Source organism: Rhizobium phaseoli, from assembly GCF_003985125.1.
Classification (GTDB): domain Bacteria; phylum Pseudomonadota; class Alphaproteobacteria; order Rhizobiales; family Rhizobiaceae; genus Rhizobium; species Rhizobium phaseoli.
In genome coordinates, this window is record NZ_ML133572.1 from 1 (window position 1) to 57671 (window position 57671).

At 61.4% G+C, this 57671-nt stretch carries 52 protein-coding genes (1 of these 52 running past the window's edge); 31 read left to right on the plus strand and 21 right to left on the minus strand.

Annotated elements, in window-relative coordinates:
* Positions 1-219 precede the first annotated feature (219 nt).
* The gene (locus EFD56_RS15215) at positions 220-1239 is read right to left on the minus strand and encodes a LacI family DNA-binding transcriptional regulator (RefSeq protein WP_126905664.1); all 1020 of its coding nucleotides are present in this window, start codon (positions 1237-1239) and stop codon (positions 220-222) included.
* Positions 1240-1410: 171 nt separating this feature from the next.
* Between EFD56_RS15215 and EFD56_RS15220 the strand changes: the two genes are divergently transcribed.
* The 6 genes from EFD56_RS15220 (at position 1411) to EFD56_RS15245 (ending at position 8944) form a co-directional block, all read left to right on the plus strand.
* Positions 1411-2670 carry an ABC transporter substrate-binding protein gene (locus tag EFD56_RS15220; RefSeq protein ID WP_126905665.1) on the plus strand — a complete coding sequence of 420 codons (1260 nt, stop codon included), beginning with the start codon at positions 1411-1413 and terminating at the stop codon, positions 2668-2670.
* A 68-nt stretch (positions 2671-2738) separates the two neighbouring features.
* A complete protein-coding gene (locus tag EFD56_RS15225) occupies positions 2739-3620 on the plus strand; it encodes a carbohydrate ABC transporter permease (protein WP_126905666.1) in 882 nt (293 codons plus the stop codon).
* On the plus strand, positions 3613-4449 hold the full coding sequence (locus EFD56_RS15230) for a carbohydrate ABC transporter permease (RefSeq protein ID WP_126905667.1): 837 nt from the start codon (positions 3613-3615) through the stop codon (positions 4447-4449). The genes EFD56_RS15225 and EFD56_RS15230 overlap by 8 nt, the downstream gene beginning before the upstream one ends.
* A gap of 10 nt (positions 4450-4459) precedes the next feature.
* A complete protein-coding gene (locus EFD56_RS15235; RefSeq protein WP_037146496.1) occupies positions 4460-5602 on the plus strand; it encodes an ABC transporter ATP-binding protein in 1143 nt (380 codons plus the stop codon).
* 114 nt (positions 5603-5716) lie between these two features.
* A complete protein-coding gene (locus EFD56_RS15240; protein WP_126905668.1) occupies positions 5717-7075 on the plus strand; it encodes a NosD domain-containing protein in 1359 nt (452 codons plus the stop codon).
* A 180-nt stretch (positions 7076-7255) separates the two neighbouring features.
* The gene (locus tag EFD56_RS15245; RefSeq protein ID WP_126905669.1) at positions 7256-8944 is read left to right on the plus strand and encodes a glycoside hydrolase family 32 protein; all 1689 of its coding nucleotides are present in this window, start codon (positions 7256-7258) and stop codon (positions 8942-8944) included.
* A 311-nt stretch (positions 8945-9255) separates the two neighbouring features.
* On the opposite strand, the gene EFD56_RS15250 is transcribed toward EFD56_RS15245, so the two are convergent.
* The 4 genes from EFD56_RS15250 to EFD56_RS15265 form a co-directional block, all read right to left on the minus strand.
* On the minus strand, positions 9256-9600 hold the full coding sequence (locus tag EFD56_RS15250; RefSeq protein WP_064829045.1) for a type II toxin-antitoxin system RelE/ParE family toxin: 345 nt from the start codon (positions 9598-9600) through the stop codon (positions 9256-9258).
* Positions 9587-9862, minus strand: a complete 276-nt coding sequence (locus EFD56_RS15255) for a type II toxin-antitoxin system ParD family antitoxin (protein ID WP_064829189.1) — start codon at positions 9860-9862, stop codon at positions 9587-9589. Before EFD56_RS15255 ends, EFD56_RS15250 begins: the two co-directional genes overlap by 14 nt.
* Before the next feature lie 72 nt (positions 9863-9934).
* Positions 9935-11962: an oxidoreductase gene (locus tag EFD56_RS15260; RefSeq protein WP_126905670.1), complete on the minus strand. Its 2028-nt coding sequence runs from the start codon at positions 11960-11962 to the stop codon at positions 9935-9937.
* A gap of 71 nt (positions 11963-12033) precedes the next feature.
* The gene (locus EFD56_RS15265) at positions 12034-13032 is read right to left on the minus strand and encodes an ABC transporter substrate-binding protein (RefSeq protein ID WP_406549977.1); all 999 of its coding nucleotides are present in this window, start codon (positions 13030-13032) and stop codon (positions 12034-12036) included.
* A 230-nt stretch (positions 13033-13262) separates the two neighbouring features.
* Between EFD56_RS15265 and EFD56_RS15270 the strand changes: the two genes are divergently transcribed.
* On the plus strand, positions 13263-14213 hold the full coding sequence (locus EFD56_RS15270; protein WP_245440595.1) for a GlxA family transcriptional regulator: 951 nt from the start codon (positions 13263-13265) through the stop codon (positions 14211-14213).
* An 86-nt stretch (positions 14214-14299) separates the two neighbouring features.
* On the opposite strand, the gene EFD56_RS15275 is transcribed toward EFD56_RS15270, so the two are convergent.
* Positions 14300-14992: a GntR family transcriptional regulator gene (locus EFD56_RS15275; RefSeq protein WP_126905673.1), complete on the minus strand. Its 693-nt coding sequence runs from the start codon at positions 14990-14992 to the stop codon at positions 14300-14302.
* Positions 14993-15135: 143 nt separating this feature from the next.
* Between EFD56_RS15275 and EFD56_RS15280 the strand changes: the two genes are divergently transcribed.
* Genes EFD56_RS15280 through EFD56_RS15300 form a run of 5 tightly spaced genes read left to right on the plus strand, consistent with a single transcriptional unit; the run spans position 15136 to position 20401 of the window.
* Positions 15136-16140 (plus strand): ABC transporter substrate-binding protein, encoded by a 1005-nt coding sequence (locus EFD56_RS15280; protein ID WP_126905674.1) that lies wholly within the window; start codon positions 15136-15138, stop codon positions 16138-16140.
* Positions 16141-16195: 55 nt separating this feature from the next.
* The gene (locus EFD56_RS15285; protein WP_097603609.1) at positions 16196-17014 is read left to right on the plus strand and encodes an ABC transporter ATP-binding protein; all 819 of its coding nucleotides are present in this window, start codon (positions 16196-16198) and stop codon (positions 17012-17014) included.
* Positions 17015-17018: 4 nt separating this feature from the next.
* Positions 17019-17888: an ABC transporter permease gene (locus EFD56_RS15290; RefSeq protein WP_126905675.1), complete on the plus strand. Its 870-nt coding sequence runs from the start codon at positions 17019-17021 to the stop codon at positions 17886-17888.
* 37 nt (positions 17889-17925) lie between these two features.
* Positions 17926-19662, plus strand: coding sequence for an L-arabinonate dehydratase (gene araD / locus EFD56_RS15295; RefSeq protein WP_126905676.1), 1737 nt, complete (start codon positions 17926-17928; stop codon positions 19660-19662).
* A gap of 13 nt (positions 19663-19675) precedes the next feature.
* Complete coding sequence (locus tag EFD56_RS15300; RefSeq protein ID WP_016736809.1) at positions 19676-20401, plus strand: ribonuclease activity regulator RraA; 726 nt, start codon at positions 19676-19678, stop codon at positions 20399-20401.
* Between the two features lie 40 nt (positions 20402-20441).
* Here the strand turns inward: EFD56_RS15300 and EFD56_RS15305 are convergent, their stop codons facing one another.
* Positions 20442-21164 (minus strand): response regulator transcription factor, encoded by a 723-nt coding sequence (locus EFD56_RS15305; protein ID WP_126905677.1) that lies wholly within the window; start codon positions 21162-21164, stop codon positions 20442-20444.
* A 119-nt stretch (positions 21165-21283) separates the two neighbouring features.
* Complete coding sequence (locus EFD56_RS15310; protein ID WP_126905823.1) at positions 21284-22528, minus strand: GAF domain-containing sensor histidine kinase; 1245 nt, start codon at positions 22526-22528, stop codon at positions 21284-21286.
* Between the two features lie 275 nt (positions 22529-22803).
* On the opposite strand from EFD56_RS15310, the gene EFD56_RS15315 reads away from it, so the two are divergent.
* From EFD56_RS15315 to EFD56_RS15335, 5 genes are all read left to right on the plus strand, one after another.
* Positions 22804-23820 carry an ABC transporter substrate-binding protein gene (locus EFD56_RS15315; protein WP_037146519.1) on the plus strand — a complete coding sequence of 339 codons (1017 nt, stop codon included), beginning with the start codon at positions 22804-22806 and terminating at the stop codon, positions 23818-23820.
* A gap of 70 nt (positions 23821-23890) precedes the next feature.
* Entirely contained in the window at positions 23891-25342 is a 1452-nt protein-coding gene (locus EFD56_RS15320; protein WP_126905678.1) for a sugar ABC transporter ATP-binding protein, read from the plus strand.
* Positions 25339-26286, plus strand: coding sequence for an ABC transporter permease (locus EFD56_RS15325; protein WP_004674652.1), 948 nt, complete (start codon positions 25339-25341; stop codon positions 26284-26286). The genes EFD56_RS15320 and EFD56_RS15325 overlap by 4 nt, the downstream gene beginning before the upstream one ends.
* Positions 26283-27230, plus strand: a complete 948-nt coding sequence (locus EFD56_RS15330; protein ID WP_037115674.1) for an ABC transporter permease — start codon at positions 26283-26285, stop codon at positions 27228-27230. The genes EFD56_RS15325 and EFD56_RS15330 overlap by 4 nt, the downstream gene beginning before the upstream one ends.
* 14 nt (positions 27231-27244) lie before the next feature.
* Entirely contained in the window at positions 27245-28159 is a 915-nt protein-coding gene (locus tag EFD56_RS15335; protein ID WP_126905679.1) for an SMP-30/gluconolactonase/LRE family protein, read from the plus strand.
* Positions 28160-28303: 144 nt separating this feature from the next.
* Here the strand turns inward: EFD56_RS15335 and rbsK are convergent, their stop codons facing one another.
* From rbsK to EFD56_RS15365, 6 genes are all read right to left on the minus strand, one after another.
* Positions 28304-29233: a ribokinase gene (gene rbsK, locus EFD56_RS15340; RefSeq protein WP_126905680.1), complete on the minus strand. Its 930-nt coding sequence runs from the start codon at positions 29231-29233 to the stop codon at positions 28304-28306.
* Positions 29230-29691: an RbsD/FucU family protein gene (locus tag EFD56_RS15345; RefSeq protein WP_126905681.1), complete on the minus strand. Its 462-nt coding sequence runs from the start codon at positions 29689-29691 to the stop codon at positions 29230-29232. Before EFD56_RS15345 ends, rbsK begins: the two co-directional genes overlap by 4 nt.
* Positions 29692-29733: 42 nt before the next feature.
* Positions 29734-30762 carry a LacI family DNA-binding transcriptional regulator gene (locus EFD56_RS15350; RefSeq protein WP_004674656.1) on the minus strand — a complete coding sequence of 343 codons (1029 nt, stop codon included), beginning with the start codon at positions 30760-30762 and terminating at the stop codon, positions 29734-29736.
* A 16-nt stretch (positions 30763-30778) separates the two neighbouring features.
* A complete protein-coding gene (locus tag EFD56_RS15355; RefSeq protein ID WP_126905682.1) occupies positions 30779-31690 on the minus strand; it encodes a carbohydrate ABC transporter permease in 912 nt (303 codons plus the stop codon).
* The gene (locus EFD56_RS15360; RefSeq protein WP_126905683.1) at positions 31690-32808 is read right to left on the minus strand and encodes a carbohydrate ABC transporter permease; all 1119 of its coding nucleotides are present in this window, start codon (positions 32806-32808) and stop codon (positions 31690-31692) included. Before EFD56_RS15360 ends, EFD56_RS15355 begins: the two co-directional genes overlap by 1 nt.
* 72 nt (positions 32809-32880) lie before the next feature.
* Positions 32881-34524 (minus strand): extracellular solute-binding protein, encoded by a 1644-nt coding sequence (locus tag EFD56_RS15365; protein WP_126905684.1) that lies wholly within the window; start codon positions 34522-34524, stop codon positions 32881-32883.
* A gap of 339 nt (positions 34525-34863) precedes the next feature.
* Here EFD56_RS15365 and EFD56_RS15370 point away from each other — a divergent pair, with 339 nt between their 5' ends.
* A complete protein-coding gene (locus tag EFD56_RS15370; protein ID WP_126905685.1) occupies positions 34864-35931 on the plus strand; it encodes an ABC transporter ATP-binding protein in 1068 nt (355 codons plus the stop codon).
* A gap of 116 nt (positions 35932-36047) precedes the next feature.
* Here EFD56_RS15370 and EFD56_RS32935 read toward each other — a convergent pair whose 3' ends face one another.
* Complete coding sequence (locus EFD56_RS32935; RefSeq protein ID WP_184332876.1) at positions 36048-36305, minus strand: hypothetical protein; 258 nt, start codon at positions 36303-36305, stop codon at positions 36048-36050.
* A 154-nt stretch (positions 36306-36459) separates the two neighbouring features.
* Between EFD56_RS32935 and EFD56_RS15380 the strand changes: the two genes are divergently transcribed.
* Both EFD56_RS15380 and EFD56_RS15385 read left to right on the plus strand, forming a co-directional pair.
* Complete coding sequence (locus tag EFD56_RS15380; protein WP_004674662.1) at positions 36460-36786, plus strand: hypothetical protein; 327 nt, start codon at positions 36460-36462, stop codon at positions 36784-36786.
* A 151-nt stretch (positions 36787-36937) separates the two neighbouring features.
* Positions 36938-38200 carry an MgtC/SapB family protein gene (locus EFD56_RS15385; RefSeq protein ID WP_064829097.1) on the plus strand — a complete coding sequence of 421 codons (1263 nt, stop codon included), beginning with the start codon at positions 36938-36940 and terminating at the stop codon, positions 38198-38200.
* A gap of 73 nt (positions 38201-38273) precedes the next feature.
* Here the strand turns inward: EFD56_RS15385 and EFD56_RS15390 are convergent, their stop codons facing one another.
* The 3 genes from EFD56_RS15390 to EFD56_RS15400 form a co-directional block, all read right to left on the minus strand.
* Positions 38274-38612: a hypothetical protein gene (locus EFD56_RS15390; RefSeq protein WP_225881613.1), complete on the minus strand. Its 339-nt coding sequence runs from the start codon at positions 38610-38612 to the stop codon at positions 38274-38276.
* A gap of 76 nt (positions 38613-38688) precedes the next feature.
* Positions 38689-39273, minus strand: coding sequence for a cysteine hydrolase family protein (locus EFD56_RS15395; protein ID WP_126905686.1), 585 nt, complete (start codon positions 39271-39273; stop codon positions 38689-38691).
* Between the two features lie 56 nt (positions 39274-39329).
* On the minus strand, positions 39330-41702 hold the full coding sequence (locus tag EFD56_RS15400; RefSeq protein WP_126905687.1) for a putative bifunctional diguanylate cyclase/phosphodiesterase: 2373 nt from the start codon (positions 41700-41702) through the stop codon (positions 39330-39332).
* Positions 41703-41826: 124 nt separating this feature from the next.
* Here EFD56_RS15400 and EFD56_RS15405 point away from each other — a divergent pair, with 124 nt between their 5' ends.
* Positions 41827-42633 (plus strand): ABC transporter substrate-binding protein, encoded by an 807-nt coding sequence (locus tag EFD56_RS15405; protein ID WP_126905688.1) that lies wholly within the window; start codon positions 41827-41829, stop codon positions 42631-42633.
* A 110-nt stretch (positions 42634-42743) separates the two neighbouring features.
* Here EFD56_RS15405 and fdhA read toward each other — a convergent pair whose 3' ends face one another.
* Positions 42744-43934, minus strand: coding sequence for a formaldehyde dehydrogenase, glutathione-independent (fdhA, locus tag EFD56_RS15410; protein WP_004674667.1), 1191 nt, complete (start codon positions 43932-43934; stop codon positions 42744-42746).
* Between the two features lie 604 nt (positions 43935-44538).
* On the opposite strand from fdhA, the gene EFD56_RS15420 reads away from it, so the two are divergent.
* Positions 44539-44973: a hypothetical protein gene (locus tag EFD56_RS15420; RefSeq protein ID WP_004674668.1), complete on the plus strand. Its 435-nt coding sequence runs from the start codon at positions 44539-44541 to the stop codon at positions 44971-44973.
* 114 nt (positions 44974-45087) lie between these two features.
* Here the strand turns inward: EFD56_RS15420 and EFD56_RS15425 are convergent, their stop codons facing one another.
* Entirely contained in the window at positions 45088-45993 is a 906-nt protein-coding gene (locus tag EFD56_RS15425; protein WP_126905689.1) for a DMT family transporter, read from the minus strand.
* A 111-nt stretch (positions 45994-46104) separates the two neighbouring features.
* Here EFD56_RS15425 and EFD56_RS15430 point away from each other — a divergent pair, with 111 nt between their 5' ends.
* On the plus strand, positions 46105-46977 hold the full coding sequence (locus EFD56_RS15430; protein ID WP_126905690.1) for a LysR substrate-binding domain-containing protein: 873 nt from the start codon (positions 46105-46107) through the stop codon (positions 46975-46977).
* On the opposite strand, the gene EFD56_RS15435 is transcribed toward EFD56_RS15430, so the two are convergent.
* Positions 46955-47944, minus strand: coding sequence for a GlxA family transcriptional regulator (locus tag EFD56_RS15435; protein ID WP_126905691.1), 990 nt, complete (start codon positions 47942-47944; stop codon positions 46955-46957). The genes EFD56_RS15430 and EFD56_RS15435 overlap by 23 nt on opposite strands.
* A gap of 106 nt (positions 47945-48050) precedes the next feature.
* Between EFD56_RS15435 and bcoG the strand changes: the two genes are divergently transcribed.
* From bcoG to EFD56_RS15475, 8 genes are all read left to right on the plus strand, one after another.
* Positions 48051-48953: a 3-dehydrocarnitine:acetyl-CoA trimethylamine transferase BcoG gene (bcoG, locus tag EFD56_RS15440; protein WP_126905692.1), complete on the plus strand. Its 903-nt coding sequence runs from the start codon at positions 48051-48053 to the stop codon at positions 48951-48953.
* Between the two features lie 7 nt (positions 48954-48960).
* Entirely contained in the window at positions 48961-50451 is a 1491-nt protein-coding gene (locus EFD56_RS15445; RefSeq protein ID WP_126905693.1) for a carnitine 3-dehydrogenase, read from the plus strand.
* 11 nt (positions 50452-50462) lie between these two features.
* Positions 50463-51623 carry an acyl-CoA dehydrogenase family protein gene (locus tag EFD56_RS15450; RefSeq protein ID WP_004674674.1) on the plus strand — a complete coding sequence of 387 codons (1161 nt, stop codon included), beginning with the start codon at positions 50463-50465 and terminating at the stop codon, positions 51621-51623.
* 4 nt (positions 51624-51627) lie between these two features.
* Positions 51628-53682 (plus strand): acetate--CoA ligase family protein, encoded by a 2055-nt coding sequence (locus EFD56_RS15455; protein ID WP_004674675.1) that lies wholly within the window; start codon positions 51628-51630, stop codon positions 53680-53682.
* A 7-nt stretch (positions 53683-53689) separates the two neighbouring features.
* Positions 53690-54472 (plus strand): carnitinyl-CoA dehydratase, encoded by a 783-nt coding sequence (locus tag EFD56_RS15460; RefSeq protein ID WP_004674676.1) that lies wholly within the window; start codon positions 53690-53692, stop codon positions 54470-54472.
* Positions 54473-54587: 115 nt separating this feature from the next.
* The gene (locus EFD56_RS15465) at positions 54588-56177 is read left to right on the plus strand and encodes an ABC transporter substrate-binding protein (protein ID WP_004674677.1); all 1590 of its coding nucleotides are present in this window, start codon (positions 54588-54590) and stop codon (positions 56175-56177) included.
* A 97-nt stretch (positions 56178-56274) separates the two neighbouring features.
* Positions 56275-57282, plus strand: coding sequence for an ABC transporter permease (locus tag EFD56_RS15470; protein WP_004674678.1), 1008 nt, complete (start codon positions 56275-56277; stop codon positions 57280-57282).
* A protein-coding gene (locus tag EFD56_RS15475) for an ABC transporter permease (protein WP_004674679.1) crosses the window boundary here: on the plus strand, positions 57279-57671 show its beginning. The gene runs 435 nt beyond the window's last position; only the first 393 of its 828 coding nucleotides appear in the window; the start codon lies at positions 57279-57281; its stop codon lies beyond the right edge, outside the window. Before EFD56_RS15470 ends, EFD56_RS15475 begins: the two co-directional genes overlap by 4 nt.

A 57671-nucleotide genomic window follows, 5' to 3' on the forward strand; every position in this document is an offset into this window, starting at 1 on the left:
CTGCAGATCGCGCTCGCTCATCGCTATCAATCCCATCCGCAATCTCCCACGTCAGCAAATGCGGGGAGTGTGACATTCCAACTTTGCAGAAACAGGACATTCTAACTTTGCGGCTACAAGCGAATCTGGCGTAATGCATGTTATGGAACTTGACTCGCCGTGCGCTGGAAAACGCCGAATTGATCGCTGATCTGAGCGCGCCTGCCGCTTGAGGTCAGACTATACGGATTGCACCGACGTTCGCTCGACCAGTTTACAGGGCATCACGCGCCTGGTTGGACGAGCCTTGTTTCCCGCCACTACGCTGTTCAACAATTCCGCCCCTTCCAGACCTAAATCGTAATACGGCAAGGCTGCCGTCGTCAGTTCCGGCTTCAGCGCCAGGGAGACCGTCCGGAAATCGTCAAAGCCGACAATGCTGACGTCCTCAGGGATGCGCAGACCCAACGCCATTGCTGCTATGTAGATTTGAATCGTCATTTCGTCGTTGCCGCTCATGATTGCGGTCGGCCGATCCTTTTGTTGCAGCATCTCTGTCGCAACGGCAAAAACGTAGTTCTTCTCCGCTCCAACCGGCCCTTCCATGCCCAGACGGATACTTAGGTCGCTCTCAGCAAGGCCAAACTCTGCAGCGGTTTTGCGAAAGGCATCGAGGCGCAGTTGCGCACCCAACAAGATGGGATTGAGCCGGATGTAGCCGATCTTACGATGGCCACGGTCAAGCAGATAGCGGGTAAGATCTTGCGCGCCTTGGTAGTCATCCGGCTCGATCGACGGTAGCAGTTCGTTCGTCTCAGGCCTGCAGTTGATCATCACCGTCGGAATCCGGACGTCGCCTGCCTCGGGATCCACGGTGCGACGATACATTGTCACATAAAGGACCCCGTCAATCCGATGGGACTGGAACATTTTCCAGATTTCAGCCTCTCGCTTAGACGAGCCACCAGTGTTCGCCATGAGGATGGTCTTCCCGTTGGCATTTGCCCAATCCTGTATTCCTCGCACGATGTCGACCGAATAGGGTGTGGTAGACACATAATCCGTGATGATGCCGAAGGTGTTGGAGCGGCTCGACCGAATGAGACGCGCGGCCATGTTGGGGATATAGCCAAGATCCCGAATGGCCTTCTCCACCCGCTCCCGTGTTTCCTCCGTGACGTAGGGCTCGCCGTTAATCACCCGGGAGACTGTCTTATTCGAAACCCCAGCCGCTTTCGCGACGCTGATAATGCTGACCATATGCCGCCAATCTCCTTGCCTGGCAGTCTTTCTAACCGAGTTAGCTGACAACGTCGACATATTTCTATGACAACGTCGACAATGCGTGTTGACAACGTCGTCATAGAGAGACTATGGTCCAGGAAAGCATCGGTGTTGACGAAAGCGCCCCGGCGAGCAAGGGAGGAATCAATGAAGAAACTGCTTGGTGCCAGCGCGCTTGCGCTCATCTTCATGGCGGCCGCGGCGAAGGCCGAAACCATCAACATCCTTGTCGAAGGCGGCGGCGAGATGCTGCAGAAGGCCGTCGCCGAGAAGTTCACCAAAGAAACGGGCATCGAGGTCAAATTCACCGTCGTTCCCTATCAGGGCGTGTTCGACAAGTTCTCCGCCGAGATCGCCTCCGGCTCGTCGGCATTCGATGTTGTGACGATCGACGTGGTCTGGAACGCGAAGTTCGCGAACCACGTCGAGGACCTTTCGCCCCTGTTTTCCGATGCTGTGCGCAAGGATCTGCCGCCGGCGTTGCTTGCCGACGCAAAGGTTGGCGACAAAATGATCGGAATGCCCGCATGGGCGAATGCCGAGATCGTCTTCTATCGCCAGGACCTCTTCGAAAAGCCCGAGGAAAAGGAAGCTTTCCAGGCAAAGTATGGATATCCCCTTGCGCCCCCCAAGACCTGGCAGCAATGGCGTGACATGGCGAAATATTTCACGCGCGATACTGACGGCGACGGCAAGGTCGACTTTTGGGGCACCGACACCATCGGCACCTTCTCGGAAGAATGGATGGCGCATGTGCTGCAGGCGGGCTCGCCCGGCGTGATCCTTGACAAGGATGGCAATGTCATCATTGACAACGAGGCGCACAAGAAGGCCCTCGAGTTCTATATCGCGCCGCACTGCGCCGATCATTCGGTTCCCGAAAACGTCAACGAAATCGGCTGGGGCGAGGCCCAAAACCTGTTCTATCAGGGCAAGACAGCAATGATGAAATTCTGGGCGCACGCCTACAAGATGACGCCTGAGGATTCCAAGGTCAGCGGCAAAGTCGGCGTCGCGCCGATGTTGGCCGGTGATGCGGGCATCGCCGCCATTCCAGGTCCCTGGTACAATGTCATTCCTTCGGCATCCCAGCACAAGGATGCGGCGAAAAAGTTCATCGCTTTCGCAATCGCCAACAATGGCTTGGGCATCGAAGCCCCGCTCGGCCTTGCCGCGACAAACTCAGCCTATAACAGCTATGCCAGCAAGCCCGGCTATGAGCATTTCAAGCCACTGCTCGAAACGTTGAGCGCGCCGGCGACACAAGGCCGGCCGATGAACGAAAAGTATCAGGAAATCGTCGACGAAGCTGTCCTGCCGGCCGTGCAGCAGGCGCTCACGTGCAAGGCGGACGTAGGAGGAGTCCTCACGGAAGCCAAGGAAACCATCGAGAATATCCTCAACTAGTCCGACTTTTCGTCAGTAGCGCGGGAGGTTCATTATCACTCCCGCGCCATCAGCTTTCGGAGGCGAACATGTCGGATGAAGACCGATTTGTGCTCTGCATGCTCGCCCCCGCGGTTGCGATCCTCGGCTTGTTGGTCGCCTACCCAGTGGGGCTGCTGATCTTCGATTCCTTCTTCAAGGTCGAAACGATCACGCCCCACGTCCGCGAATGGGTTGGGCTGCAGAACTATGTCGATGCCTTGACGTCGAAGCGCGTCGCCGAAAGCGCTCTGCGGACGCTGCAGTATTCGGTCTTCGCACTCTTCTTCGAGTTCACCTTCGGCTTCTGCGCCGCCTTGCTGTTCTCGGCCATGGTGGGCCAATCGCGTTGGCACCGCACGATCTTCGCTCTGCCGCTGATGGTGCCGCCGATCGTCGCCGGCCTGCTGTGGCGGTTCCTGCTGGTCGGCAATATCGGGATCCTCAACTACGGGCTGGTTCGCCTGGGGTTGATCAGCGACCCAGGCGAGATTGCTTGGCTCTCCAGCGAGGATATCGTCATCTATTCCGTATCCTTCGCCGACATATGGCTGACGACCTCCTTTGTCGCCCTCGTCTCCTATGCAGGGCTGACGAACATCCCCAAGGACCTTCTCGAGGCGGCCCGGATCGATGGGGCGAACGCGCTCAAGCGGTTCTGGCACGTCACGCTGCCGCTGATGCGGCCGGTCATTGCCGTGGTGGTCATCGTGAGGGGCGTGGATGCCGCCAAGACGTTCGATCTGATCTGGATTCAGACGCAGGGCGGCCCCCGCCATGCCTCGGAAGTGTTCTCGATGAACATCTATCAGCGCATGGTTCGGTTTGGCGATCTCGGCGAGGCCTCCGCATCCGGCACGCTGTTCCTTCTCGTCATGATGGTTCTGGCCGGCATTGCCTATCGGAAGATATGGAGGCCGGCCCATGCATAGAGCCCCTCGCCTCACTCGTGGCGGAGTCCTGATCAACGCCGCAGCCCTGGTGCTCGTGCTGTCCTACGCGCTGCCCTACATCTATCTGCTGATGACCTCGATCAAGCCGGCGGCCGATGTCCAGCAGATCCCGCCGAGCTTCTTTCCCGCCGTCATATCGTTCGAGAATTTTCGGGAAGTCTTGCAATCGTCGACGCTGCCGAAGGCTTTCGTCAACTCCCTCACGGTGGCGGTACTGACGACCGCGCTCTCGCTGCTGGTGGCGGTGCCGGCCGCCTATGTTGCCACCCAGTATCGCCGCCGGATCACGACACTTTTCCTGCTCTTTGCCTTGGTCACCCGCATGGTGCCGTCGGTCTCGCTGGGCGTGCCGCTGTTCCAGCTTTTGAAGTCCATGGGTCTGCTTGACACCATTCCAGGACTGGTTCTCGCGCACACTTCGGCCGCTGTGCCACTGGCGCTGTTGCTGATGTCGGCATTTGTCGAAGGTGTGCCCAAGGAACTCGAAGAAGCTGCCCGCATGGATGGATGCACACGGTTCCAAGCCTTTCGGAAAATCATTCTTCCGGTGATGACCGGCGGAATTGCCGTCACCGCGCTCTTCACCTTCATCACCAGCTGGAACGAGTTCCTCTATGCGCTGCTGCTGACGTCTGAAGCGACCAAGACGGCACCAATCGTTATTGCCGAATACAATTCGGTCTACGGGCTTGCGTGGGGCGCGATGACGGCCGCCGCGGTGCTCTATTCACTGCCCGTCATCATCGTGACGCTCGCGCTTCAAAAACAGATCGTCGGCGGGCTGACGTTCGGCGCTGTGAAGGGATGAGGAGACCAGCATGGCCGGTGTAGAACTGCGCAATATCAACAAGATCTACGGAAACAGCTTTCACGCTCTGCATGATCTCAACTTCGACATCAAGGACGGCGAGTTCATGGTGTTTGTCGGTCCGTCGGGATGTGGTAAGTCGACAGCGCTCAGAATGATCGCAGGCCTGGAGAGCATTTCCGGCGGTGAACTCAAGATCGGTGACCGGGTTGTAAACGATGTCGATCCCAAAGACCGCGACATCGCCATGGTCTTTCAATCCTACGCGCTCTATCCGCATAAGACGGTGCGCGAAAACATCGCCTTTCCCTTGCTGATGGCCGGACTGCCCAAGGCTGAGATCGACAGCCGGGTGAACGAGGCCGCGCGCATTCTCGAACTGACGACATTGCTCGACCGTAAGCCGGCGCTTCTCTCCGGCGGACAGCGCCAGCGCGTCGCCATGGGGCGGGCGATCGTCCGCAAGCCGGCAGCCTTCCTGATGGATGAACCACTGTCGAACCTCGATGCCAAGCTGCGCGTGCAGATGCGGGCCGAGATTGCCGGCCTGCAAAGAAAACTGAATGTCACCACGATCTATGTGACGCACGACCAGGTCGAGGCGATGACGATGGGTGACCGCGTCGCTGTCATGAAAGGCGGCGTGCTGCAGCAAGTCGACACACCGCAAAACCTGTACAGCCGCCCTGACAACGTCTTTGTCGCCGCCTTTATCGGATCGCCCTCGATGAACTTGTACGAGGCCGTTCTGGATGGCAGGACGCTGACCCTGGGCAGCAACAGTTTCGAAATCCCTGACCGGGTTTTCGAATATCGCCCCTCGCTCAACGGTGCGGCTAACCGTCGGGTCATCGTCGGGATCCGGCCCGAGCATATGAACGACGCCGCAGTCCGACCCTCTTCGGCCGAGATCTCGGCCTCGGTCACCCTTGTCGAGGCGCTGGGTTCTGAATCCATGGTGCATCTGAAGATAGACGCACCTTGGGTGGATGCCGGAGACCCAGACGCCGTCGCCGACATCGGCAACGAAAAAGCTGCCGTCGCCCGTTTTTCTCCGAAGAGCACAGTCCGCGCAGGTAACGTCGCGCGCATCGCCGTCGATGCGGAAGAACTGCACTTCTTTAGACCCGACACCCGCACCAGCATCTGGTGATCACACAGAGAGCTGCTTGAACGCATTTGCCCAGCGCCCTGCGAGCGACAAGCCAATCAAGGACATCAGTCTACTCTCGCGGTGAAGTGAGAAATGTCCGAGGAGATATCAATAATGGCGAGCGAAAACTATTTCGATGTAACGAAGTACCCTGCAGGAAATCCCTATGAGGATATTGGAGCGGTCATCAACAGCATCATTGCGGATATCAAAAGAGGGCAACCTGTATCCGATCTGAATGACGGCGGAAAACCTGGAGCGGTCATCTATATACCGCCTGGCGATTACCGACTTGTCACTCAAGTCGTTATCGACGTCAGCTATCTGAAGATTGTGGGCTCCGGGCATGGTTTTACGTCTTCGAGCATCCGTTTCAATGTATCCGCAAACGAGCTGAGACACTGGCACGAGGTGTGGCCGGGCGGAAGTCGGGTACTCGTGGACACATCTCCTGAGGCCGCCGACGGCGAGGCCGCAGGAGCCGCGTTTTATGTTAAGCGCACCGGAAATCCGCGCATAAGTTCCGTGGAGTTTGCTGACTTCTGCATCGACGGCCTGCACTTTATTGACGATGGTTCGGGGCACCATGACGCAGAAAATACATACAAGAACGGCAAAACCGGAATCTATGTAGGCAGCGCCAATGACTCATTCCGAATAACCGGGATGGGTCTTATCTATCTGGAGCATGGCGTGACTGTTCATGATGCAGATGCGCTCGCGATAGATAACAATTTCATTGCCGAGTGCGGCAACTGCATTGAATTGAAAGGCATGGGGCAGGCGTCAAGAATAGCGAATAATTTCATTGGAGCCGGCTACAGGGGCCATTCCATTTTCGCGGAAAATTATGGGGGTGTTCTGATATCCTCAAACAACATATTCCCTCGAGGCGCCAGCAGCATCTATTTTTCCGGCGTCGTCCGCTCCGCGGTCACAGGAAATAGATTCCACTCCTTTTATCCCGGAATGTTGGTTCTTGCCGATAACTGCTGCGAGAACTTGGTCTCCTCAAACCACCTTTTGCGAGATCGCGAACCATGGGCGCCCATGCAGAAATACGACAACGGGCTCGATGATCTGTTCGGACTTTTGCGAATTGACGGGAGCAACAACTCGGTGATCGCAAACCACATCTCGGAAACGATCGATACTCAGTATATCAAGCCTATCGCCGCAAAGCCTGTGATTATCAACCTGATATCCGGCAACGGAAATTACATCGCCAACAATCACATTGTGGCCACGACTGAAAAATCGCAAAGCAGCGATGCACCTGAAAGTGCCTGCTTTTCAACGCAAGTGGGCGCATTGCTTTCAACGCGCAATTTAGCGACGCTCGCGGTAACGGCAGTAAAAGTCCAAAGGGATTCTGTACGGAACACGGTGCTCGATTCAGGCAGTGACGAACAGGTTCAGTTGGATAGAACAATGAATGCTTTCCGGGCCACGCCGGTTATTGGACAGCCATAGCGGCTCCCGTGCTCAGATCGCCGACCTCGGACCTTGAACGCGACGGTTCCCAATCCTTGATCGGACCGCAAGCGAAAAAAGAAAACCTGAAATGCCACCTCGTCACTGGCCGCGGCCGGGATAGCGACCGTGCGCCCGGGCGGTATCGGGTCGAGACCATTCACGTTCTGGAGGAACAGCATGCGACGGCAGAAAATGCGATTGGCGCTTGGGACGCGCGTTGAATTCTGGGCGACATCAAAGGAAACGAGCTCGGACGAATTCCAATTTCGCATTCTGCAGGATGACCAGCTCTTGTGGGGGGTGAAACGCTTTTCGGAGTTTTCGGAATTTTACAGCTACCATCATCGTGAAGCGGGCGAGGTGGAATTCGAATGGGATGAAGGCAGAACAGAATTCAGCTGGGCCTATGCTTACGATCCACGGTTAGTCTCGAAAACAGGAATCACCGTTTTGGAATTCGGGGAACGATTGGTGGAGCGCACCGGACCCGAAATCGACGGCTGGTGCGCGGCCGACCCGCAACGGCCGCGCCTGCACTTCTCGCCAGTCAGAGGCTGGATGAATGATCCCAATGGGTTGTGCAAGGTTGGCGATGTCTGGCATCTGTTCTACCAGTTCCACCCCGGCGGCACGGATTGGGGGCCGATGCATTGGGGGCATGCGACCAGCCTCGACCTGTGTGCGTGGCTTCACATGCCGGTCTTCTTGCGACCGGAACAGAACCTCGCCCGCCTCGGTGCGACCGGTGGCGCGTTCTCGGGAAACGCGTTTCGGGATCGGGACGGAAAGATAAAGTTCTATTACACGGAGCGCTTGCCTGCCTACGATCTCTTTGCAGACTACCGCGAAGTCCAGAAGATCGCCGAACCCGGCCGCGACTTCATCCATGCCGAGCGAATCACGACCGTGCTGGAGGTCCGTCCTGATGGCGTGAAGCATGATTTCCGAGACCCAAAAGTCTGGTGGGACGAAGCAGCCAACGCCTATCGGATGATCCTTGGTGCATCAATTTATGGCGATCCGGCGGTGCTGCTATATGGCTCCGATGATGGACTCGAATGGCAATATCTGGGGCTCCTTTACCGCGCGCCCGTCAATTTCCGCGAAGAAGGCGCCCGCGCAGTGGAATGCCCCGACTTCTTTCGGCTGGAGGACAAGTGGGTTTTGGTTATGGGCTTTGTCGGCCATATCGAACCAGCGACGCGGCGCCACAACCTCCTTTACGCCCTGATCGGCGAGTTTGGCGATGATCGCTTTGTGCCCGATACGCCCGAGCTGCAACTGCTGGATTTCGGGACTGACTATTACGCGATGCAGAGTTTCGAAGCAGAAGGGCGACAGATCGCCTTTGCATGGCTTTTCAACTGGGAATACCGCAAGCCGGCGGGTTCAGCCTATTCCGGCGAAATGTCCTTGCCCCGCGTTCTAACTCTCAGTGAAGACAAGAAAAAGATTTGCATGCTGCCGGCGATTGAGGTCGACGAGCACTATGTCGCCACACCTCTCGCCTCGGACCAAATCAGCGGTTACTCACTGCCCGGCGGTCCGATCGAGATCCGACTTTCCGGATCGCTGCAGGACAGCAAGCTTGTCGCGACGGCGGGTGGCGAACTTGCTTTCGAGGTGGGCGTCGCCGACGGCATCCTTTCGATCCGGCTCGCCCAGGACGATGGCGCGATCCAATATGTGGCAGAGCTTGGCAGCGGGGAGGATCTTCGTCTGTTTCATGACAGTGGAATCGTCGAGATATTCGCCGATGGCGGAGCAGTTTGTGGAACCCGCCGCGGCTACGTGAACATAGAACCCGATCGATTGAAAATCTCATCCTCTGCACGAGTTGAGGTATTTGAAAGGCATCCGGAATGATTCCTTCCTGTGGGCGAAGCAATGGTCGATATGCTTCCTGCGTCAACGGGCGGGTCCGCTTCGGCGGATAGCGGCATAGCTTCCGCCAGATTGCGGGAGCATCGCCTCTTGAAAGCTTGCGATAGCGGGGCCCGATTGTTCGAACTTCAGCCGCGAATATAATTGGGATATTGGGCCCGGATCACATCGATGATCAATAAGCCTGCCGGATAGATGTTTTCTGAGCGCCGCCGTGCTCCGTGTCGAGGAACAAGTCGGACATTGCGTGCCAGACCGACAGCCTTTTCTCAACCTCGAACATGGTGCCGGCTCTAGCTCTCGAGCAACCGCCTCAGCATGTGCCGGATATGGTCCTGCGCGCCGAAGAAGATGGCCGCAACGACGATCGTCTGGCGGTCCTCCTTCGGCAGGAACCAAATGACGGCCTTGTCCCGCCGCAAAAAACGGATGCCCGGATAGATATCGGGTCGAGATGTTCCGATGTGGGGTGTCTCAATCAACCGCTGAACCGACGAGCGCAACTCGCGAATTCGCCCGGCCGCCCGCTCCAGGGCTTCATCCGCATCATCGCCGAGATCGCTGTAAGCGGCGAAGAGGTGATCGAAAATGAGTTCAAAATCCCGCTCCGCTTCGCGGGAGTATTCAAGTCTCCACACGAAGAGCTCGCCGTTTCCGCTCGATCATCTCGTCGACCGCGTCCGCCATGGCTTCATCCGATAGCGCCGGGCCATTCAACCGCCGTTGGATCAGTTCCCGCAAAGCTTCCGTCTCTGCGGCCTCGGCCTCCGTCTTTTGCCTGAGAAGCTCCAAGCCTTGCTGTAGAACCGAACTCAAGCTCGAATACCGCCCATTCTCGACAAGCGATCGCGCAAAGGCATCCTGTTGCTCGGTCAACGAGATCGATGATTTTACGCTCATGATGATCTCCTTCACGTCAAGAAGATTGCTACCCAGTCGCATATGTCAAGCTGCATTTGATCTGCGGGTCGGCTATGCCACCCAAACCTTCGCCATTTCGCGTGTCCCAACGGCTCCGATCGCCATGCCGGCGCGCCGCCCTTCATAAAACGCGTAGGGCGCCTGCCTTGGCGCCACGCCGTCTCCGATCTCGGTGAAGGGAATGCCGAGCTCGGCCAGTTCCAAAGCGAGCCAGTTGGCTGCGGCATTGGTCGTGGAGAAGACGAGGCTGTCGGCTTCGATCGCCTCCCGCTTCCCGGTCAGATGGGAAACAAGGATGGCGGCGTTGCCCTGCCAGCTCTCTATGCTGGTTTCCGTTCGGAACTGAACACCGAGCATGCTGAGCGTCCGGCGCAGTGGAACGTCGGCGGATGTGCGCTGCAGTTCCTTTCCGATGAGCGCGTCCGGCGTGACGATCACGACTTCGTGCCCCTGTTCCGCAAGCTTCCAGGCGGTGCCGCAGCCTTTCCAGCCGCCGGTTTCGTCTATGACGACGACACGTTTGCCGAGCCTTGCCTGACGGGCCATGACGCTTTCGGCAGAGAAGACGTTTCCCTTTTCGATCCCGTCGAGTGACGGGCGATCGGGCATGGCCTTCTGAAAGCCGGAATCCTGCGGCAGCGATCCGGTCGCCAGGATCACCACGTCGGCACCGATATCGGCGACGTCGCTTCCCTCGATATAGCTGTTGAAGCGGACCTCGACGCCGAGTTTTTCGAAGCGGGTTTCGTACCAGCGAATGAGGTCCAGTATCTGCGCCCGCCGCGGCTGCTCGCCAGCCAGGCGGAATGCGCCGCCGAGCCGGTCCGAGGCTTCCGCAAGGATAACCCGATGGCCTCTTTCGGCCGCCACGCGCGCCGCTTCCAATCCGGCCGGCCCTCCGCCGACGACCAGCACGGATTGCGGATTTTCGACAGGTTCAAACCGGTCGCCTCCCCATTCGGCCTCGCGCCCGACGGAAGGGTTGATCAGGCAGCTGATCCAATAGTCGCGCGACCGCCGGCCCCAGCACATCTGGTTGCAGGACAGGCAGCCGCGAATATCCTCGGGCGTTCCCAGGCGCGCCTTGTTGGCAAGGTGGGGGTCGGCGATCTGGCCGCGGACGATGGACACCAGATCGGCCGCCCCCTCTCCGAGCGTGATTTCCGCGTTTTCAGGTGTTCGAATATGGCTTTCCGCTGTGACCAGCGCATGGCTCACGACCTGTTTCAGGCGCGCTGACAGCTCGACACCCAATCGCTCCGGATAGAGAAAGGTCGGCATCAGGCTGCCATAATCGAAATATCCGCCCGAGCCGCAGGTCACGTAGTCGATCAGCCTCTCTTCATCCAAGCCGGCAACGATCTCCGTCAACTGGTCGCGATTCAATGCGGTCGGGCAGCCGGGCTCGTCGCTGACGGTCAGGCCGATGATGAAATCAGGACCGCAGGCCTGCCGGATACGCTGGAGGATTTCCCTGGAGAATCTGGTTCTGTTCTCGAGCCTGCCGCCCCAGCGATCCTCGCGGCGGTTATAGAACGGCGTCCAGAACTGATCGAGCAGACCGCCATAGGCGGCCCAGACCTCGACGCCGTCGAAACCGGCAGCGCGACAGCGCAACGCCGCCTTGACGAAAGCGTCGATGGTTTCCTCGATCTCACCCTCCGTCATTGCATGCGAGCCGTCGCTGTCGTGATAGCTTGGTCCTCCCGACGGCGACCAATGGGCATGAAAGGAAAGGTCGGAATCGCCGTGGCTGCCGACATGATAAAGCTGCTGGACGACGACAGCGCCATGCCGCTTCACATTTTCGGTCAACTTCCGGAATGCCGGGATGACGGAATCGTCCGATGTCCGAAAATTGCCGCGCGTCAGCACGGTCGCGGGGTGCACAGGCATCGGCTCGACGACGATCATCGCCGCCCCGCCGATCGCCCGCTCGACGTAATAGGCGATCGTCTGATCGCCTGGCAGTCCGTTCACCGACATGTTTGCCGTGTGGGCGCCGAATACGATCCTGTTGCGCAGCCTGTGGCCCGCGAGCGGGATCTCGGAGAAGGTCTTTGGAAAGGAGGTCGTCATCTTGAATCCTGGCGGGTTTCACGGTCTGCTGGCGGGATGCGCGGGCCTCGCCGGCCCGCGCCTTTTATAATTTACAGAGCGGCGGTGATTTTTTCCGCCACGTCGGCGCTCAGCCACGACTTCCAGATCTCCGGATGCTCTTTGAAAAAGTGGACGGCGCCGTCTTCACCACCCGCCTGGGTATCGGTCATCCAGGACATGACCGAGCTGACGGTCTGATTGTCCCATGATCTCTTGCGCAGATAGTCCATGACGCCGGCATTTCCGCTTTCTGCCAGTTTCTCTGACACAAGGGTTACGACGTGGTCCTTCGGCCACTCGTTCTTCTTGGGATCGGGACAGTCGGAAGCGGTGTTGCAGCGCTTCCACTCGGCCGCATCATGCGGAACGCCGGCTTCCAGGCGGACCATGGAATACTTCCCGAGAAGGGCGGTCGGGGACCAGTAGTAGCCCATCCATCCTTCCTTATGTTCATAGGCGCGCGCCATGGCGCCGTCGAGGCCGGCCTGGGTTCCGGGATCGACGAGGTCGAAGCCCTTGGCTTCGCCGCCATAGGCCTTGAAAAGCTGGGCGCTGACGACCGAGCCGCCCGATCCTGTCGGACCGTTGAAGACCGCTCCCTTCGACGTGTTCTCGGGCGCCGGGAAAAGCTCCGGATGTGCGAAGGCGTCATCGACCGTCTTGATCTCGGGATGGGCGTCGACGATGAATTTCGGTATATACCAGCCCTGGATGCCGCCATCGGACAAAGCTGGTCCGATATTTACAATTCTGCGCTCGTCGACGCCACGCTTGACGATATCGGGGACAAGGTCGACCCAGGCCTCGCCGGCAATGTCCGGCTGTCCCTTTTCCACCATCGAGGTGATCGTCGGCACCGTGTCGCCGGGAACGAACTCCACCTGGCAGCCGAAACCATGTTCGAGAATGAACTTATCGACGTGAGCGAGAAGTTCGCCGCTTTGCCAATTCATATTGGCGACACTGACGGTGCCGCAAGCGGCGCTGGCGTTGGATGCGATGCCGGCGATCAGCGCGACCGTCGAGACTGCGAGAAAATTCTTCATCATGTTCCCCTTTTGCGCTTTTGACATGTGTGTTTGGTGGGGAGGGCCGGTTTTCCGGGCTTCGGCATGGCGCCTCCCAACGCCAATCGATGGTATTTGTCTTGGCGGCCGCGGTATTGTACGTTTAGGACAATTTCGATGGCCTGGAGGACCTTCATCTGCAGCGCGATTATTCCCGATCAGGGCCAAGCAAGCCGCCGCCTGACATCGCCTCGCCGCTCAGGGTGGGGATCGTGGCGACGCCGAACTTCACCCTGATGCCGCTTGCCTGCTTCACGGATTTTCTCCGGCTGGCGGGCGATGAAGGCGACTTCAGCCGGCGCATCTACTGTGATTGGGAGCTGCTATCGCATAATCTCGATCCGATACGGTCGAGCTGCGGCCTGGAACTGACGCCGGGCAGCACGTACGGGGATCCGCGCGATTATGACTTCATCGTCGTGCACGGAGGCATTCTCCACGCCGACCACAGGATCCCGCCGGAACTCTACGCCTTCGTGACCGATGCCGTGCGCCAAGGCGTGCCGGTGGCCGGCAACTGCTCGGGAAGTTTCGTGCTCGCAGAGGCCGGCCTGCTTGCCGGAAAAAGGTGCGCGGTTCATTTCACGCTGGCGGGACTGTTGCGCCAGACCTTTCCCGACATCACGCCCGTCACCGACCGGCCCGTCGTGGTTGACGGAAATATCATAACCTGTCCCGGCGGATTGGCTTCGATCAAGCTCGCAATGTATTTGGTGTCGAATGCCTGCGGCGAGTCCCGTGCGGACAAGGCGTTTCACTATCTTCTCGGCGATCACGGTTTCGACAGGCAGGGGGCGATCGAAGAGCCGGATCTCGGCATGAAGTGCGGGGATCGCCGTGTTGCCAATGCGATAGGACTGATGCGGCAGAAGATGTACGAGCTCTGTTCGCTTGCCGATATCGCAGCGAGCGTCGGCACGTCGGAACGAGAGCTTTCCCGGCTTTTCCAGAAGCATCTGCAATCCGCTCCCGGCGAATATTGGCGCCGGATGCGGCTGAAGGCGGCGAAATGGATGGTGCTCAACAGCGACCGGTCTATCGCCCAGATCGCCTATGAATGCGGATTTACCGATTGCGCCCATCTGGTGAACTGGTTCCGGCGCACCTATCACGTCACGCCGGCAAAGCTCCGCCGGTCGCATCGCGAACTGGGCGTGCGCTAACTCATTCCCACGTGGATATCGCGATCCGGGTTTCCGCAAGGTTGCGTGAGCATGGCCTCTTCCGCCAAGCCGCCGTCGTTCGAACTTCAGCCGCGAATATAATTCGGGTATTGGGCCCGGATCACATCGATGATCGACAGCGTGCCGGACAGATGTCTTCTGAGAGCCGCCGTCGCTGCTTCGGGCTTGCCCGACGCGATGGCGTCGACGATTGCTTCATGGTCGGCGAGGACCGTCTGCATCTTGCCTGGCATCGGGAGGTTGAGGCGCCGCAACCGGTCGAGATGCACGCTCTGGCGCCTGACATTGGCCCAAAGCTGCAATATGCCCGCCCTCTCGTAGAGCTTCCGGTGAAAATCGCGGTCAATCTCGTCGAAGATGTCATAGGTTTCTGGAGACCGAACGGCATTCTGCCGTGCCAGAATGTCGCGCAGCTCCGCCGCCGTCTCGCCCGGCGTCTCCTCGGTCAGCCGCCGCACCGCCTCGAGTTCGATCGACAGTCGCAGGAACTGCGCCTGCCGCGCATGGTCGGTGTCGATCTTGGCGACGACAGTTGCATATTGCGGATAGACTTCGACAAGTCCTTCTTCCTGAAGCCGCATCAAGGCATCGCGCACAGGCGTCTGGCTCACGCCGAATTCCAGCTGCAGCGAGGCGCGCGACAAGACCGTCCCCGGTGCAAGTTCCACCGTCAATATCCTTGCCCGCAATATCTCGTGGATCTGCAGCGCCACCTGCCGTGACCGATCCAACTGGCTTTCCCGAACCATTCCGCTCATGTCCCTGCCCTTATTCCGCGTCGTGCAAATCGACTAAATCACATTTTTTAGGTTGATGCACTGATGCATTAGTGCTTCAATGACGAAATCCGCCTCGGGAAAGGCGGCAGAGGGCTGATGCCCGCATCCTTTGGGAGGACCAGATGCAAATTCTAAAACATTGTCTTGTGGCTGCGGCCATGACGCTCGGCCTTGCCTCGGCCAGCCAGGCGCAGGAAAAGAGCGCAATTTCTATAACCCGCCAGCCGGGCATCCTCTATCTCGCCAGCCATGTCATGGAGACGCAGAAGCTGATCGAAAAACACGCGGCCGCCGAGGGTGTGGCCGATGTGACTGTCGAATGGCGGACCTTCAGCGGCGGCGGCGCTCAGACGGATGCCTTGCTTGCTGGCAACGTCGACGTCGTCAATACCGGCACCGGCAACCTGCTGCTGCTCTGGGACCGCACCAGGGGAAAGGTGAAGGGGATCATTACCAGCTCCGCGCAGCCGGTGATCATGGTCAGCAATGATCCGCGCATCAAGTCGCTGAAGGACATTACGCCGTCCGACAAGATTGCCGTGCCGACCGTCGGAGTGTCGACCCAGGCCATCCTGCTGCAGATGGCGGCGGCGAAGATGTTCGGCGAGGACAAGGTCAAGTCATTCGATTCCAACACCGTTCAGCTTGGACATCCGGATGCGGTTGCTGCGATCGCCAACCCGAACCACGAGGTCAAGAACCATTTCTCGGCGCCGCCTTTCCAATATATCGAATTGAAGCAGCAGGGCGTGCACAGGGTGACCGATTCCAAGGAGATTCTCGGAGGTGCGCTGACGCAGGCGACCTTCTTCACCACCACGGCATTCGCCGATGCCAACCCGAAGATCGTCAAGGCGCTGCGCGAAGCGACGGAAGAAGCGGTCGCTTTCATCAAGAAAGATCCCAAGACCGCGCTTGAAGCCTACAAGACGGTGTCGGGCGACAAGACCAGCCTCGACGATCTGCTCGCCATGTTGAAGGAGCCAGGCATGGATGAATGGCGCACGGACCCGCAGGGTACGATGAAGTTTGCCGAGCACCTCAACAAGATCGGTACGCTCAAGACCATGCCGAAGGCATGGACCGACTATTACCTGCCCGACTCCGCCTATCTCAACGGCAACTGACGGCGCAGGCAGCGGCGCTTCAAAGGCGCCGCCCCCTCTTCAAGGAGTAATTCCAATGCTTCAGGCCATTGCCCGCACCGGCAACGAGACCGTGCCGGCGACCGAGAAAGAGCCCCTCCTCAAGGTCGACAATGTGACGCTGCGCTACAAGACCCCCAACCTTTTGGTCACCGCCACCGAGGGCGTCAGTTTCTCCGTCAGCCAATCCGACAGGTTCGTGCTGCTCGGTCCGTCCGGCTGCGGCAAGTCAACGCTTCTGAAAGCCGTCGGCGGCTACATGACGCCATCGGCAGGTTCCATCCATATCAATGGGCGTCAGGTGAAGTGTCCGGGGCCCGACCGCATGATGGTCTTCCAGGAGTTCGACCAGCTCATGCCCTGGAAAACCGTGCTTGAGAACGTCATGTTTCCGCTGCTGGTCGCCCGCAAGCTGCCGAAGGGTGAAGCCGAAGCACTGGCGCGCGAGTATATCGACAAGGTGAAGCTGACCCGGGCCGTCGACAGTTATCCGCACACGCTGTCCGGCGGCATGAAGCAGCGCGTCGCCATTGCCCGCGGCATGGCAATGCAGCCGGATATCCTGCTGATGGACGAGCCTTTCGCCGCGCTCGACGCCCTCACCCGCCGGCAGATGCAGGACGAGTTGCTCCAGCTCTGGGAGGACACTCGGTTCACGGTCATCTTCGTTACCCATTCGATTGCCGAAGCGATCAAGATCTCGAACCGGATCCTGCTTCTGTCGCCGCATCCCGGCAGGGTCAAGGCGGAAGTGGTTGATGTCGACAAGGTCAGCCACGAGGACGGCAGCGCCGCGGCGCTCGAGCGTGACATCCACAACCTGCTGTTCTCCTCGGAACCCGGCCACAAGGAATAGAACCATGTTGTCCGCAAACATCATTCTCGCGCCCGATGTCGAGGCGGCCAAGCCCTACGACAACGTCAAACCGGTCGAACAGAGGCTGAGTGCATTCGAAACGCTCTGGGGCCTCGGCGCATTGCGCAAGACATTGCTGATCCTCACGCTGGCAATCGTCTGGCAGGTCTACGCTTCCTATCTCGACAATCCCCTTCTGTTCCCGACGCTCAGCGACACGATCATCACGCTGGTCGACCGTTTCGCCGATGGCACGCTGCCGGCCCGCATCTGGACGACGCTGCAGATCCTGTTCATGGGATATGCCCTCGGCACGGTGCTTGCCGCGTTGTTGACCGTGCTTGCCATCAACACGCGCATCGGCACGGATTTTCTTGAAACGATGACGGCGATGTTCAATCCGCTGCCGGCCATATCGCTTCTGCCGCTGGCGCTGATCTGGTTCGGCCTCGGCGCCTCCAGCCTCGTCTTCGTGCTCGTGCATTCGGTTCTGTGGGCAGTGGCGCTGAACACCCATTCCGGTTTCCTCGGCGTCTCGCGCACCTTGCGCATGGTCGGCGCCAATTACGGCCTGACGGGGATTTCCTATGTGCTGCGCATCCTCGTGCCGGCCGCCTTCCCGTCCATCCTCACCGGGCTGAAGATCGGCTGGGCTTTCGCATGGCGCACGCTGATTGCCGCCGAGCTCGTCTTCGGCGTCTCCTCGGGTCAGGGAGGCCTTGGCTGGTTCATCTTCGAGAACCGCAACCTGCTCGATATTCCGGCAGTCTTCGCCGGCCTCTTGACCGTGATCATCATCGGCCTGATCGTCGAGAACCTGGTCTTCCAGACGATCGAGCGCCACACCATCCAGAAATGGGGAATGAAGGAATAGCCGCGATGCGATTTTCCCATCCCGAGAAGGTATCCTCATGACACACAGAAAAACGCCGGACATGCTGCGAAGCGCGCGATGGTTCGCGCCTGATGACCTGCGCAGCTTCGGCCACCGCTCGCGCATGATGCAGCTCGGCTATGCCGAGGAGGATTTTCGCGACAAGCCGATCATCGGCATCCTCAACACCTGGTCGGAGCTCAATACCTGCCACTCGCACTTTAAGGAGCGCGTGCAGGACGTGAAGCGCGGCGTCTCGCAGGCCGGCGGCTTCCCCGTCGAAATGCCGTCGCTGTCGGTCGACGAAAGCTTCACGAAGCCGACCTCCATGCTCTACCGCAACATGCTGGCGATGGAGACGGAGGAGACGATCCGCTCGCATCCGCTCGACGGCGTCGTGCTGATGGGCGGCTGCGACAAGACCACACCAGGTCTCGTCATGGGGGCGCTGTCGGCCGGCGTGCCGATGATCTACCTGCCCGCCGGGCCAATGCTGCGCGGCAACTATGCCGGCAAAATCCTGGGCTCCGGTTCGGATGCCTGGAAATATTGGGACGAGCGCCGCGCCGGCAACATCACCGATGCCGAGTGGCTCGGCGTTCAAGGCGGCATCGCCCGCTCGGCCGGCACCTGCATGACGATGGGCACGGCGAGCACCATGACGGCAATTGCCGATGCGATGGGGCTGACACTGCCGGGCGCCTCGTCCATTCCTGCCGTCGATGCCAACCACCAGCGCATGTCTGCCGCCTGCGGCCGCCGCGCCGTCGAAATGGTCTGGGAGGATCTGACGCCTGACCGGATCGTCACGGAAGCGGCATGCCGCAATGCCGCGATCGTCGCCATGGCCACCGGCTGTTCCACCAACGCCGTCGTCCACCTGATCGCGATGGCCCGGCGCGCCGGCATCAATCTGACACTCGACGATCTCGACCTGCTGGGACGGGTGACGCCGCTCATCGCCAATGTCCGTCCTTCCGGGAAAGACTATCTGATGGAGGATTTCTTCTATGCGGGCGGGCTCAGGGCGCTGATGAAGCAGCTCGAGGACCGGCTGGACCTGATGGCCATGACCGTCACCGGGAAGACCCTGGGCGAAAATCTCATGGGCGCAGAGGTCTATAATGACGATGTCATCCGGCCGCTTTCGAACCCGGTCTATCACGAGGGGTCGCTTGCCGTCCTGCGCGGCAATCTCTGCCCGAACGGCGCCGTCATGAAGCCCGCGGCCTGCGATCCGAAATACCATGTGCATCAGGGGCCGGCGCTGGTCTTCGACAGCTATCCCGAGATGAAGAAGGCGATCGATGACGAAAATCTCGACGTTACGCCCGACCATGTCCTCGTGCTGCGCAATGCAGGACCGCTCGGCGGTCCCGGTTTCCCGGAATGGGGCATGCTGCCGATCCCCAAGGCTTTGATCAAGCAAGGCCATCGCGACATGTTGCGCATTTCCGACGCCCGCATGTCCGGCACCTCCTACGGCGCCTGCATTCTGCATGTGTCGCCGGAGAGCTATATCGGCGGCCCGCTTGCGCTGCTGAGGACCGGTGACATCGTCCGCCTCGATCTGCCCAACCGCCGGCTCGACATGCTGGTGGACGAGGCCGAACTCGACCGGCGCCGCGACGCCTGGAAAGCGCCGGAGCCGCATTTCCAGCGCGGTTACGGCTGGATGTTTTCTCGCCATGTGACGCAGGCCGACCGGGGCTGCGACTTCGATTTTCTAGAAACAGGTTTCGGCAAAAGCGTTGGCGAACCGGATATTTATTGAGGGAGGAATGAGCATGACCGACTATGTGCTGAGCGAGGCGACGCGCGCCAAATTCAAGAAGATCTCGACGGCCTCGATTGCCACCGCCCTCTTCAAGCGCGGTCTTCGAAACCAGTTCATCCAGGGGGTCGTGCCCGTCGCGCCGAAGCCTGAGACGATGGTCGGGCAGGCATTCACGCTGCGCTATATTCCCGCCCGTGAAGATCGCAATCCGATCACCGTCTTTCAAAACCCGAACCACCCGCAGAGAGTCGCGATGGAGACTTGCCCTCCAGGGCAGGTGCTGGTGATGGATGCGCGCAAGGACGCACGGGCTGCGACGGCCGGTTCCATCCTGATCACCCGGCTGGCGCTTCGCGGCGCGGCCGGCGTCGTCTCCGACGGCGGTTTTCGCGATGCCGAAGGAATCGGCGCGCTTGACATGCCGGCCTATTACGCCAAGCCGTCGGCGCCAACCAATCTGACCTTGCACGAAGCACTCGACATCAACGTGCCGATTTCCTGCGGCGATGTCGCCGTGTTTCCCGGCGACGTCCTGGTCGGCGACCGCGACGGCGTCATGGTCATCCCGGCCCATCTGGCCGATGAACTCGCGGATGAATGCACGAATATGGAAAGCTACGAGGACTTCGTCCTCGAGCAGGTCAAGGCCGGCGAAACAATCATCGGCCTCTACCCCAGTACCAAGGAAGAACATCAGCAGAAATACCAGGCCTGGCGCAAAGAAAACGGCCGGTGAATTTGCCGGCCGGGGGGCCTGGTTCGAACCAGGCCCCCGGCTATTTTCCGTCAAGCCACTCCTGCAGCTCCGCCTCGGCCCGTTCCAGCGCGCTATAATTCAGCAGTTTGCGCAAGAGCGCGATAGTTACGGCGCGGGCACGCAGGTTGAAGCGGCCGTCCTCGTGGTCATCGCCGGCGGTCTGATAGACATCGAGCTTGTCATAGAGTTGCTGCAGGCGGTTCTGAACGCTGCGCAGCGACAGGCCGCGGCGTTTGGCGATCGCACGGTCGGTGAGGCCGAGCGCGATATCGACGAGGATCTCGTATTCGGAATCGGTGAAGCCGTTCGTCTGGCCGAGGCTCTTCTGCTGCAGGCCTCGCACCTCGCGATCGATGACGCACTGGCTCTGGATGAAGATCGAACGCAACGCCAGTTTCAGCCGCTCGTCGGACGCGGATTTCAGGACATAGCCATAGGCAGCGCCATCCGGCACGATGCGCGAGACGCCGCGCACATAAGCCTCGTCCGAATAATTCGACCAGAACAGGATGCGTGTCTCCGGCCGCTCCTTCCAGATCGTACGCGCCGCTTCTATGCCGTTTCTGTTGGCCATCTGCAGATCCATGACAATATGCGCCGACTTGTGGTCGCGGGCGAGTTTTTCGCCGGCGGTTCCATTCTCCGCTTCGATCACGGTGTCGCATTCCGGCAGGGCTGCATTGACGGCCTCGTGCAGGTAGGACCGGTGCAACGGGTCGTCCTCGACGATCAGAACCTTCATTTCGCCTTGCTCCTCGGTTTGGGTCGCCCGCCGGCCCGTTCGGCGCTGGAGCATGATGCCCAAAAGCGTGAACTGTTTTCGGATGACGTCATGCTTCACTCTTTGATTCAGAACAGGATTCATAGTTTAGGCCGACCGGGCCCAAAATCCTCCTGGCCTAGCGGCAGCACGACGCGGACCGCGGTGCCGCGGTTGTTATGGCCAGGTCCCGTGGTGAAACGCGCCGAGATCAGCCGCGCGCGGGTCTTCATATTGTCGATGCCTCCGCCGATCCGTCCCCGGACCTTGGAGAGGCCCGTCCCATCATCGGAAATTTCGATTAACAGCTGTTCGGTGTCGGCATCGAGCCGCACCATGATTGCCAGGGGCGCGGCATGGCGCACCGCATTGTTGATCGCCTCCTGGGCGATCCGGAACAAGGCGACGCTGACGGTCGGTTCCAGCTGCTCCAGCGCGCCATTCGTTTCATCGACCAAGCCCCATTCGATCGCCGATCCGGCATCGCGCGTCGATCGGTCGAGATGATGCTCGATGGCCTGGGCGAGACCGAACAGCTGCAGAACGGACGGTTTTGCCTGCTCGATGATCTGCCGCAGATCCTGCATGCAATGCTGCAGCGACCGCGAAACGGGCTCCAGCGCCTCGGCCGTCACCTCGCCATTGCGCGACAGCCGGTCGATCCGGCGTGCCAGCCGCGTCAGGTCGGCAAGCGTCTGGTCGTGAAGGTCCATACCGATCCGCTGACGCTCCTGCTCCAGGGCCTCCGTCAGCTTCAGGGCGCCTTGCCGCAATCCTTCCTCGCGGGCGCGGGCCTCCGCCTCCACGATCGCCGAGCGTTGCGCCTGCTCGGCCGCCTGCAGCGCGAAGAAATAGGGTGTCAGCAGATCGGCGATAATGCGGGCGCGCGCGATATCCTCCATCGTATAGACGCCGGCTTTGTGAGACGAGCAGGACAGCGCGGCGATGATCGTGCCCTGCACCTTCATCGGGACATGCAGGCGGCTTCTCAGAGATTGTTCGACGATCGGCCGTTTGAACGCGCCCTCGAAATGGAAGCGCTGGTCCGTCATGGCATCCTCGGCAAGCAGAAAGTCGACCTCGCCCCACAACAACGAACGGATGGGGCTGTTGATCACCGGCGCGCCGGCGATCTCGCCCCAGGCGGTCTCGATGCCGGTTTCATAGGCCGTGTGGTAGTTGCCGCCTTCGAGCAGCACGCAGACGTCGAGATGGTCGTGCGGGATGATGTGGGCGACCTCGGCGGCGACCGAACGGATCGCCGAACGAAAATCGAGCTGGCCGGCGAGCAGCCGGGAAATGCCGAGATAATGGTCGAACAGGGCTGCGGGTGCTGGCTGCAGCATTGTCAGTTCCTCCCCGTCATGATAGGCTCCTCGACCTGCCATGATCCGTTCCCAGTAAGCGATGCGGAAACGCCGCCGTCTTGCGTAAACCCGCAGCTTGTTGCGCAAAACCCGCAAACGACTTGCCGCCTTGCCCCTGTACAGGCCTGCCGATCTCCCCCATCCTGCCCTTACTGAGAGGAGGAAGCTCAGTGCAAGAACAATTTTCACTCGGACCCTCGGGTCCACGGGAGTGAAGCGATCGGCCGACCGGCGCGATCATGAGGGAGGAAGACATGACAATTCGTAAGATGCTTCTGGCATCGGCCGCTATTGCTTGCGCCGCGATGCCCGTTTCTGCCTTTGCCGATACCTCGGGCAAGAAGATCGCCCTTTCCAACAACTATGCCGGCAACTCGTGGCGCCAGGCCATGCTGACGAGTTGGGGCAAGGTGACGGGCGAAGCCGTGAAATCAGGTGTCGTCGCCGCGGCCGACCCTTTCACCACCGCCGAAAACCAGGCGACGGAACAGGCGGCGCAGATCCAGAACATGATCCTGCAGGGCTATGACGCGATCGTCCTGAACGCCGCCTCGCCGACGGCGCTGAATGGCGCCGTCAAGGAGGCCTGCGATGCCGGCATCACCGTCGTTTCCTTCGACGGCATCGTCACCGAACCCTGCGCCTGGCGCATCGCCGTCAATTTCAAGGAAATGGGCCGCAGCGAGGTGGAATACCTGTCGAAGAAACTTCCGCAAGGGGGCAATCTGCTCGAGATCCGCGGCCTTGCCGGCGTCTTCGTCGATGACGAGATCTCGGCCGGCATCCACGACGGCGTCAAGCAGTTCCCGCAGTTCAAGGTCGTCGGCTCGGTCCACGGCGATTGGGCCCAGGACGTGGCGCAGAAGGCTGTCGCCGGCATCCTGCCAAGCCTGCCCGATGTCGTCGGCGTGGTGACGCAGGGCGGCGACGGCTATGGCGCCGCGCAGGCGATTGCCGCGACTGACCGCAAGATGCCGATCATCATCATGGGTAACCGCGAAGACGAGCTGAAGTGGTGGAAGGAGCAGAAGGACGCCAAGGGCTACGAGACTATGTCCGTGTCCATCGCACCCGGCGTCTCTACGCTTGCGTTCTGGGTGGCCCAGCAGATCCTCGACGGCAAGCAGGTCAAGAAGGACCTTGTCGTACCCTTCCTGCGGATCGACCAGGACAACCTCGAAACCAACCTCGCCAATACCCAGGCCGGCGGCGTCGCCAACGTCGAGTACACGCAGGCGGACGCGATCAAGGTCATCGAGTCGGCAAAATAATCTCCCGGCGATTGACCGCGCGGCCACAAATGGCTGCGCGGCATTCCTTGCGATCAGGTGGCGGGCAAGCATGGATGACGTTTTGCAGGCGGTGATCGCCGTCGATGACGCCAAGGTGAGCTTCGGCGCCGTCAGGGCGCTCGACGGCGTCACGCTCCGCGTCATGCCGGGCGAATGCGTCGGCCTCGTCGGCCACAACGGTGCCGGCAAATCGACGATCGTCAGCGTGATCAATGGCGGACTGACGCCGCATGAAGGAAGCGTGGCTAGCGATGGCGAGCGGCTGGAGCGCTACGGCATCAACGCCGCGCGCGCTCGCGGTGTGCGCTGCGTCTTCCAGGAATTGTCCCTCTGCCCCAATCTCTCCATCGCAGAAAATGCGCGCATCATGCACCGCCATCTCGGCGGTTTCGGCTGGCGCAGGCGGGCGGCTAGGATCATCGAGAAAAGCCTCGACGCCGTTTTTCCCGGCCATGGCATCGACAGCGGCCGCACCGTCGGCGACCTTTCGATCGCCGAACGGCAGATGGTCGAGATATCCATGGCTTTTTCCGACGCCGGTATTGCGCCGCGGCTGGTGATCCTCGATGAACCGACCTCGTCGCTTGACGCAAGCCTCGCCCGCCAGATGCTGGATTATGTCCGCCGCTTCGTTGCCGCCGGCGGCTCCGTCATCTTCATCTCGCATATCCTGCACGAGATCCTCGAAACCGCCGACCGCATCATCGTCATGAAGGACGGCCGCGTCGTTGCCGAACGTCCGGCGCGCCAATTTGACCATCACGGCCTTGTGGAGGCCATGGGCACCGTCGCGAGGGAAGACACCGGTGATCGCCCGGCGCGCGTACAGTCCGACGCTCCCCTCGTGCTGTCGCATCAGACGGCCGGCCGGCCTTTCGCAGCCCGCAAGGGCGAAATCATCGGGCTGGCGGGGCTGGCGGGCCACGGCCAGACCGAGCTCCTCCTCGCCTTGCACGCCGCGCAGGCCGGCAACTGGCTGCCCGAACGCGATCCGCTCGTCACCTTCGTTGCCGGCGATCGTCGCCTCAACGGCGTTTTCGAACTGTGGAGCATTCTGCGCAATTTTTCGATCGCCTCGCTCGGCGATCTGTCGCGACGGGGGCTCATCCTTGCGGACGCCGAGCAGACGAAGGGCGCCAACTGGAAGCGCCGGATCGAAATCCGCACACCCGACATGGCGAACCGTATCCTGTCGCTTTCCGGCGGCAACCAGCAGAAGGTGCTGTTTGCACGCGCGCTTTCGACACGTGCGCCGGTCGTTCTGATGGATGACCCGATGCGCGGCGTCGACGTCGGAACCAAGCAGGAGGTCTATGCGATCATCCGCGAAGAAGCTTCGCGCGGGCGCACCTTCATCTGGTATTCGACCGAGATGGACGAGGTCCGCCTGTGCGACCGCGTCTACGTCTTCCGCGAAGGCCGCATTACCGCGGAACTCGCCGGCGGTGCCGTCAACGAGGCGAACATCATCGCCGCCTCCTTCGAGGGGGTCGCGGCATGACGACCCGGCTCTCCTCGGATGCCATGCGTCTCGCCATTCCGGCCCTGTCGCTGACCCTGCTGCTCGCCGCGGTCTTCTGGCTGCAGCCGCGCGCCATGAGCTATGTCGGGCTCAACCTGCTGTTCAACCTGGCCGTGCCGATCGCGCTTGCGACGATCGCCCAGATGCTTGTCATGGCAGTGAACGATCTCGACTTGTCGATGGGCACCTTCGTCAGCTTCGTCGCCTGCGTCAGCGCCACGTTTCTGCGCGATACCCCTGTCATCGGCATCCTGATCCTGGCCGGCGCAATTGCGTCTTACGCGGCGCTCGGCGTCGTCATCCATCTGCGCAACCTGCCATCCATCGTCGTGACCCTCGGCATGAGCTTCGTCTGGGGCGGCCTTGCCGTCATGCTGCTGCCGGCGCCGGGCGGGCAGGCGCCGGGCTGGGTGCGCTGGCTGATGACCGTCAAGCCGCCGCTGGCGCCAATGGCGATCGTTGCGAGCATCGTCATTGCCGCCGTCGCGCATCTTCTCGTCACGCGCTCCTCGCTTGGCGTGCTGATCCGCGGCATCGGCGGCAACCAGCGCTCGGTCGAGCGCGCCGGCTGGTCGATTGTCGCTGCCCGCGCCGCAGCCTATGGGCTCGCCGGCGTTTTCGCCGTCCTTGCCGGTATCGCTCTCGTCGGTCTGACGACCTCGGCCGATGCCAACATCGCGCTGCGCTACACGCTTCTGTCGATTGCCGGCGTCATTCTCGGCGGCGGCGAGTTCATCGGCGGCCGCGTCTCTCCGATCGGCGCCGTCATCGGCGCGCTGACACTCACCCTCGCGGGCTCTTTCCTGTCCTTCCTGCGCATCTCGCCGGACTGGCAGATCGGCGCCCAGGGCGCTATCCTGATCATCGTGCTGGCGCTGCGTCTGATGCTCAACCGCTTGGAAAAGCGGGAGAAACGCCGATGACCGTCGCCAGCCTTTTCGGCAAACCCTGGATCTGGTCGTGGCTTGCCGCCTTCGCCGTCTGGTTTCTGACGATCATGGTGACATTCGGTGCCAGCGCGCTCGGCCTGTCGCAGGCAGCACTTACCTTCGCGGCCTTCTCGGTCGTTGTCGGCATCGGCCAGATGTTCGTCATCACCCTCGGTCCCGGCAACATCGATCTCTCGGTTCCCGCCACCATGACGCTCGCTGGTACCGTGGCGCTGAAACTGATGAACGTCGAAAACGGAATGATCCTGCCGGGGCTCATCGTTGCGGTCCTCATCGGCCTTGCCGTCGGCCTCGGCAACTATGTGCTCATCAAGGCGCTCAGGATTCCGCCGATTATCGCCACGCTATCCATGAGCTTCATCGTGCAGTCGGCGGCGATCTGGACGAACCGGGGACTGCGCATCAAACCCCCGAGCATGCTCGCGGAATTCACCACGTCGACGACGCTCGGTGTGCCGAATGTGGCGATCGTCGCGCTGATCATCTCGCTGATCGCCTGGTTCCTGCTCGAGAAAACGATCTACGGGCGCTGGATCTCGGCGATCGGCCAGAGCATGCCGGCCGCGCGCATGGCCGGAATTCCGGTCGACGGCACGCGCTTCGTCACCTATCTTTTCTGTGCCGTGCTCGCCTCCGTCGCGGGTTATCTGCTCGCCTGCTTCTCTGGCGGTGCGGCGCTCAACATGGGTTCCGAATATCTCCTCACCTCGATTGCCGTCGTGGTGATCGGCGGCACCGCGGTTGCCGGCGGCGATTCCAACGTGCCGGGCATCTGGGGCGCATCGCTCTTCATGTTCCTTGTCGTCTCCATGCTCAACACCTACGGGCTGGGCGCCGGCATCCGCCTCATCATGACCGGCCTCATCATCATCAGCGTCATCATGCTTGCCGGCGGCCGAAGGGCCGGCATGCGATAAACGGAAAGACCATCATGGCAGAGGCCAGCATTTACGAAATTCACGACCCCCGCTTCCGGCAGATGATCGTGACGAGCGCCGGCCTCGACGAACTCTATTCCGGCTGTCGCTGGGCGGAGGGTCCCGTCTGGTTCAACGACGCCAACCAGCTTCTGTGGAGCGACATTCCCAACCAGCGCATGCTGCGGTGGACGCCCGAAGGCGGCGTTTCCGTCTACCGCCAACCCTCCAACTTCACCAACGGCCACACCCGCGACCGGCAGGGCCGGCTGATCTCCTGCGAACATGGCGGGCGCCGTGTGACGCGCACCGAAATCGACGGCTCGATCACCGTGCTCGCCGACCGTTTCGAGGGTGCGCCGCTCAACTCGCCGAACGATGTCGTGGTGAAGTCGGACGGCACCGTCTGGTTCACCGATCCCACCTACGGCATCATGTCCGACTATGAGGGCTATCAGGCCCAGCCGGAGCAAGCGACCCGCAACGTCTACCGGCTCGATCCGGCGACCGGCGAGTTGTCTGCGGTCGTCAAGGATTTCGTTCAGCCGAATGGCCTGGCCTTTTCGCCTGACGAGACGATACTCTACATCGCCGACTCGGCGGCAAGCCATGACGACGGCTTGCCCCGTCACATCCGCGCCTTCGACGTGGTCGACGGCAAAAGCCTCGCGAACGGCCGCGTCTTCTGTCACATCGACAACGGCATTCCCGACGGCATCCGGACGGATGTCAACGGCAACCTCTGGTCCAGTGCCGGCGACGGCGTGCATTGCTTCGACCCAGCAGGCAAACGGATCGGCAAGATCCGCGTGCCGCAGACTGTTGCGAATCTCACCTTCGGGGGACCCAGACGCAACCGGCTGTTCATTGCCGCCACACGTTCGGTCTATTCGGTATATGTCGCCACGACCGGCGCCCAGACGCCCTGAGCGTGCCGCTCCAAGCTCACGCGGTATTTTCGCGGCGGCACCGGCATTCTGGTATCGTCTTTATCAAGGTTCCGGCCGCCTCAATTTGTTGAGACGATAAGGAGAGGGGAAATCATCCTCGCCGGCACCGGCCTGCGCTCGCAATCACGGAGATCGCAGCAGGGCGTCGATTTCGGCGCGTGAAGGCATGGCGGGCGCTGTGCCGTGCCGTGTGACTGCAATGGCAGCGGTCGCGCAGCCGAAACGGACGGCTTCGATCGGCGCCTGTCCTTCGGAAATCGCCGTCGCGAACCCGCCGAGGAACCCGTCGCCGGCTCCGGTTGTGTCAATGACATTTCCCGCCGCAAATGCGGGGACGAATTCGCTCTGCCCGGCCGCGTGATAGTATGCCCCGCGTTTGCCCAGCGTAATGATCACCGCTTGCGCCCCTCGATCGACCAGTGTGCGAGCCGCAGCACGTGCCTGCTCATCGGTTTCGATTGCGTGGCCGACCAATTCCGCCGCTTCGACTTCATTGGGGACGATGAAATCACACAGGCCGTAGATGCTGTCCGGGATCACCCGTGCCGGCGCCGGGTTGAAGATCGTCGTTGCCCCTGCCCTTTTGGCCATCGCCAATCCATGCATGGCGGCCTCGAGCGGCTGTTCGAGCTGGGTCATGAAAATGGCGGCGCTTTCGATCTCCGCCCGATTCGCATCGACATCCTCGATGCCGATGAGGCCCGCCGCACCCGGTGCGACAATGATGGCATTGTCGCCGCTCACCTCGTCGACGAAGATGAAGGCGGCGCCGCTGGAAACGCCGTCCATCTTCATCACATTGGCTTTGACGCCCGCCTCCGCATAGGCTGATAGCGCCATCGCGCCGAACGGGTCGTTGCCGACCCGTGAAATGAAGGTCACCTTGCCGCCCGCCTTTGCCGCCGCAATTGCCTGATTGGACCCCTTGCCTCCCGGCCCGAGCGTGAAACCAGACCCCATCAGCGTCTCGGCAATATGGGGCAGGCGCTTTGCCTTATAGGCAGTGTCGGCAGCAAAAATGCCGAGGATGACGATCCCGCTTTTCTCGCTCATCGGACCGCCTCCTCCGCCGGAATGACGCCCTTGGTCAGAAGGAAACATCCGTAGAAGCGCAGTTCCCCCGTTGCGATCACGCAATAGGCCTTCTTGGCGATTTCGTAGAAGGCCATGCGTTCGACGGGATACATCGGCGATGGCTTGCCCTCGGCACGGTCGACGATCGCCTGGACTTCCTGTTGAATCGGGGGAATTTCATCCGGCTTGCCAATCACTTCCATGCGGCCCACCGATGGCTGGATGGGCGTGTCCAGCGGCAAGACCGAAAGGATCGCATCGATTGCCTGCGGCGCGGAAATGTTTTCCATGGTCAGCAGCGTCCCCAGGCGAGTCTGCCGGGCAATCGAATCCGACGGAAAATTCATGTCTGAGATGACGAGAGAATCGCCGTGTCCCATATTGCAAAGTGCTTGAAGAATGTCGCCGTTGAGTTCGGCCCGAATTCCCTTGAGCATCGATCTTCCATCCTTTTCTCGTTGCCGGAGCACCGGCCTGCTTCAATTCGTATGGCCGGCGCTTTCCGGCTTGGGCTGCGGGCATGGGCCGCTCGAACCACGCACGATCAGCGATCCGTCGACCATTTCGTCCTCCGCACCCGGCGGTTCCGCCAAGAGAAGTCCGACCGCGCGCCGCGCCAGCATGTCGGCCGGCTGACGTATGGTCGTCAGCCTGGGAACGACGAGATTGGCGAGCGAAATATCGTCGAACCCTGTCACCGACAGTTTGCGCGGCACGTCGATCTTCAGGTCGCGCGCTGTGCGCAGCGCGCCGATGGCCTGCTGATCGCTGGCAGCCGCAATCGCCGTCGGCCGGTCCTGTGGCGGGCGCGAAAGCAGGTTGCGGGCAATTCTTTCCCCGGACTCGTAGTCGAACCTGCCATAGGCAATTTCCAGTTCAACGGGTTCGCCGGTCTTGCCGAAGACGTCCATGCGGCCGACGAAGCCCTCCTTGCGCATGCGCCCCGCCTCGGTGTCAACCGGCCCGGCAATATAGGCGATGCGGCGGTGCCCGAGCCCGTAGAGATGGTCGGCAATCAGCGCGGCTGCCTGCGCGTGGTTGGTCGACACCAGGGGAAATGTGCCGAAGCGCCGGTCCAGCGAGATGATTGGCACGGATGCCGGCGCCTGGAGGCCTGAACCGTCGCTCGAAGCCACGACGATGATGCCGCGCACCGACCGGTGGAGGAAGGCTGAAACGTGGCTCTGCTCCGCCTCGCGGTCGTCATGCGAGCTTGCCAGCATCAGGCTATGCGCACACTCGAGCGCCGCACGCTCGACGCTTGCCGCAAGTTGCGCGAAGAACGGATTGGTGATGTCGGGAACGATGAGGCCGATGACGTCGGTTCTGCTGGTGCGTAACGCTCTCGCGGTGACGTTCGGGCGGTAACCGAGCGCTGAAATAGCGTCGTTGACCTTTTCTCGAAGCATGGGTTTGACTGCGGCTTCGCCCGACAGCACACGCGAAACGGTGCCGACAGAGACGCCTGCATATTCGGCAACATCCTTGACTGTCGGCATCTTTGACATTTTCGACATCCCGCAGCTACTTGACGGCGCCCGCGGTCATCCCGGCGATGATGTGCTTTTCCAGGACGACGCCGACGACAACAAGCGGCAGGATGCCGGCGGTGGAAAGGGCAGCCATCGACCACCAGTTGATGCCCTGGCTGCCTGTCTGGCTGGCAATCATCACCGGCAGCGTGTTGGTATTGGTGGAGGTCAGCAGTGCGGCGAAGAAATATTCGTTCCAGCACAGGATCAGCGCCAACAGGAAGGCGGCCACCATGCCCGGCAGAACGAGCGGCACGATGATGCGGGCAAAGGCGCCCCAGATCGACAGGCCATCGACGAGGGCTGCCTCCTCGAGCTCTACCGGGATCGTGGCGAACTGGTCGCGCATGATCCAGACGACGATCGGCAGGACCATCAGCGTATAGACGGCGATCATGCCGGCATAAGTGTCGAGCAGCGCCAGCTCCTTATAGAGAACCAGGAACGGCAGGGCGAGGACGACCGGCGGCATGATCAGCTGCGACAGGAAGAAAAAGGAAATGTCGGAATTGCGCATATGGCCGAACGTGTAGGAAAAGCGGCTGAGGCCGTAGGCGGCCAACGATCCGAGCACGACCGCAAGCGCGGATGCCGTAACGGAGATGATGACGCTGTTCCAGAGCCGGCGCATAAACTCGTCGCGCACCGTCGATACCTGGGCGATCGTATCGGGAGAGAGCCCGAGCGAGCGCCAGCCCAGCCAGCTGGGCGTAAAGTTGAACCAGGGGACCAGATTGCCGCGCATGACATCGGCGGCCGTCTTGAACGACGTCGAAACCGTCCAGAACAGCGGGAAGATGCAGACACACGCCCAGGTGACGAGCAAGCCGTAGACGGCCAGACGCATGGCCCACCAGCGAATGCGCTGAGCCCGCCCGTATTTTTCGAAATCGATGCGAACCATCAGAGCCTTCCTGTCATCCGCTTCACGATACGGTCTGCGATCTTCATCAGCCCCGTCATCCCGATGACGATGATCACCAGATAGACGAGCGCGAGCAAGGTACCGTATCCGACATTCGAACGGTCGCGATATTCACGATAGATGAAACTGGTGACGGAGTCGGTCGCGCCGCCGGGGCCTCCCGACGTCACGGTGATGATGATGTCGGCGAGCTTGAGCTTGAAGATCACGCGGATCATCACCGCCGTCACCGAAACCGGCAGCATGAGCGGAAAAGTGACCTTCCAGAAGCGCTGCCATTTGGTGGCTCCATCGACTTCGGCCGCCTCCAGCACCTCCCTGGACAAGCCCTGCAATCCGGCAAGCAGCATGATCATCATGAAGGGAATGAAGGTCCAGGCATCCATGATCATGATCGAAAGCTTCGCCGTCAGCGGATCGCCGAAGAAGGAGGGATTTTCCCAGCCAAGCCAGCGGGCGAAGCGCGCGACCGGGCCGAAACGGGTCTCCAGCATCGACTTGCCGACCATCCAGCTCACCGCGACCGGCGACAGCATCAAAGGGATGAGGAAGGTGACCCGCCAGAATTTTCGGGCGATAATTTCCTGGTTGAGGAGCAGCGCCAGCCCGAAGGCGATTGCATATTCGACCACGATCGCCAGGCAATAAAGGACCATGTTCAGCAGGGCATTGGCATAGAACGGATCGGCAATCATCCGGCGCACATTGTCGAGCCCATTGAAGCGCCGCCCGGTCGAGGAGGCTAGGTTCCAATCGGAAAAGCCAATCCAGAGCGCAAAGAGCAGCGGGAAGACCACCATCGACACGACGAAAAGCGCGGCCGGCAGAACAAAAAGCGCCTTCTTGCCCGGCTCGCCGTAGATGACGACGCGCGTGACGCAAAGAACGGCGGCCCAGAGAAAATAGGCATAAAGAACCGGCCGCCAGTTCGCAAAACCCCTACCGGTCCAGCCGAGTTCATGCGCCCCCTGCAAGACAAAGGATGTTATGAACCATATGGCGCTCAGCCACAGAGCCGTGCGGCCCCAGAAACGACGGCTCGCGGAAATGGAGCCGGCTTCGACCGTGTGGAGCAGGTCGCCTTCGACTGTCGACATGATATTCCTCGCCCGGATAGAAAAGGCGCCGGCGGAATCGCTTTCGATCCGCCGGCGCGTTTGGTCAGCCGATCAGAGCCCGAGGCTCGCCCGGTAGAGTTTCAGCTGGCTGTCACGGCCGATCTGGTCGGTGATCTTTTCCCAGGCGGCCGCAATCGCATCCGCGGTCTCCTGCGCCGACTTGTACTGTCCGGCAAAGCCCTTTGCCAATTCGTCCTCGGCGACGGAATAATATTGGAAGATACCGGGAATGCGCGGTTCGATGGCGGCGTTCGGGTGGTTGTAGCTGTCCGCGTTCGAACCCAGATAGTCCTCGATATAGGCGCGGTCGTAACCTGCCTTTTCCCATTCGTCGTAGTTGAAGTTGGACTGGCGGTAAGGCTGGAAACCGGAGGGATAGGCCGACGTCCACAGCGACAGATCCTTGCCGCCGAGATGGGCGGCAGCGGACCAGGCCGCCTTGCGCTTCTTCTCGTCGCCGGAGACCTGCTTGGTGACATAGATGCCCCAGCCGAGATAGGCCATGTTGGGCGCTTCATTGTACTTGTCTTCCCACTGCCCGGTCTTGCGGTTGAAGACCCGGTTGGAGCCGCGGTTGATGCCGAAGCCGACCACATCGCCCACGACCGACGAGTCCGAAGTGCGCGCGCTGGAGCCGACATCGCCCCACCACATCAGCATGGCGCCGGTGCCCGCCAGGAACTGCGAGAAGGCCGTGGTGCCGGGATCGGCATTGATCTGATCGGCCGGATAGGCCTTGGCTGCGATCAGATCCAGGACGTCCTGGATCGCCTGGACCCATGCGGGGTTATTGACCAGCGGCTTCATGTTTTCGGGATCGAACAGCCAGGCCGGGTCGCCCGGATATTTGGCATAGGCGGTCGCGCGGTTCTCGATGAAGTAGAAGCCGAAACCGCCCCAACCTTTCAGCGGGTCGAGATAGCCGTAGGCCGGCTGGCCGGTCAGCGGATCGGTCTTGCCGATCAGCGCCTTGGAGGCCGCGTTGACCTCCTGCCAGGTCTTCGGCGGCTCGGCCATGCCGCTGATGGAGCCCTCTCCGAAGTAATCCTTGCGATAGGCGAAGGTGTGGCAGTCGCCGTCGATCGTGACGCGATAGGTCTTGCCGCCCCAGGTGCCGACTGGCGGCTTCAGGTAGCTGACCAGGTCGTCGGCCTCGATCTGCTTTGCAGCCCAGTCGGGCATCTCGTCCAGCAGCCCGCGTCCGGCAGTATCGCCTTCGAAGGGGGCGCCCATTTCCAGAATGTCGAAATCGACGGTGCCGGTCGCGATCGACTGCTGAAGGCGGGCGTTGTAGTCGGCTTGCGCAAGGTCGATCCAGTTGATCTTGGCGCCGGTATAAGCCTCCCAGGGCTTCAGGAAGCCGCGGAACAGGAAGTTGTGCAGGTTCTGATTGTTGAGCCCCATGAAGGTCAGCTCGACACCGGCAAATTCGCCCTGCTTGACGTTGGCCTTGGTCGGGCCGAGGCAGAGTTCGCCGACTTTCTGCCAGTCCGCGTCCGTCGGCGAGCCCTTGCCGACACCAGGAATCTGCAGGATCTGGGCGCGCAGATCGTCGGCGGCGGCAATCGCCATGCCGGGAATTCCGCCCATCGCACCGGATAGACCGAGCAGAGCCGCAGCGCTCGCCGTTCCGCGCAGGACGTCACGGCGGCTTGCCTGACGGCGCATCAGTGCATCGTATATTTCGACTTTCATTTATTCCTCCTCCACGTTTCGTTGCGCTGCCGTCAGCCGATCTTGGGACTGGCTCCGGCCCGATTTTAGGACTGGTCTCGTGCAGAACTATTTGGTAAGCAAGAAAATGAAACGTTTCATATTTCATGCTTGAAACCGCTCCTCTCGGTCTCGGGAGGGAGCATTAGACGGCAAGCGTGAAAAGTCAATAAGAAATGAAACGTTTCACGGAGGAGATCTAGCGGGGTTTCAGGCAGGAGCGGAACGCGGTTTCGCCGAGCCCGATGCCCGTGGATATCATCGAGAATTGCATACCTCTTGGGACTGCCCGGAGGTGACCGGAAAGCGAGTGGGAGGCACATGGCTGAGGTCAATATTTCAGGGGCGCGGAAGGCCTACGGCGCCGTCAATATCCTGCATGGCGTCGATATCGACATTCGCGACGGCGAGTTCGTGGTGCTGGTCGGCCCATCCGGCTGCGGCAAGTCGACATTGCTGCGCATGGTCGCGGGGCTCGAAAGCATCACCGGCGGCACCATCTCGATCGGCGGAAAGGTCGTCAACAACCTGCCGCCGAAGGATCGCGACATCGCCATGGTCTTTCAGAGCTATGCGCTCTATCCGCATAAAACCGTTGCCGAAAACATGGTCTTTGCGCTGCGTCTGCAGAAGCAGCCTGCCGATATCATCAAGCAGCGGCTGCAGGCGGCGGCCGAAACGCTTGACCTCGTGCCTTATCTCGACCGCTATCCGCGCCAGCTTTCGGGCGGCCAGCGCCAGCGCGTGGCGATGGGACGCGCCATCGTCCGATCGCCGCAGGTTTTCCTGTTCGACGAACCCTTGTCGAACCTCGACGCCAAGCTGCGCGTGCAGATGCGCAAGGAGATCAAGGAACTGCACCAGCGGCTGAGAACCACGACGGTCTATGTCACCCACGACCAGGTCGAAGCGATGACCATGGCCGACAAGATCGTGGTCATGCAGGGCGGCAAGGTCGAACAGATCGGCACGCCGCTGGAACTCTACGATCGTCCCCGCAATACATTCGTGGCGGCCTTTATCGGCTCACCGTCGATGAATCTGCTGAAAGGCCGCTACAAGGCCGCTGGTGCGATCTTCGTCACCGAGACCGGCGACGAAATCGCGCTCGGTTTTATCCCGCAGGCGTCCGACGGGCAGGCCGTGCTTCTCGGCGTGCGGCCCGAACATCTGTCGCTCAGCCAAAGCGGCCTCGACACGACCGTCAGCGTTACCGAACCCACGGGCCATGAGACGATGGTCTTCCTGCGCTACGGGTCCGGCGAGCTTGTCGCGGTGCTGTCCGACCGTCACGATTTTAAACCGGGGCAAGTCGCGACGATCGCCGCTCGGCCGGGCAAGCTGCATCTGTTTGATGCGGCATCCGGCCAGACGCTGCGGCGAGATTGAGGTCACGAATGACAGACGGATTCGCGTCGTAACGTCCAGCCCAGAAGCTGAGGACGAAATGGCGCGCCGCATCGTCACCTGCTCTCGGAGGCCTAGATCTCAACGTTCGCAGTCTTTCAATGCGACAGCAGGATGTTGGTCTGCACGGCCTCGGTCGTGCCGCCGAGCACGTATTCTCGCAGGGCGCGAATGACCGAGCCGCCCCTGACGAGAAGGTCGGCCCGCAGTTCAAAGACCTTGTTCTGCAGACAATCACCGGTTTCGGATGTCAGCGGCTTCGTCGGCGCTTGGCGTTGTCGCCTCGGTTGTTGCGAGCGTAGGTGCCCGGCAGTGTGATTGACGCTGAGGATATTCAGTACCGTCCTGATGGTCATGTCGTTATACCTCTCTGGTTGGATAGGAGAAAGCGTAGCAGCCACGGCAGAGCGTTCCTTGACCTTCGTCAAAGCGATGCCGATTTAACTGTGTAGGCTGTTCTTCCCTGGCAGGACTTTCCGGGCAGGCCCGGTATCAGTTTGGAGGCGGCAGATGCTTTCGACGGAGCGAGATTTGAAACGGGGCGGTGAGCGCTTCCCCATTCCTTCGCAGGGTGAAGTCGAAGGCAGGCTGCTGATGTTCGAAGTAGTCGCCGTCACCTGCCTGCAGGAGCTTCTCGCCAAAACGGATCCGCATCTGATTTTCAGGCTTCGCCGCAAGCTCCTTCGCAATCTGAAGGAAAAGTGTGCCCCGCTGAAGCTATGCGCGGACGACGAAAAGGCCGCAAAGGAGTTCGCGCTTCAGCTGTTGAGCGCAGCTGTGGAAGAGGCAGAAGACGAGGGGCGAACCGGCAGCCAAGATCCGCAGCAAGGCCATTAGGAGCCACTGCTTCATCTCTTTCTCGCCTTGCGATCAAGGGCCGCCCTGTAGGCGGGTTCCAGGAAGGGTAGATTGAAATAGACGGTTATCACGACATATCGAATAGAAGTCTCCCCAGAGGCCACACGACTGGCCGTTTCTGGATCCGCGCATGTTGACATCAATCATGATGACCGACGCATTCCAACGTCTCAGCCTCGCGCTGGCGATCGGCATTCTCGTCGGAATCGAGCGCGGATGGCGCGGGCGGGAGGCCGCACCGGGCAAGAGAGTGGCCGGTATCCGCACTTATGGCCTCTCCAGCTTCCTCGGCGGCTTTTGCGGTTTCCTGCAGCCGATCACCGGGCCGATCCTGCCGACGGCCATCTTCGTATTTTTCTGCATCACCATCCTTGGCTTCAGCGGCGTGCAGGCGGTGCGCGAGCGGGACTACAGCGCAACCGGCGCCATCGCCGCGATAACGGTTTTTGCGCTCGGCTTCGGCGCCGTCGTCGCGGACATGACGACGACCGCGGCGAGCGCGGTCGTCATGACGGCACTTCTGGCGGCGCGGGAGCCGCTGCATGGATTTCTGCGCAAGCTGACCTGGCTCGAGCTGAGAGCCGCCCTGATCCTGCTGACGATGACCGTCGTCATTCTTCCAATTCTTCCCAATGAGGCCGTCGATCCTTGGCAAATGATCAATCCCTTCGAGCTGTGGATGTTGACCATATTCGTGGCAGCGGTTTCATTTGCGGGCTATGTGATGATCAGGCTCACCGACGCCAGAGCCGGCCTGCTGCTGACCGGTGCCTGCGGCGGTATCGTCTCCTCGACGGCACTGACGCTTTCCTTTGCCCGTCAATCGAAGCAGACGCCCGCCCTCTCGCCGCTGCTTGCGGCCGGAGCGATGCTGGCGGGGGCCGTATCCCTGAGCCGTGTGCTATTGATCTGCGGCGTCATCGCACCTGGCGTGTTGATGGAGCTTGCGGCATTGCTCGGACCGGCTGCCGCAGTGCTCGCCATCGGCGGCGGCCTCGCCGGCTTCTCGCCGCGCTCCGACGACGGCCCCGACTTTTCACCGAAAAATCCGTTGGAGGTGATGGTCGTGTTGCGTTTTGCTCTGCTGCTTGCGGTCGTCACCATCGTGACGCGGGCGACGTTGGCATATTTTGGAACACAGTCGCTATTCGCCGTTGCCTTCATCACCGGCCTCGGCGACCTTGACGCGATAACCCTGTCGATCGCGAAGCTCCCGTCGTCGAACGTGCCTGCGGATGCGGCCGCCCATGCCATCGCGGTCGCCGCCTTCGCCAATCTTCTTGCGAAGACCGGTCTTGCGGCGAGCGCCGGAAGCTTGGTCTATGGGGTTCGGCTGGCGGTCGCGAGCGGCATTGCAACGCTCGCCGGCGCTGCCGGCTTGCTGCTGGTTTAGACCTTGTCTGCGCCCGGTTGGACGCGCCGTGTGTGCTCGCCATCAGACGGGAGCAGATCGCGCCAGCCTGCCCTCACGCGCCAAGGTCGGCTGCGTGAATGCGAATGCGCCCATCGCGCTCGACATCCCCGCGATCGTATTTTGCGCAGGCAATTCGGCTGAAGAGGTCGATATTCTCCTGAAGCCGGCTTTCGTCGCAACGTGGCGGCGCGCCAACCTCAAGAAGGGCTTGCCTGTCGATAACGACCGTCTGGTTCGTGCCGCCCGCATCCATGACCAGCAGCGCTTCCTCGCCAGACGACTTCATCATTCCACTGATCAGCTTCAAGGACATTGCTTTTTCTCCGGATCGGTTGAACTCGTAAACCTGCCGCGGGAAGCCGCCGGGCTCGGGGCGCAGGCTGTCGGACATTCTGTCCCCATGCGGAGCCGCCTGCCTTGACGCATATCAAATGAAATCGCCCACCGGATGCCCGCGCAAGGCTTCCTCAGCCGAGGTCGCTCAGGAATGCGTCGGTCTCCATGAGTTCCAGCTGGACGGAAAATCGATCGTGCAGCAGTTCCAGCGACGCGTCATAAGTGTCGTCGGCGCTGCTGCAGACAGCATCCTTCAGCAGGATGACCCGATAGGCGAGATCGATGGCGCCGAGGGTCGTGGCAAGCACGCAGACATCCGTCTCCCCGCCGGTGATGACAAGAGTGTCGACCCGCTCCGACTGAAGAAGCGTATGGAGGCGGCCGTCGATCCAGGGCGAATAGGTGCGTTTGTCGAAGCATCGTGCCGGCGGAACAAGCGAGGCCAGCGAGGAAACCAGATTGACGAGCTCGGGCGGCAGATGCTCGCCCGTCATCATCCACCATTTCTGGTAATAGTCGCGCCATTTTCCCGGCATCGCGTCCGGATGCTCGGGCGGGACGAAGCGGGTAAAGATCGTCCGGGACGGATGCCGGCCGGCAAGCTCCTCGATCTGCGGAGAGATCCGCACCATCCAGGGCACGTGCCATGGGGTGTCTTCGGCAAACATGCGCTGCATGTCGACGCAAAGATGCCGCCACTCGCCGATCCAGGCCATCACATCCTCCCTTCGTCTTCGGGCGTCAACCGCTGCCCGGAACGAAAGTTCCCGCTTTAGGCAATAGCTCCTGAGGCGATTGTTCGTGGTCCGGCGCCGCCCTCCGATTTGGCGAAGCAGTCGAGATCGCGAAGCGGAATCGGTTTGGAGAAGAAATAGCCTTGGAGATCGGTGCAGCCGAGGGCGGTCAGAAAGTCGCGCTGATATTCGGTTTCGACACCTTCCGCCGTTGTCGAGATGCCGAGGTTGCGGCTGAGGGTGACGATCGCGCCGATGATGGCCGCGCCGTTGGCTTTTGCGCCAAGCTGCGAGACGAAGGAACGATCGATCTTGATGCGATCGATGTCGAAACGCACCAGGTGGCTGAGGCATGAAAAGCCGGTGCCGAAATCATCGAGGGAAATTTGAATGCCCCGGCTGCGCAGCGATTTCAGCACCGTATAGACATCCGAATTATCCTCAATCAGCGAGGACTCGGTGAGCTCGAGCTCAAGGCGGGATGGCGGCAGGCCGGTCTCTTCAAGCACGGCGATGACTTCCTCGGCGAAATTCGGTCTTCTGAGCTGGGCCGGCGACACGTTGACCGCCACGAAGCTGTCTTCAGGCCAATTGCAGGCGGCCTTGCAGGATTCCCGCAGGACCCAGAAACCGAGGGCGTCGATGAGGCCGCCCTCCTCGGCGGCGGGGATGAAGCTCGCAGGGGTCAGCAGTCCGCGCTGACTGTGACGCCAGCGCACGAGAGCCTCCGCGCCTGAGGCCGCGTATCCGCCCTCGGCCCGATGCACCGTCTGGTAATAGACCTCCAGCGATCCGAAATCCGGCCTGGTGCTGCCCGGCCCGGTTTGGGCACTGCCAGCGGACGAGGCCGTGCCTTTGGCCAGAACTTCGCGCAATTCGTTCTTGAGAATGTCGCGCGCATTTCTGCCGCCGTCCATGGAAGGGGAATAGACGCGCCACTGGCCTCTTCCGCCCATCTTTGCCTCGTAAAGCGCGACGTCGGCATAACGCATGAGGTCATCGGCAGTTCGCCCGGCATCAGGCACGATGGTGAGGCCGATCGAGCCGCCGACCCGGGCGACCGCTTCGCCCCTCAGGAGCGGGAAGGGCCTGCCAAGTTCGGCGACGATCGCGTCGCATATGGACAGCAGGACTTGATCGTCATTCCTGATGTCGCGCAGAAGCAGGGCAAATTCGTCGCCCCCGAGTCGGGCGAGCGTGTCGCCTGGGCGAAGGACGGACCGGATCCGCTCCGCGGCCATCCTGATCAGCTCATCACCGGCGGCATGGCCGAACGTGTCGTTCACCGCTTTGAAGCGGTCGAGGTCGAGAAGTGCTACGGCCGAGCGCTCGGTCGAATGCCGCGTTTCGGCCAGGCACTCCTCGAACCGCATGGCGAACAAAGCGCGGTTGGGAAGGTCGGTCAGCACGTCATGCAAGGCCAGCTGCCTTGCATGCAGCTCGCTTCGCTTCAACTCGCCGAGACTGCTCCGCAGCCGCACGAGCAGCACCGAAAACAGCACGGCGATCACCAGGGCCGCAATCGAAAGCGCCGGCATCAATCGGCCGATCACCCGTGAACCTGGAAGGTCGGGTCGCCATACGATGAAGCCGATCGGTTCACCATTGGCCGTCGCGTCGATTTGGAACGCGACCTCATTTTCGTCGGCATCGGCGGTGCGGGCAAAGCGCGCCCCGTTGAGACCCTGCTGCCGGCTCAATTCGTCGAGGGCCGCACCATCGAGAAACCGCACGACGATCAGGAATTGCCGCGTCGGCTGCGGCTGTCCCTCGGGCGCTTCGTTGATGGCGACGATGCCGACGATCGTCGGCCGCCCCTCCAGCCGCATCAGATTGGCCAGCGCATGGTTGGGGCGAACCGCGCTCGCCCGGCGGCTTTTCAGCGAGGATGGCATTCGGTCGGTGAAAATCGGGCTTTGGCTTGCCGTAAGACGGCTGTCTTTAAGGAGCGGCAAAAAGAGAGGTTTCATCCAGCGATAGCGCTTTTCCGTTTTCGCATCGGTCAGCATGCTCAGCTGAGCCTTCTCGTCGACGACAAAGGCCTGATCGTAACCGAAGGCGGACATTGCGGTTTCGCTGATTGCGCTGCCGGCCGCCCCGGTCAGAACCGTATCGAGGCTGGAGGAAACACCTGCCGACCGGGATGCAGGATAAACGCGGGCAAGATAGCCGTTGCCGAACTGACCGATGACATGAGCGACCTGATCGACCTGTTCCCGCAGGCGCGCATTGACCAGCTGGCGCTGGCGATCAAGGGCCGCAGCGTCGCTTTCGGTTCCCGCCCAGAGTGCAGAGAGCACGACCAGTCCAATCGCTCCGAGGCCGCTGATGGCGATCAGAAAGAGAATTCTTCCTGAGGCGATCCAGGACTTCTGAAACGTGTTGGAGCTGGAAGGAACAACGATGTGCAAGCCTGGACCCCTGGACACCACGATACGGGCGCATTCGCCAAGGCTAACAAATAAGCGTTCACGTAGAATTAAAGGCTGCGGCGCACTATAGGGCGAGATCGATCACGCCCAGGGGGTTCCGGCGATGTTGCGAATATCCATTCAGACTTTATTGCGCGGAGCGCTGATGGCGGGCGGGATGGGTGTGGTTTTGGCCGTGGTCTCGCCGCTGCCGGCGGCCGCGCAAGAGCGAATGCCGATGAGAGTTGCCGTCGAAGGAGCGTTTCCACCCTTCAACTATCTCGATGCGAACAACAAACTTCAGGGTTTCGACATCGATATTGCCAATGTCCTCTGCGAGACCGGCAAGTTCGAATGCCAATTCATCATCGAGAAGTGGGACGACATGATCCCCGATCTCGTTGCCGGAAAATACGACGCGATCATCTCATCGATGTCGATGAGCCTGGAGCGGCGCCAGAAGGTCGCTTTCACCGAGAAATACTACAACAGTCCGTCCGTATTCATCGCGCGGAAGGATTCGCCGATCACTGACGTCAGCCCCGCCGCCCTCAATGGCAAAAAACTCGGGGTGACATCGTCGACGGCGCAGGAATCTTACGCCAACCATTTCTATCCCGACATAAAGAAGACGGTATTCCGGTCGTCACCGGAATTGTACAAAGGCCTGTCGGACGGGCGCGTCGACATTATCCTGGAGGATAAGCTCGCCATCTACGACTGGATCGCCAATACGAAGGCGGGAACCTGCTGCGCGTTCAAGGGGCCGGATCTGGTCGACGTCACTTATTTTGGCGAAGGCGCCGGGATTGCGGTGCGTCTCGACGACAAGGAGCGTCTTGCACGTCTGAACGAGGCTTTGAAGACGATCAAGGAAGACGGAACTTATGACATGATCAATGCCAAATATTTCCCGTTCAGCATCCAGTAGCAGACAACAGAATTTTCGTGTGACTGCTGCGAGATGGCCGGGTTTTCCCGGCCATCTCCGTTTTAAGTTCAAGCGCGCTGCCGCGCACTTGAGCGCGACATGCCTTATCGTCAGGCGGCTTTCGCGACCTCTCCATGCGGGTCGAGAACGAACTTCGTCGCCGCGCCATGGTCGAAGCTCTCATATCCCTGGACGGCTTCGTCGAGCGGGATGACCTTGGCGTTGACGATGTCGGCGATCGGCAAGCGGTCATGGAGGATCGCTTGCATGAGTTGGCGATTGTATTTGAGCACCGGCGTCTGGCCGGTGTGGAAGGACTGCGCCTTGGCCCAGCCGAGGCCGAAGCGAAGCGAAAGATTGCCGTGTTTGGCGGCGTTGTCGACGGCACCGGGATCCTCGGTGACGTAGAGGCCGGGAATGCCGATCGAACCGGCGGCGCGGGTGATCTCCATCATCTGGTTGAGCACGATCGCCGGCTGTTCGCCGCCCGAATGGCCGCGGGCCTCGAAGCCGACGGCGTCGATGGCGCTGTCCACCTCGTTGCTGCCGACGACCTCAGCGATCATGTCGCCGAGACGGTCGCTCTTGGAGAGGTCGATCGGTTCGAAACCGACCTTGGCCGCATGCGCCAGGCGATCCTTGTTGAAATCACCAATCATGACGACGGCAGCGCCGAGGATGCGAGCCGAAGCCGCGGCCGCAAGGCCGACAGGGCCGGCGCCGGCAATGTAGACAGTCGAGCCAACGCCGACGCCGGCGCGCACCGCGCCATGGAAGCCTGTCGGCAGAATGTCGGAAAGCATGGTGAGATCGCGGATCTTCGCCATCGCCTTGTCCCGATCCGGGATTTTCAGCAGGTTGAAATCAGCGTAAGGGATGGTGACATAGCGTGCCTGTCCGCCGATCCAGCCGCCCATGTCGACATAGCCATAAGCGCCGCCGGCGCGGGCCGGATTGACCGTCAGGCAGACACCGGTGTCCTGGGATTTGCAGCAGCGGCAACGGCCGCAGGCGACATTGAACGGCACCGAGACGATATCGCCGATGTCGAGCATCTCGACGTCGATCCCTTTCTCGATGATCTCGCCGGTGATTTCGTGACCGAGGACCAGGCCCGGCATCGCCGTCGTGCGACCGCGCACCATGTGCTGGTCGGAGCCGCAGATGTTGGTCGAGATTACTTTCAGGATGACGCCGTGTTCGATGCGGCGGCCGTCGGGCGCTTCCAGCTTCGGGTCGTCGATGTCGCGAACTTCGACCTTGCCCGGCCTCAGGTAAACGACGCCTCTATTCTTGCTCATGGATTCCTCCCATTTGTTGGATGCCTCGATCTGCAGCCGATGCAGCCGATGGCAATACTTTCCTCCGGGCCTGCCTCCTCTGCAGTCCGGTATTCACACGCCGCATCGGGCGATGTTCGAATTTCGCAGATAGGCGGGGACAGACTGGATCGAGGAGAGAGTGAGTACGATAGGGTTGGCCTGTCGTGCCGCTCGTCATCGCCCGCCGCAATCCGTAGATCTGCTGCGAAAGAGCTGGTTTAGGGCTACAGAACCTCCTTTCGATCCGTCAGGATATCTTTCCGGATCGCCATCCGGTGATCCCAGAGGATACCACCGCGGGGCAGCGCGCCGGCGGCCTGCCTGCCATGCTTCATGTCGCTAGCTTGCAAGGCAGCGCCGTGAACATGACAAGAAAACCATGCCTGACGAAAAACAGAGCTTGGAAAAACGACACGGGTGCCCCTCAAGACGACAATCGGCAAAGTCGTCCGGCCTCCGGTGATGAGATCCGTTCGGCCAGAGGCAGATGCCGTCCTCAATCGTGATTGGACATCGGCTGCGACCTGAGCCACGCTATTCCTCGGGAGCGGACCGTCTATTTTTCCGAAGATAGGAGGCCGGAATGGAACAGTACGCACTGGAGCAGCTGAAAACAGTTGCCAAGATCAGCACGAGCCTTAAGCGCCTTGAACTGACACGGCGCGAACGCATTGAACGGTGGGCGGAAAGTCTCGAACGCAGCCCCAAACCGTTTCTTAAGACGCTTCACGAAACCGAATATCAGCCGATCGCAGAGCGGGTTGCCCTGCGGGATGACGACACCCCGATCTCTGTCGCATTCGCTGATCCCATTCTGCGGGCGGCCGGAATGGAAAATGATAGCTATGGAGAGGCCAAACGGTTCTTCGAACTCAGCGACGAACAGTTGCACGAGCTTGTCTGCTTCTGTCATTTTGGCGAAAGCGTCAGCGCTGCAGCAGTCGCTCGCCGCGTGCGAAGGATGGCAGATCCGAGACCAAGCGGCTTTTTCGCTCAGCTTCGTGCGTTCTTTAGCTGATTGGGGCTAAAGAGCTCGCCACGGTGGCCGCGCCAGCGGCGTGACGGTCTGCGGCCTTGTCCGGCCTGCAGGGATTTGTGCTGATGCCTGGCAGGGGTTCGGCGACCGTCCGGCTTAGCGGTCGTGCGACCAGCGGCTTCGTCTAGCATCGATTGCCGTATGCCAGAACACGGCGCCGAGGATGATGGCGCCGCCGAAATAGGTGGCGATGGGCGGCTCTTCGGAAAATAGCAGCCACACCCAGAAGGGCGTCAGCACGATTTCCATCGTGCCGATCAGCGCGGCTTCCGCTGGCGGCATCCGTTTTGCGCCGGCGAGGAAAAGCACCAGCGCCAGCGAGAAATTGGTCGCACCGAAGGCGGCAAGGACGATCCAGTTGTGCAGGTCGACCGAGCCGACCGAGCCGAAAGGTGCGAAGATGACCAGAGTCAGGAAGGCGCTGACCACGGTCGGCGGCAGACTCGGCACACCGGGATTGATTCGCGGAATGATGATGACGAGCGCGAAGGACGCGGTCATGCCGAGCGCCAGCAGATCGCCCCAGCCGGTGCCGCCACCGATCGACGAGGCGACGATGACGCCGACGCCGAAGAGGGACACGGCGCCGGCAATCATCGTCCGCCTGGCAACCCTCTCCTTGAGGATGAGCCAGCCGAACAGAGCCGCGATGAAGGGCGTGGTCGCATAGATCATCGTCACATTGGCGACGGTGGTCATGTAGAGCGCGCCGATGAAACATCCCTGACTGAAGGTCTGGCATGCGATCATCGCAAGACCTGTGGGATGGAGGACGGAACGCCATTGTCGCCGCGAGATGCCCCCTTCGAGGAAAAGGCAGGGGATCAGCAGGAACAGGCCTCCGAACAGCGACCGCCAGGCGATTGCCGTCCATACGTCGATGGTGAGGAGTCGCGAGTAAACGCCGCTCGCACTCCAGGCAAGTGTCGCGGCAACGATGAGAAGCACACCCTTCTCATGCTCGCTGCCTGCGAGTTGCCTAGCCGGATTTTCAATGGTCACGCAGAGATTCTCAAAGAAGGAAGTCGAACGCCGCCCATTTCTGCGCCAGGAATTGACATTAGACAAACGAATAGTAGTGATAGCTATTATCGATTTTTTCTATGGCTGCCGATGCAAGAACCGATCGAGAGCGATCTTCTCAGAACCTTCCTTGTGGTCGCCGAGACGTCGAACTTTTCGGCGGCCGCCCAGCGCATTGGGCGGACGCAATCTGCCGTCAGCACCCAGATCAAGCGGCTTGAGGCGGCAATCGGCGAAGACCTTTTCGAGCGCGGCGCCCGCGGTGTGCTGCTGACGCGCCAGGGCATTCAGCTGGTGCCCTATGCCCGCAGGGTCATCGATCTTCTGAACGAGGCGGCCGCGACAATCCGCAGCAAGCCCCTTGACGGCCCGGTGCGCATCGGAATTCCCGAGGAATACAGCCAGACGGTACTGCCGGCAGCCCTTGCGGCTTTCGCGGTTCGCCATCCGGCGGTCGAAGTGACCGTCTCCTGCGACTACACGGTCCGCAACCTCGCCGCCCTGGAGCGGGACGAACTCGATCTGGCCGTCGTTTTCGACTGGAGCGATCAGAACAAGGGCGAAGTTCTCTGCGTCGATCCGACCGTCTGGGTCACGTCGATGGTGCATCGGCTGCACGACATCGATCCCCTGCCGGTTGCGACCTATCGCAACTCCACCTGGTCGCGCGATTTTGCGCTCCGGTCGCTGGAGCAGATCGGCCGCAGCTACCGGATCGCCTTCATCGCCGATACCGGTTCAGGGCTGAAGAATGCCGTGACCGCGGGCCTTGCCGTCACTACGCTTTCCCGCAGCAGCATTCCGCCCGGCTGCCGCGAACTGACGGCCGAAGACGGCTTTCCGCCGGTTGACTCCTCCAAGGTCGTTCTACGCCGCAATAGTTTCCGCTCCAGCGAGGCGGTGCGGGAACTCGCCGAGATGCTGCGGGACGCATTCCAACCTATGTCGGCGCCGATGGTATGATACGGCGGCGCAAGCGGCGCCGTGTCTCCGACGGGCTCTCGGAAAAACTCGCCCGGTAGCTTCTTGCAAAGGCCGAGGCCGAATTGAAGCCGGTCGCCGCCGCGATGTCGGCGAAGGAGGCCGTCGTCTCGATCACCTTGCGGCGCGCGGTGTTCAGGCGCAGCGCGAGATAATGCACATGCGGCGGCGCGCCGATGCTCTGCTGGAAGAGATCCTGCAGATGCCGGGCGCTGACACCGACCCTGCGGGCGAGCCGGGCCAACACCAGAGGCTGCTCGATATGCTCCTCCATCAGATGCACCGCCTGCATCACGCGCGGATCGTGCGCGCGCAGTCCCGCCGAAGCGGCGGAAAGCATTTCGTCGGCATGGAAGGAAGGCTGCTCATAGCGGAACAGCCGGCTGACTTCGAGCGCCAGCGAATAACCCTGCCGCTGCCGGATCACCTCCAGCATCAGGTCCACAGTCGGAAGCGAACCTGATGTCGTCAGCCGTTTGCCGTCGATGACGAAACGATCCTTGACCGCCCCGACCTCGGGATAGGCGAGCGCGAAATCCTCGTAATCCTCCCAATGGACCGTCGCCCGCAGCCCGTCGAGCAGGCTTGCTTCGGCGAGCAGCCACGTGCCGGACTCGATGCCGGCAACGATCCTGCGGTAGCGGGCGGCCTGGGAAAGCTGCATCTTGAGTGCCGGCGTCGCGCTGCGGTGCCAGTTGTAACTCGCCAGCACAAAGAGCGGCCTGTCGTCGGTCGTCGCCTGGAAGGTGCCTTCGGCCGGGATGGCGATATGGCTGGTGGTCGGGACCGGCGCGCCGTCCGGCGTCAGCAGCCGCCAGCGATAAAGCTCACTGCCGGCGATGCGGTTGGCGCCGCGCAGCGGCTCGATGACCGATGCGATCAGGATCAGGTTCGTATCCGGCAGGACGAGAAGGTCGATATCGAGCCGTTCCGTCGATCGCTGCAGCATGACCGCCTCCCAACGTTTCCGATAATGTATCGATAGCTTCCGAAAATGCAAAGCATTGCTGCCGATCCTGTCGCGTAATGCCTGACATGACGGGGAGAACAAAAACATGCCTCTAGCAATGAACCGCGATGTCTTCATCACCTGCGCCGTCACCGGTGCCGGCGATACGGTCTCCAAATCCAGCCACGTTCCCATCACTCCCAAGCAGATCGCGGATTCCGCGATCGACGCCGCCAAGGCTGGGGCGGCCGTTGTTCACTGCCATGTCCGCGATCCGGAAACGGGGGCCGCAAGCCGCCGCAACGATCTCTACAGGGAGGTCACCGACCGCATCCGCTCGGCTGACATCGATGTCGTCCTCAATCTCACGGCCGGCATGGGCGGGGATCTGATCTTTGGCGATGTCGAAAGCCCCCTGCCCCTCAATCCGAAGGGCACTGATATGGCGGGCGCCAGCGAGCGCGTCAGCCATGTCGCCGAATGCCTGCCGGAGATCTGCACGCTCGACTGCGGCACGATGAACTTCAATCTCGGCGACTATGTCATGACCAATACGCCGGCCATGCTGCGGGCGATGGCCAAGAAGATGACGGATCTCGGCGTACGCCCTGAGATCGAGGCTTTCGATACCGGCCATCTCTGGTTTGCCAAGCAGCTCGCCGAGGAAGGCCTGATCGAGGACCCGGTGCTGATCCAGCTCTGCATGGGCATTCCCTGGGGCGCGCCCGACGATCTCAACACGTTCATGGCGATGGTCAACAACGTGCCTCAGAGTTGGACCTTCTCGGCCTTTTCGATCGGCCGCAACGCCATGGCCTATCCGGCAGCGGCGGTTCTGGCCGGCGGCAACGTGCGCGTCGGCCTGGAAGACAACCTCTTCGTCGGCAAGGGCCAGCTCGCCACCAATGCGCAGCTCGTCGAAAAGGCCGTGCAGGTGGTCGAGGGCATGGGGGCGCGGATCATCGGACCGGAAGATGTCCGCAAGAAGCTGAAGCTGACGAAGCGCTGAGGATATCATGACCAAGATCAGCAAGGCGGCCTGTATCGGCGGCGGCGTCATCGGCGGCGGATGGATCGCCCGTTTCCTGCTGGCCGGCATCGACGTCGACGTCTTCGATCCGCATCCGGAGGCAAGCCGCATCGTCGGCGAGGTCATCGCCAATGCGGAAAAAGCCTATGCAATGCTGACCGGCGCGCCCTTGCCGCCGCGCGGCAAGCTGACCTTCTGCGAAACGCTCGCGGAAGCCGTTGCCGATGCCGACTGGATTCAGGAAAGCGTACCGGAACGGCTCGACCTCAAGCGCGGCGTCCTGACCGAGATCGATGCAGCCGCGCGCCCGGAGGCGCTGATCGGCTCGTCCACCTCGGGCCTGCTGCCCACCGATCTGCAGCGCGACATGACGCATCCCGAACGCCTCTTCGTCGCCCACCCCTATAATCCCGTCTATCTGCTGCCGCTCGTCGAAATCGTCGGCGGCGAGAAGACCTCGGCGGCGACCATCCAGGCGGCGATCGAAAGACTGGCGCCGATCGGCATGAAGGGCGTCCACATCACCAAGGAGATCGAGGCCTTCGTCGGCGACCGGCTGCTCGAGGCGCTCTGGCGCGAGGCGTTGTGGCTCATCCATGACGACATCTGCACGGTCGAGACCCTCGACGATGTTATCCGCTATTCCTTCGGCTTGCGCTGGGCGCAGATGGGCCTGTTCCAGACCTACCGCATCGCCGGCGGCGAGTCCGGGATGCGCCATTTCCTCGCCCAGTTCGGCCCCTGCCTTGCCTGGCCCTGGACCAAGCTTACCGATGTCGTCGATCTCGACGATGCGCTGATCGAAAAGATCGGCGGGCAGTCCGACGAGCAGGCCGGCGGTCTTTCGATCCGCGAACTCGAGCGTATCCGCGACGAGAATCTCGTCGGTATCCTCCAGGCGCTGAAGGGCGGCGACGGCGGCAAAGGCTGGGGCGCCGGCAAGCTGCTCAAGGAGTTCGAGCAATCGCTCTGGGCGAACGGCGGCGGCGAGACCATGCCCGCCGATCCTTCGAAGCCACTGCGGCTAGTCGAAACCAAAGTGAGCCCGGCCTGGGTCGACTATAACGGCCACATGACGGAACACCGCTATCTGCAGGTCTTCGGCGATACGTCCGATGCGCTGCTGCGCCTCGTCGGCGTCGACCTTGCCTATGTCGAGGCGGGGCACAGCTATTACACGGTGGAAAGCCACATCCGCCATCTCGGCGAGGCGAAGCTCGGGCAGGCGATTCATTCGGCCTGCCAGATCCTGAGCGCCGACGAGAAGCGGCTGCATGTCTTCCACACCCTGCACGACACGGCGACGGCCGAGGTCATCGCAACCGCCGAGCACATGCTGCTGCATGTCGACAGCAAGGCGGGCAAGGCGGTCCCGGCGCCGGCAGCGGTACTGGGCAGGGTGAAGGCAATTGCTGCGGCCCATGCGGAACTGGCGCTGCCCGAGGGCTCCGGCCGTCACGTCGGCCAGAGGCGGTAAGGAGGATCGGGATGGATTTTGGTCTCAGCGAAGAACAGGAAATGATCGTCGAGACGGTTCGCGCCTTTGTCGAAACCGAAATCTATCCGCATGAGAACGAGGTCGAGCGGACCGGGATCGTCCCACCGGAGCTCGGGCGCGAGATCCAGCGCAAATGCATCGATCTCGGCTTCTATGCCTGCAATTTTCCCGAGGAGGTCGGGGGTGCCGGCCTCGACCATGTTACCTTCACACTGGTCGAGCGCGAGCTCGGGCGCGGCTCGCTGGGCCTGACGGTCTTCTTCGGCCGTCCCTCCGGCATCCTGCTGGCCTGCGAGGGCGAGCAGCGCGAACGTTATCTCCTGCCGGCGGTGCGCGGCGAGAAGATCGATGCGCTTGCCATTACCGAGCCGGATGCAGGTTCCGATATGCGCGGCATGAAATGCGCTGCCCGCCGCGACGGCGGCGACTTCGTCCTCAACGGCACGAAACACTTCATCTCGCACGCGGATGTCGCCGATTTCGTCATCGTCTTTGCCGCCACCGGCGAGGAGGAAACGCCGAAAGGCGTCAAGAAGAAGATCACCGCCTTTCTCGTCGATCGCGGCACGCCGGGGTTCGAGATCCTGAAGGGCTATGATTCCGTTTCACACAGGGGCTACCACAACTGCACCCTGAGCTTTACCGACTGCCGGATCCCCGAAGCCCAGGTGCTGGGCGAGGTGCATCGTGGCTTCGATATCGCCAATCAATGGCTCTACGGCACGCGGCTGACCGTCGCCGCCACCTGCGTCGGCCGGGCGCGGCGCGTCTTCGAGATGGCGCTGCCCTATGCCGCCGAACGCAGGCAGTTCGGCAAGCCGATCGGCGCCAATCAGGGCGTGTCATTCAAACTTGCCGATATGATCACCGAAATCGATGCCGCCGAGTGGCTGACGCTTGCAGCCGCCTGGCGGATCGATGTCGGTCTCTCGGCCGACCGGCAGATCGCTTCGGCCAAGCTCTATGCCTCCGAAATGCTGGCCCGTGTGACGGACGAAGCGATCCAGATCTTCGGCGGCATGGGTCTGATGGATGACCTGCCGCTTGCCCGCTTCTGGCGCGATGCGCGCGTCGAGCGCATCTGGGATGGCACCTCGGAAATCCAGCGGCATATCATCAGCCGCGATCTGCTCCGGCCGCTGGGAGCATGAGCCGATGACATCCACCCCGCTCGACCGCCTGCTCAGACCGCAAACGATCGCCGTCTTCGGCGGCCGCGAGGCGCGCCGGGTGATCGAGCAATGCGACCGAATGGGCTTTTCGGGCGAGATCTGGCCAGTCCATCCCAAACTCGATGAAGTGCTCGGGCGGCCCTGCTACCGCTCGCTTACCGATCTGCCCGCCGCACCGGACGCTGCCTTCGTCGGCGTCAACCGAACACTTACCGTCGACATCGTGCGCGGCCTTTCGCGCGCCGGGGCCGGCGGGGCGGTCTGTTATGCATCGGGGTTCAGCGAGGCGACGGCGGAACTTGCCGATGGCGCCGCGCTGCAGCAGGCTCTGGTAGAAGCGGCCGGTGGCATGCCGATCCTCGGGCCGAATTGCTACGGGCTGATCAACGGCCTCGATGGCGCTCTGTTATGGCCCGACCAGCACGGCATGCAGCGGATCGAACGGGGTGTCGCGATCCTCACGCAATCCTCCAATATCGCCATCAATCTGACCATGCAGACCCGCGGCCTGCCGATCGCCTATGTGGTCACGGCAGGCAATCAGGCGCAGACATCGCTTGCCGATGTCGCCTGCGCGCTGATGGACGATCCCCGTGTGACGGCGGTCGGCCTCCACGTCGAAGGGTTTGTCGATCTTGCGGCGCTCGAACGTCTTGCCGCCATTTCTCGGCGTTCACGGAAGCCCGTTGTCGTGCTGAAGGTCGGCAGGTCCGAGCAGGCAAGACATGCGGCGGTGTCGCATACCGCCTCGCTTGCCGGCAGTGATGCGGTAGCGGATGCCGTGCTCGCCCGCCTCGGCATCGGCCGTGTGCAGAGTCTGCCGGCGCTGCTCGAAACCCTGAAGCTCCTGCATGTCGCCGGGCCTCTCCCGAACCGATCGATCTCATCCATGAGCTGTTCGGGCGGCGAGGCTTCGCTGATGGCGGATGCCGCGATCGGCCGCAAGGTGGAATTCCCGGCCCTGCAACCGCAGCAATTGCCGCGTCTGCGGCAGGTGCTGGGCAAGATGGTGGCGCTGTCCAATCCGCTCGACTACCACACCTTCGTCTGGGGCGATGTCACGCGCCAGACGGAAGCCTTCAGCGCCATGTTCGCGGGCGGCTGCGCCCTCAATCTGGTGGTGCTGGACTTCCCTCGCGGCGACCGATGCGATGCATCGGAGTGGACGGCAACGGTAGAGGCGGCCATCGCTTCGGCTGCCGCGACCGGCGCATTGGCCGGCGTTCTCGCGACCCTTCCCGAGAACATGCCGGAGCCTGTTGCCAATCACCTGATGGCAAACGGCATCGTCGCCTTCTCAGGCATCGACGAAGCCGTCACCGCCGCGGAAGTCGCCGCCGGCATCGGTCGGGCCTGGGATCGCCCGCCGCCCGCGCCGCTGCTCGATGTGCGGCCTATGGATGGCGAGATCGAAACGCTGACCGAAGCGGATGCCAAGATCGAACTTTCTGCCTGCGGCCTTCCCGTTCCCCGAGGGCTGCAGGCCTTTTCCTCCCGCGAAGCCGCAGAGCAGGCCGAACGGCTCGGCTTCCCCGTCGTTCTGAAGGGCCTCGGCATAGCGCACAAGACAGAGGCAGGAGCTGTCGTGCTCAATCTTAGGAATGCGCAGGCCGTATCGGATGCGGCAGCGGCCATGGCCTGCGATGCCGGTTATCTCGTCGAGAAGATGATCGATCCTCCGGTCGCGGAGCTCATCGTCGGCGCCTCCCGCGATCCCGTCTTCGGATTGTCGCTGACATTGGGAGCGGGCGGAATTTTCGTGGAATTGCTCGAGGATTCGGTCATCCTGCCGCTTCCGGCGACGAAAGCCGAGATCCACGCAGCGATTTCGCGTCTCAAGATTGCGAAATTGATTCATGGCTATCGCGGCCGGCCGAGAGGCGATCTGGAAGCCGCCGTCGACGCTGTCGCAGCTACGGCAGAATATGTCGTAACGAATGCGGTGCGCCTGGAGGAACTGGACCTTAATCCGTTGATGGTTCTTCCCGAAGGGCGCGGTGTGGCCGCGGTTGATGCTCTCATACGGCGAAGGAGGTAACGCAGGTTTGAGCGACCCTATTCGCACACGACGTGACGGCGGCGTTCTGGAAGTCGTCATCGACCGGCCGAAGGCGAATGCCATCGACCTTGCGACCAGCCGTGTCATGGGATTGATCTTCCGCGATTTCCGCGATGATCCCGAGTTGCGCGTCGCCATCGTCTCAGGCGCCGGCGAAAAATTCTTCTGCGCCGGATGGGACCTCAAGGCGGCTGCGTCAGGCGATGCGGTCGACGGCGATTACGGCGTGGGCGGCTTCGGCGGATTGCAGGAGCTGCGCGACCTCAACAAGCCCGTGATATGTGCCATCAACGGCATCTGTTGCGGCGGCGGGCTGGAGATCGCGCTTTCGGCCGATCTGATCCTCGCTGCCGAGCATGCGACGTTCGCCCTGCCTGAAATCCGCTCGGGCACGGTTGCCGACGCGGCGTCGATCAAGCTGCCGAAACGCATCCCCTACCACATCGCCATGGACATGCTTTTAACAGGACGCTGGCTCGATGTGCACGAGGCGCATCGCTGGGGCTTCGTCAATGAGGTCCTGTCGGCCGACCGGCTGATGGCGAGAGCCTGGGAGCTCGCGCGCCTGCTCGAAAGCGGGCCGCCGCTTGTCTATGCGGCCATCAAGGAAATCGTGCGAGAAGCGGAGGGTTCGACGTTCCAGACTGCCATGAACAAGATCACCAAACGGCAATTTGCAACCGTCGACCGCCTCTATTCGAGCGAAGACCAATTGGAAGGCGCCCGCGCCTTCGCCGAGAAGCGCACCCCCATTTGGAAAGGAGAATAGTCAGGCGGCAGCAACCGCTATGTTTCCCGCATGATGCGGGCACCGGAGGTGGAGAGGAAACCGCCTGCGACCTGCCCGGAAGTTCTGTCAACGCACACAAAGAAGGAACTGGGGAATGAACGACTATACGAAATACCTCGCAAGCCGCGTCACCGCCGGCGGGCTCAGCCGCCGCGAATTCATGGGACGCGCCATGGCGGCGGGCATCACACTCGCCGTTGCCGACAAGCTCTTCACCGAAAGCGCCGAAGCCGCCGAACCGAAGCACGGTGGCCACCTGAAGCTCGGCCTTGAAGGTGGTGCCGCCACCGATTCCAAGGACCCGGCGAAATTCCTGTCGCAGTTCATGTTCTGCGTCGGCCGCTGCTGGGGCGACATGCTGGTTGAGTCAGACCCACTGACCGGTGCGGCCGTGCCGGCGCTCGCCGAATCCTGGGAGCCGTCGAAGGACGCCGTTACCTGGAGCTTCAAGATCCGCAAGGGCGTCAAATTCCACGATGGCAAGGAACTGACGATCGATGACGTCGTCGCGACGCTGAAGCGTCACACCGATAAAAAGTCGGAATCCGGCGCGCTCGGCGTTCTCGGCTCGATAAAGGAGATCAAGGCTGACGGCGGCAACCTCGTGCTGACGCTCAGCGAAGGCAACGCCGACATGCCGTTGCTGCTCTCCGACTATCATCTGGTGATCCAGCCGAATGGCGGCGTCGACGATCCCCTCGCCTCGATCGGCACCGGCCCCTATAAGCTGTCGAGCTTCGAGCCTGGTGTACGCGCTACCTTCGAGAAGAACAAGGATGACTGGCGCAGCGACCGAGGTTACGTCGATTCGATCGAGATCATCGGCATGAACGACGCAACCGCCCGCATCGCCGCACTGTCGTCCGGCCAAGTGCACTATATCAACCGCGTCGATCCGAAGACCGTCAACCTCCTGAAACGCGCGCCCAATGTCGAGATCCTCTCGACCGCCGGCCGTGGCCATTACGTCTTCATCATGCATTGCGACAAGGCGCCGTTCGACAACAACGACCTGCGCCTGGCATTGAAATACGCCATGGACCGCGAAACCATGGTGCAGAAGATCCTCGGCGGTTACGGCAAGGTCGGCAACGACTTCCCGATCAACGCCACCTATGCGCTGTTTCCTGAAGGAATCGAGCAGCGCACTTACGACCCCGACAAGGCTGCCTTCCACTACAAAAAATCGGGACATAGCGGCTCGGTCCTCCTGCGCACCTCCGAAGTCGCCTTCCCCGGCGCCGTCGACGCGGCTGTCCTCTATCAGGAAAGCTGCAAAAAGGCCGGGATCGAGATCGAGGTCAAGCGCGAGCCGGGCGACGGCTACTGGACCAACGTCTGGAACGTCCAGCCCTTCTCGACCTCATACTGGGGCGGCCGGCCGACGCAAGATCAGATGTATTCCACCGCCTATCTCTCGACGGCGGACTGGAACGACACCAAGTTCAAGCGTCCTGACTTCGACAAGCTGTTGTTGCAGGCCCGTTCCGAGCTTGATGAAGCCAAGCGCAAGGACATGTATCGTACCATGGCGATGATGGTGCGCGATGAAGGCGGCGTGATCCTGCCGATGTTCAACGACTTCGTGAACGCCTCTACCAAGCAGGTGAAGGGGTATGTCCACGACATCGGCAACGACATGTCGAACGGCTACGTCGCCACCCGCGTCTGGCTGGACGCCTGATGGCAAGGGGTGCAGCGCCCCTCCGATCTCCGACGAAGCTGGGACCGTGGGAAGAAAACCCGCGGTCCTCCCGACGTTTTAGCCAAAGGCATTTGCCATGACCAACCCTGCCCCAAGCAATATCTTGCCGGGCCTGAGGCTCCGGCAGCGTTTTCCGTTGCTTGCCCTCATCCTCGAGCGCTTCGTGCTCAGCATTATTCTGCTTTTTGCGGTTTCCATCCTGATCTTCGGCGGGCTGGAAGCCCTGCCCGGCGATTTTGCCACCACCTATCTCGGCCAGTCGGCAACGCCGCAGGCCGTTGCCAATATCCGCCAGGATCTCGGACTGGACCGTCCGGTCACGACACGTTACGTCGAGTGGCTCGGCAATGCCGTCCAGGGTGACTTCGGCACCTCCTGGGCCAGCAAGAATTCGGTGAGCGAGCAGATCGGCAAGCGCCTTGGCAATTCGCTTTTTCTGGCAGGTTTCGCGGCAGTGATTTCCGTGCCGCTCGCCGTCGGCCTCGGTATGCTGTCGGTGCATTTTCGCAACCGGCTGCCGGACAAGATCATCAATGTGATTTCGCTCGCGGCAATCTCGCTGCCGGAATTCTTCATCGGCTATCTGCTGATCCTCTTCTTCGCCGTGAAGTTCGGCATGGCCACCTTTCCGGCGACCGTCTATGACAGCATGGGCTTCATCGAGCGGTTGAAGGCGATTGCACTGCCGACGGCGACCTTGGTGCTCGTCGTGCTCGCCCACATGATGCGCATGACGCGGGCGGCGATCCTCTCGGTCATGTCCTCCGCCTATATGGAAACCGCCGAGCTGAAGGGCCTCAGCGCCTACCGTTCGATCGTCAAGCACGCCGCTCCCAATGCGCTGGCGCCGATCATCAATGTCGTCGCGCTGAACCTTGCCTATCTCGTGGTCGGCGTCGTCGTCGTCGAAGTCGTCTTCGTCTATCCCGGCATGGGGCAATACATGGTCGACGCGGTCACTGTGCGCGACATGCCCGTGGTGCAGGCCTGCGGCCTGATCTTCGCGGCCGTCTACATCTTCCTCAACATGATCGCCGACATTCTTGCGATCGTCGCCAATCCCCGGCTGAGGCATCCGCGATGAGAGCAAGAGACATTCCCATCACCGCCTGGATCGGCATAACAGGTATTGCCGTCGCCTTCATCTTCGCGCTCTTCGCACCCTGGATCGCGCCCTACGGGGAGACCCAGGTCGTCGGCGACGTCTGGCAGCTGCCTGACGATCACTATATCTTCGGCCTCGACAATCTCGGCCGCGACATCCTCTCGCGCCTGATCTACGGCGCGCGCACGACGCTGCTCGTCGCCTCCGCTGCCACAATCATCTCCTTCTCGCTCGGCATCATCCTGAGCTTCACGGCGGCCGTCTCGCGCGGCCTCATCGACGCGATATTTTCCCGCTTCAACGATCTGATGATGTCGATCCCGACGCTGATCTTCGCGCTGGTGGTGCTTGCGGTCCTGCCGCAGAAT

Bases quoted from the DNA above. Each gene is read 5' to 3' on its own strand.
- EFD56_RS15215 (WP_126905664.1), bottom strand. From the start codon at position 1,239: ATGGTCAGCATTATCAGCGTCGCGAAAGCGGCTGGGGTTTCGAATAAG.
- EFD56_RS15220 (WP_126905665.1), top strand. From the start codon at position 1,411: ATGAAGAAACTGCTTGGTGCCAGCGCGCTTGCGCTCATCTTCATGGCG.
- EFD56_RS15225 (WP_126905666.1), top strand. From the start codon at position 2,739: ATGTCGGATGAAGACCGATTTGTGCTCTGCATGCTCGCCCCCGCGGTT.
- EFD56_RS15230 (WP_126905667.1), top strand. From the start codon at position 3,613: ATGCATAGAGCCCCTCGCCTCACTCGTGGCGGAGTCCTGATCAACGCC.
- EFD56_RS15235 (WP_037146496.1), top strand. From the start codon at position 4,460: ATGGCCGGTGTAGAACTGCGCAATATCAACAAGATCTACGGAAACAGC.
- EFD56_RS15240 (WP_126905668.1), top strand. From the start codon at position 5,717: ATGGCGAGCGAAAACTATTTCGATGTAACGAAGTACCCTGCAGGAAAT.
- EFD56_RS15245 (WP_126905669.1), top strand. From the start codon at position 7,256: ATGCGACGGCAGAAAATGCGATTGGCGCTTGGGACGCGCGTTGAATTC.
- EFD56_RS15255 (WP_064829189.1), bottom strand. From the start codon at position 9,862: ATGAGCGTAAAATCATCGATCTCGTTGACCGAGCAACAGGATGCCTTT.
- EFD56_RS15260 (WP_126905670.1), bottom strand. From the start codon at position 11,962: ATGACGACCTCCTTTCCAAAGACCTTCTCCGAGATCCCGCTCGCGGGC.
- EFD56_RS15265 (WP_406549977.1), bottom strand. From the start codon at position 13,032: ATGATGAAGAATTTTCTCGCAGTCTCGACGGTCGCGCTGATCGCCGGC.
- EFD56_RS15275 (WP_126905673.1), bottom strand. From the start codon at position 14,992: ATGAGCGGAATGGTTCGGGAAAGCCAGTTGGATCGGTCACGGCAGGTG.
- EFD56_RS15280 (WP_126905674.1), top strand. From the start codon at position 15,136: ATGCAAATTCTAAAACATTGTCTTGTGGCTGCGGCCATGACGCTCGGC.
- EFD56_RS15285 (WP_097603609.1), top strand. From the start codon at position 16,196: ATGCTTCAGGCCATTGCCCGCACCGGCAACGAGACCGTGCCGGCGACC.
- EFD56_RS15290 (WP_126905675.1), top strand. From the start codon at position 17,019: ATGTTGTCCGCAAACATCATTCTCGCGCCCGATGTCGAGGCGGCCAAG.
- araD (WP_126905676.1), top strand. From the start codon at position 17,926: ATGACACACAGAAAAACGCCGGACATGCTGCGAAGCGCGCGATGGTTC.
- EFD56_RS15300 (WP_016736809.1), top strand. From the start codon at position 19,676: ATGACCGACTATGTGCTGAGCGAGGCGACGCGCGCCAAATTCAAGAAG.
- EFD56_RS15305 (WP_126905677.1), bottom strand. From the start codon at position 21,164: ATGAAGGTTCTGATCGTCGAGGACGACCCGTTGCACCGGTCCTACCTG.
- EFD56_RS15310 (WP_126905823.1), bottom strand. From the start codon at position 22,528: ATGCTGCAGCCAGCACCCGCAGCCCTGTTCGACCATTATCTCGGCATT.
- EFD56_RS15315 (WP_037146519.1), top strand. From the start codon at position 22,804: ATGACAATTCGTAAGATGCTTCTGGCATCGGCCGCTATTGCTTGCGCC.
- EFD56_RS15320 (WP_126905678.1), top strand. From the start codon at position 23,891: ATGGATGACGTTTTGCAGGCGGTGATCGCCGTCGATGACGCCAAGGTG.
- EFD56_RS15325 (WP_004674652.1), top strand. From the start codon at position 25,339: ATGACGACCCGGCTCTCCTCGGATGCCATGCGTCTCGCCATTCCGGCC.
- EFD56_RS15330 (WP_037115674.1), top strand. From the start codon at position 26,283: ATGACCGTCGCCAGCCTTTTCGGCAAACCCTGGATCTGGTCGTGGCTT.
- EFD56_RS15335 (WP_126905679.1), top strand. From the start codon at position 27,245: ATGGCAGAGGCCAGCATTTACGAAATTCACGACCCCCGCTTCCGGCAG.
- rbsK (WP_126905680.1), bottom strand. From the start codon at position 29,233: ATGAGCGAGAAAAGCGGGATCGTCATCCTCGGCATTTTTGCTGCCGAC.
- EFD56_RS15345 (WP_126905681.1), bottom strand. From the start codon at position 29,691: ATGCTCAAGGGAATTCGGGCCGAACTCAACGGCGACATTCTTCAAGCA.
- EFD56_RS15350 (WP_004674656.1), bottom strand. From the start codon at position 30,762: ATGTCAAAGATGCCGACAGTCAAGGATGTTGCCGAATATGCAGGCGTC.
- EFD56_RS15355 (WP_126905682.1), bottom strand. From the start codon at position 31,690: ATGGTTCGCATCGATTTCGAAAAATACGGGCGGGCTCAGCGCATTCGC.
- EFD56_RS15360 (WP_126905683.1), bottom strand. From the start codon at position 32,808: ATGTCGACAGTCGAAGGCGACCTGCTCCACACGGTCGAAGCCGGCTCC.
- EFD56_RS15365 (WP_126905684.1), bottom strand. From the start codon at position 34,524: ATGAAAGTCGAAATATACGATGCACTGATGCGCCGTCAGGCAAGCCGC.
- EFD56_RS15370 (WP_126905685.1), top strand. From the start codon at position 34,864: ATGGCTGAGGTCAATATTTCAGGGGCGCGGAAGGCCTACGGCGCCGTC.
- EFD56_RS32935 (WP_184332876.1), bottom strand. From the start codon at position 36,305: ATGACCATCAGGACGGTACTGAATATCCTCAGCGTCAATCACACTGCC.
- EFD56_RS15380 (WP_004674662.1), top strand. From the start codon at position 36,460: ATGCTTTCGACGGAGCGAGATTTGAAACGGGGCGGTGAGCGCTTCCCC.
- EFD56_RS15385 (WP_064829097.1), top strand. From the start codon at position 36,938: ATGTTGACATCAATCATGATGACCGACGCATTCCAACGTCTCAGCCTC.
- EFD56_RS15390 (WP_225881613.1), bottom strand. From the start codon at position 38,612: ATGTCCGACAGCCTGCGCCCCGAGCCCGGCGGCTTCCCGCGGCAGGTT.
- EFD56_RS15395 (WP_126905686.1), bottom strand. From the start codon at position 39,273: ATGGCCTGGATCGGCGAGTGGCGGCATCTTTGCGTCGACATGCAGCGC.
- EFD56_RS15405 (WP_126905688.1), top strand. From the start codon at position 41,827: ATGTTGCGAATATCCATTCAGACTTTATTGCGCGGAGCGCTGATGGCG.
- fdhA (WP_004674667.1), bottom strand. From the start codon at position 43,934: ATGAGCAAGAATAGAGGCGTCGTTTACCTGAGGCCGGGCAAGGTCGAA.
- EFD56_RS15420 (WP_004674668.1), top strand. From the start codon at position 44,539: ATGGAACAGTACGCACTGGAGCAGCTGAAAACAGTTGCCAAGATCAGC.
- EFD56_RS15430 (WP_126905690.1), top strand. From the start codon at position 46,105: ATGCAAGAACCGATCGAGAGCGATCTTCTCAGAACCTTCCTTGTGGTC.
- EFD56_RS15435 (WP_126905691.1), bottom strand. From the start codon at position 47,944: ATGCTGCAGCGATCGACGGAACGGCTCGATATCGACCTTCTCGTCCTG.
- bcoG (WP_126905692.1), top strand. From the start codon at position 48,051: ATGCCTCTAGCAATGAACCGCGATGTCTTCATCACCTGCGCCGTCACC.
- EFD56_RS15445 (WP_126905693.1), top strand. From the start codon at position 48,961: ATGACCAAGATCAGCAAGGCGGCCTGTATCGGCGGCGGCGTCATCGGC.
- EFD56_RS15450 (WP_004674674.1), top strand. From the start codon at position 50,463: ATGGATTTTGGTCTCAGCGAAGAACAGGAAATGATCGTCGAGACGGTT.
- EFD56_RS15455 (WP_004674675.1), top strand. From the start codon at position 51,628: ATGACATCCACCCCGCTCGACCGCCTGCTCAGACCGCAAACGATCGCC.
- EFD56_RS15465 (WP_004674677.1), top strand. From the start codon at position 54,588: ATGAACGACTATACGAAATACCTCGCAAGCCGCGTCACCGCCGGCGGG.
- EFD56_RS15470 (WP_004674678.1), top strand. From the start codon at position 56,275: ATGACCAACCCTGCCCCAAGCAATATCTTGCCGGGCCTGAGGCTCCGG.